The organism is Pseudomonas sp. TNT2022 ID1044 (genome assembly GCF_028656895.1).
Lineage (GTDB): Bacteria > Pseudomonadota > Gammaproteobacteria > Pseudomonadales > Pseudomonadaceae > Aquipseudomonas > Aquipseudomonas reinekei.
Window position 1 is genome coordinate 56,696 of the sequence record NZ_JAMDHB010000014.1, and the last position, 57,671, is coordinate 114,366.

Annotated in this window: 51 protein-coding genes and 1 pseudogene (1 of these 52 cut by a window edge); 38 read left to right on the plus strand and 14 right to left on the minus strand. The window is 61.0% G+C overall.

Features of this window, described 5'->3' with window-relative positions:
• Window positions 1–506 precede the first annotated feature (506 nt).
• The 13 genes from M5G20_RS30315 (at window position 507) to M5G20_RS18305 (ending at window position 16,562) form a co-directional block, all read left to right on the plus strand.
• Complete coding sequence (locus M5G20_RS30315) at window positions 507–1,541, plus strand: methyl-accepting chemotaxis protein (protein WP_443218310.1); 1,035 nt, start codon at window positions 507–509, stop codon at window positions 1,539–1,541.
• A 162-nt stretch (window positions 1,542–1,703) separates the two neighbouring features.
• Window positions 1,704–3,452: a protein-disulfide reductase DsbD gene (locus M5G20_RS18250; protein ID WP_273920229.1), complete on the plus strand. Its 1,749-nt coding sequence runs from the start codon at window positions 1,704–1,706 to the stop codon at window positions 3,450–3,452.
• A gap of 132 nt (window positions 3,453–3,584) precedes the next feature.
• A complete protein-coding gene (gene aroQ / locus M5G20_RS18255) occupies window positions 3,585–4,037 on the plus strand; it encodes a type II 3-dehydroquinate dehydratase (RefSeq protein WP_075947828.1) in 453 nt (150 codons plus the stop codon).
• Window positions 4,038–4,085: 48 nt separating this feature from the next.
• Window positions 4,086–4,550: an acetyl-CoA carboxylase biotin carboxyl carrier protein gene (gene accB, locus M5G20_RS18260; protein WP_273920230.1), complete on the plus strand. Its 465-nt coding sequence runs from the start codon at window positions 4,086–4,088 to the stop codon at window positions 4,548–4,550.
• 17 nt (window positions 4,551–4,567) lie between these two features.
• Window positions 4,568–5,926 (plus strand): acetyl-CoA carboxylase biotin carboxylase subunit, encoded by a 1,359-nt coding sequence (gene accC, locus M5G20_RS18265; protein WP_273920231.1) that lies wholly within the window; start codon window positions 4,568–4,570, stop codon window positions 5,924–5,926.
• A gap of 281 nt (window positions 5,927–6,207) precedes the next feature.
• Entirely contained in the window at window positions 6,208–7,086 is an 879-nt protein-coding gene (gene prmA / locus M5G20_RS18270; RefSeq protein ID WP_273920232.1) for a 50S ribosomal protein L11 methyltransferase, read from the plus strand.
• A gap of 30 nt (window positions 7,087–7,116) precedes the next feature.
• Window positions 7,117–8,370: a DUF3426 domain-containing protein gene (locus M5G20_RS18275; RefSeq protein ID WP_273920233.1), complete on the plus strand. Its 1,254-nt coding sequence runs from the start codon at window positions 7,117–7,119 to the stop codon at window positions 8,368–8,370.
• Window positions 8,371–8,555: 185 nt separating this feature from the next.
• On the plus strand, window positions 8,556–9,566 hold the full coding sequence (gene dusB / locus M5G20_RS18280) for a tRNA dihydrouridine synthase DusB (RefSeq protein WP_273920234.1): 1,011 nt from the start codon (window positions 8,556–8,558) through the stop codon (window positions 9,564–9,566).
• Entirely contained in the window at window positions 9,563–9,883 is a 321-nt protein-coding gene (gene fis, locus M5G20_RS18285; protein WP_015093301.1) for a DNA-binding transcriptional regulator Fis, read from the plus strand. The genes dusB and fis overlap by 4 nt, the downstream gene beginning before the upstream one ends.
• An 81-nt stretch (window positions 9,884–9,964) precedes the next feature.
• Window positions 9,965–11,572 carry a bifunctional phosphoribosylaminoimidazolecarboxamide formyltransferase/IMP cyclohydrolase gene (gene purH / locus M5G20_RS18290; RefSeq protein ID WP_273920236.1) on the plus strand — a complete coding sequence of 536 codons (1,608 nt, stop codon included), beginning with the start codon at window positions 9,965–9,967 and terminating at the stop codon, window positions 11,570–11,572.
• A gap of 156 nt (window positions 11,573–11,728) precedes the next feature.
• The gene (gene purD / locus M5G20_RS18295) at window positions 11,729–13,024 is read left to right on the plus strand and encodes a phosphoribosylamine--glycine ligase (protein WP_273920237.1); all 1,296 of its coding nucleotides are present in this window, start codon (window positions 11,729–11,731) and stop codon (window positions 13,022–13,024) included.
• Between the two features lie 99 nt (window positions 13,025–13,123).
• Window positions 13,124–15,901, plus strand: a complete 2,778-nt coding sequence (locus M5G20_RS18300; protein WP_273920238.1) for a hybrid sensor histidine kinase/response regulator — start codon at window positions 13,124–13,126, stop codon at window positions 15,899–15,901.
• Between the two features lie 64 nt (window positions 15,902–15,965).
• Window positions 15,966–16,562 (plus strand): MarC family protein, encoded by a 597-nt coding sequence (locus M5G20_RS18305; RefSeq protein ID WP_150735715.1) that lies wholly within the window; start codon window positions 15,966–15,968, stop codon window positions 16,560–16,562.
• Here M5G20_RS18305 and M5G20_RS18310 read toward each other — a convergent pair.
• The 7 genes from M5G20_RS18310 to M5G20_RS18340 form a co-directional block, all read right to left on the minus strand.
• Entirely contained in the window at window positions 16,531–17,289 is a 759-nt protein-coding gene (locus M5G20_RS18310; RefSeq protein WP_273920240.1) for a hypothetical protein, read from the minus strand. The genes M5G20_RS18305 and M5G20_RS18310 overlap by 32 nt on opposite strands.
• A gap of 63 nt (window positions 17,290–17,352) precedes the next feature.
• Window positions 17,353–18,123, minus strand: coding sequence for a hypothetical protein (locus M5G20_RS18315; protein WP_273920241.1), 771 nt, complete (start codon window positions 18,121–18,123; stop codon window positions 17,353–17,355).
• 182 nt (window positions 18,124–18,305) lie between these two features.
• Entirely contained in the window at window positions 18,306–20,003 is a 1,698-nt protein-coding gene (gene cobJ / locus M5G20_RS18320) for a precorrin-3B C(17)-methyltransferase (protein WP_273920242.1), read from the minus strand.
• Complete coding sequence (locus M5G20_RS18325; RefSeq protein WP_212627692.1) at window positions 20,003–20,734, minus strand: precorrin-2 C(20)-methyltransferase; 732 nt, start codon at window positions 20,732–20,734, stop codon at window positions 20,003–20,005. The genes cobJ and M5G20_RS18325 overlap by 1 nt, the downstream gene beginning before the upstream one ends.
• The gene (locus M5G20_RS18330; protein WP_150735719.1) at window positions 20,734–21,360 is read right to left on the minus strand and encodes a precorrin-8X methylmutase; all 627 of its coding nucleotides are present in this window, start codon (window positions 21,358–21,360) and stop codon (window positions 20,734–20,736) included. Before M5G20_RS18330 ends, M5G20_RS18325 begins: the two co-directional genes overlap by 1 nt.
• On the minus strand, window positions 21,353–22,675 hold the full coding sequence (gene cobG, locus M5G20_RS18335; protein ID WP_273920243.1) for a precorrin-3B synthase: 1,323 nt from the start codon (window positions 22,673–22,675) through the stop codon (window positions 21,353–21,355). The genes M5G20_RS18330 and cobG overlap by 8 nt, the downstream gene beginning before the upstream one ends.
• A gap of 148 nt (window positions 22,676–22,823) precedes the next feature.
• Window positions 22,824–23,579, minus strand: a complete 756-nt coding sequence (locus M5G20_RS18340; protein ID WP_273920244.1) for a hypothetical protein — start codon at window positions 23,577–23,579, stop codon at window positions 22,824–22,826.
• A gap of 213 nt (window positions 23,580–23,792) precedes the next feature.
• On the opposite strand from M5G20_RS18340, the gene cbiE reads away from it, so the two are divergent.
• From cbiE to ureC, 24 genes are all read left to right on the plus strand, one after another.
• On the plus strand, window positions 23,793–25,004 hold the full coding sequence (gene cbiE, locus M5G20_RS18345) for a precorrin-6y C5,15-methyltransferase (decarboxylating) subunit CbiE (protein ID WP_273920245.1): 1,212 nt from the start codon (window positions 23,793–23,795) through the stop codon (window positions 25,002–25,004).
• Window positions 24,997–26,094, plus strand: a complete 1,098-nt coding sequence (locus M5G20_RS18350) for a cobalt-precorrin-5B (C(1))-methyltransferase (RefSeq protein ID WP_273920246.1) — start codon at window positions 24,997–24,999, stop codon at window positions 26,092–26,094. Before cbiE ends, M5G20_RS18350 begins: the two co-directional genes overlap by 8 nt.
• A complete protein-coding gene (locus M5G20_RS18355) occupies window positions 26,091–26,819 on the plus strand; it encodes a cobalt-precorrin-6A reductase (RefSeq protein ID WP_273920247.1) in 729 nt (242 codons plus the stop codon). Before M5G20_RS18350 ends, M5G20_RS18355 begins: the two co-directional genes overlap by 4 nt.
• A gap of 192 nt (window positions 26,820–27,011) precedes the next feature.
• Window positions 27,012–27,314 (plus strand): type II toxin-antitoxin system RelE/ParE family toxin, encoded by a 303-nt coding sequence (locus M5G20_RS18360; RefSeq protein WP_273920248.1) that lies wholly within the window; start codon window positions 27,012–27,014, stop codon window positions 27,312–27,314.
• Window positions 27,315–27,317: 3 nt separating this feature from the next.
• Window positions 27,318–27,608 (plus strand): addiction module antidote protein, encoded by a 291-nt coding sequence (locus M5G20_RS18365; protein ID WP_075947808.1) that lies wholly within the window; start codon window positions 27,318–27,320, stop codon window positions 27,606–27,608.
• Window positions 27,609–27,706: 98 nt separating this feature from the next.
• Complete coding sequence (locus tag M5G20_RS18370) at window positions 27,707–28,105, plus strand: DUF2946 domain-containing protein (protein WP_273920249.1); 399 nt, start codon at window positions 27,707–27,709, stop codon at window positions 28,103–28,105.
• Window positions 28,106–28,153: 48 nt separating this feature from the next.
• Window positions 28,154–28,633: a copper chaperone PCu(A)C gene (locus M5G20_RS18375; RefSeq protein ID WP_273920250.1), complete on the plus strand. Its 480-nt coding sequence runs from the start codon at window positions 28,154–28,156 to the stop codon at window positions 28,631–28,633.
• Between the two features lie 21 nt (window positions 28,634–28,654).
• Entirely contained in the window at window positions 28,655–29,101 is a 447-nt protein-coding gene (locus M5G20_RS18380; protein WP_273920251.1) for a DUF2946 domain-containing protein, read from the plus strand.
• Window positions 29,102–29,203: 102 nt separating this feature from the next.
• Window positions 29,204–31,321, plus strand: a complete 2,118-nt coding sequence (locus tag M5G20_RS18385) for a TonB-dependent copper receptor (RefSeq protein ID WP_273920252.1) — start codon at window positions 29,204–29,206, stop codon at window positions 31,319–31,321.
• 108 nt (window positions 31,322–31,429) lie between these two features.
• Window positions 31,430–32,809, plus strand: coding sequence for a PepSY-associated TM helix domain-containing protein (locus tag M5G20_RS18390; RefSeq protein WP_273920253.1), 1,380 nt, complete (start codon window positions 31,430–31,432; stop codon window positions 32,807–32,809).
• Between the two features lie 120 nt (window positions 32,810–32,929).
• Window positions 32,930–33,718 (plus strand): ABC transporter ATP-binding protein, encoded by a 789-nt coding sequence (locus M5G20_RS18395; protein ID WP_150735731.1) that lies wholly within the window; start codon window positions 32,930–32,932, stop codon window positions 33,716–33,718.
• On the plus strand, window positions 33,715–34,665 hold the full coding sequence (locus M5G20_RS18400) for an ABC transporter substrate-binding protein (protein WP_273920255.1): 951 nt from the start codon (window positions 33,715–33,717) through the stop codon (window positions 34,663–34,665). Before M5G20_RS18395 ends, M5G20_RS18400 begins: the two co-directional genes overlap by 4 nt.
• A complete protein-coding gene (locus M5G20_RS18405) occupies window positions 34,662–35,672 on the plus strand; it encodes a FecCD family ABC transporter permease (RefSeq protein ID WP_150735733.1) in 1,011 nt (336 codons plus the stop codon). Before M5G20_RS18400 ends, M5G20_RS18405 begins: the two co-directional genes overlap by 4 nt.
• Before the next feature lie 225 nt (window positions 35,673–35,897).
• Complete coding sequence (urtA, locus tag M5G20_RS18410) at window positions 35,898–37,163, plus strand: urea ABC transporter substrate-binding protein (protein ID WP_273920256.1); 1,266 nt, start codon at window positions 35,898–35,900, stop codon at window positions 37,161–37,163.
• A gap of 124 nt (window positions 37,164–37,287) precedes the next feature.
• Window positions 37,288–38,790 (plus strand): urea ABC transporter permease subunit UrtB, encoded by a 1,503-nt coding sequence (gene urtB, locus M5G20_RS18415; protein ID WP_273920257.1) that lies wholly within the window; start codon window positions 37,288–37,290, stop codon window positions 38,788–38,790.
• Complete coding sequence (gene urtC, locus M5G20_RS18420) at window positions 38,790–39,869, plus strand: urea ABC transporter permease subunit UrtC (RefSeq protein WP_273920258.1); 1,080 nt, start codon at window positions 38,790–38,792, stop codon at window positions 39,867–39,869. Before urtB ends, urtC begins: the two co-directional genes overlap by 1 nt.
• The gene (gene urtD / locus M5G20_RS18425) at window positions 39,866–40,735 is read left to right on the plus strand and encodes an urea ABC transporter ATP-binding protein UrtD (RefSeq protein WP_075947797.1); all 870 of its coding nucleotides are present in this window, start codon (window positions 39,866–39,868) and stop codon (window positions 40,733–40,735) included. Before urtC ends, urtD begins: the two co-directional genes overlap by 4 nt.
• 131 nt (window positions 40,736–40,866) lie before the next feature.
• Window positions 40,867–41,565 (plus strand): urea ABC transporter ATP-binding subunit UrtE, encoded by a 699-nt coding sequence (gene urtE / locus M5G20_RS18430; RefSeq protein WP_273920259.1) that lies wholly within the window; start codon window positions 40,867–40,869, stop codon window positions 41,563–41,565.
• Window positions 41,566–41,727: 162 nt separating this feature from the next.
• Window positions 41,728–42,567 (plus strand): urease accessory protein UreD, encoded by an 840-nt coding sequence (locus tag M5G20_RS18435; RefSeq protein WP_273920260.1) that lies wholly within the window; start codon window positions 41,728–41,730, stop codon window positions 42,565–42,567.
• Between the two features lie 93 nt (window positions 42,568–42,660).
• The gene (gene ureA / locus M5G20_RS18440) at window positions 42,661–42,963 is read left to right on the plus strand and encodes an urease subunit gamma (protein ID WP_034149685.1); all 303 of its coding nucleotides are present in this window, start codon (window positions 42,661–42,663) and stop codon (window positions 42,961–42,963) included.
• A 9-nt stretch (window positions 42,964–42,972) separates the two neighbouring features.
• A complete protein-coding gene (locus M5G20_RS18445; RefSeq protein ID WP_273920261.1) occupies window positions 42,973–43,506 on the plus strand; it encodes a GNAT family N-acetyltransferase in 534 nt (177 codons plus the stop codon).
• Window positions 43,507–43,512: 6 nt separating this feature from the next.
• On the plus strand, window positions 43,513–44,046 hold the full coding sequence (locus M5G20_RS18450) for a GNAT family N-acetyltransferase (protein WP_075947793.1): 534 nt from the start codon (window positions 43,513–43,515) through the stop codon (window positions 44,044–44,046).
• Complete coding sequence (locus M5G20_RS18455; RefSeq protein WP_273920262.1) at window positions 44,046–44,351, plus strand: urease subunit beta; 306 nt, start codon at window positions 44,046–44,048, stop codon at window positions 44,349–44,351. The genes M5G20_RS18450 and M5G20_RS18455 overlap by 1 nt, the downstream gene beginning before the upstream one ends.
• Window positions 44,352–44,490: 139 nt before the next feature.
• Window positions 44,491–46,191, plus strand: coding sequence for an urease subunit alpha (gene ureC / locus M5G20_RS18460; RefSeq protein WP_212625903.1), 1,701 nt, complete (start codon window positions 44,491–44,493; stop codon window positions 46,189–46,191).
• A gap of 282 nt (window positions 46,192–46,473) precedes the next feature.
• Here the strand turns inward: ureC and M5G20_RS18465 are convergent.
• The 5 genes and pseudogenes from M5G20_RS18465 to M5G20_RS18485 all read right to left on the minus strand — a co-directional run.
• Window positions 46,474–46,554, minus strand: a pseudogene (locus M5G20_RS18465) (group II intron maturase-specific domain-containing protein); the annotation flags it as partial.
• Window positions 46,555–47,015: 461 nt separating this feature from the next.
• Window positions 47,016–48,425 carry a PAAR domain-containing protein gene (locus M5G20_RS18470; RefSeq protein ID WP_273920264.1) on the minus strand — a complete coding sequence of 470 codons (1,410 nt, stop codon included), beginning with the start codon at window positions 48,423–48,425 and terminating at the stop codon, window positions 47,016–47,018.
• The gene (locus tag M5G20_RS18475) at window positions 48,422–48,676 is read right to left on the minus strand and encodes a hypothetical protein (RefSeq protein WP_273920265.1); all 255 of its coding nucleotides are present in this window, start codon (window positions 48,674–48,676) and stop codon (window positions 48,422–48,424) included. The genes M5G20_RS18470 and M5G20_RS18475 overlap by 4 nt, the downstream gene beginning before the upstream one ends.
• A 311-nt stretch (window positions 48,677–48,987) precedes the next feature.
• The gene (locus M5G20_RS18480; protein ID WP_273920266.1) at window positions 48,988–49,383 is read right to left on the minus strand and encodes a DUF6124 family protein; all 396 of its coding nucleotides are present in this window, start codon (window positions 49,381–49,383) and stop codon (window positions 48,988–48,990) included.
• A gap of 363 nt (window positions 49,384–49,746) precedes the next feature.
• Window positions 49,747–54,987, minus strand: coding sequence for a dermonecrotic toxin domain-containing protein (locus tag M5G20_RS18485; protein WP_273920269.1), 5,241 nt, complete (start codon window positions 54,985–54,987; stop codon window positions 49,747–49,749).
• Between the two features lie 248 nt (window positions 54,988–55,235).
• Here M5G20_RS18485 and M5G20_RS18490 point away from each other — a divergent pair, with 248 nt between their 5' ends.
• Complete coding sequence (locus M5G20_RS18490) at window positions 55,236–56,363, plus strand: sensor histidine kinase (RefSeq protein WP_273920270.1); 1,128 nt, start codon at window positions 55,236–55,238, stop codon at window positions 56,361–56,363.
• Between the two features lie 94 nt (window positions 56,364–56,457).
• Here M5G20_RS18490 and M5G20_RS18495 read toward each other — a convergent pair whose 3' ends face one another.
• A complete protein-coding gene (locus tag M5G20_RS18495) occupies window positions 56,458–56,763 on the minus strand; it encodes a chaperone modulator CbpM (protein ID WP_034149676.1) in 306 nt (101 codons plus the stop codon).
• A 23-nt stretch (window positions 56,764–56,786) separates the two neighbouring features.
• A protein-coding gene (locus M5G20_RS18500) for a DnaJ C-terminal domain-containing protein (protein WP_273920271.1) crosses the window boundary here: on the minus strand, window positions 56,787–57,671 show its 3' portion. 60 nt of this gene lie beyond the right edge of the window; the window shows 885 of its 945 coding nt (coding positions 61–945); the start codon falls outside the window, past its right edge — the gene reads right to left on this strand; it ends in the stop codon at window positions 56,787–56,789.

The window sequence follows — 57,671 nt, forward strand, 5'->3', positions numbered from 1 at the left end:
AGCTCAGCCAGTACGCCAGCGCTAACGCGGCCTATCTGACGCCGTTGCTCACGGCATCGCAGCACTTGGGCAAACTGTCGCTGGCCCGGGACAAACTGGTCAGCAGTGGCCGCAGTGAACTGGCCGCCGATGTCGAGCGCGAAGTTGCCAACATTCGTGCCCAGGCCGCGCTGCTGGACGCCCTGCCCTTGCTCGGCGTGACCGCCAGCAGCGAATCGAACACCGATGATTTCGCCGCGATGATGGGCCTCGAAAACACCGAGAAAGCGGTTGCCGAAGATGCCGGCGTCGGTTTCAAGCGTGAACTCAATAGCCTGCTCACCCGCTACCCCGCGGAACTGGCACGAACCCGTGACCAGATCCAGAAACGCGCCGACCTCAGCGCGGCCACCCACCTCAAGATCGCGGATGTGCAACAAGCCATCGCCGGGCTGGAACCGGTGGTCCGCGCCCAGCACGGACAGATCCAGGGCGAAGTTCGACTGATGCAAGGCGTGATGATCGGTATGATTTTGCTGATCGCACTGCTGATCGACACCCTGCAACGCAAACTCGCCAGGACCCTGACCAACCTCGCCCCGGCGCTGTCGACCTGGGCCGAAGGCGATTTCAGCCAGGACATCCAGTTGGGCAAAACCAACCGTGAGCTGCATGACATCGAAGCGTCGCTCAATCGCTTGCGTGCGTATCTGGTGACCCTGGTCGGGACCATTCGCCTCAATGCCGAACAAGTCGCCGGCAGCAGCCGGACCCTCGCCGAATTGAGCAACGATCTGCACAGCGGCGCTGAGCACCAGGCCGGGGACACCGCGCTGATCCGCGATTCCCTCGGCGAACTGGAAGCGACCATTCAGCAAGTTGCCGGTGATGCCAGCCAGGCGGCCGAGGCCAGTCGTCACGCTGGCCTGGCGGTGGAGCACGGGCAGAAAGTCATCGGCCTGAGCCTCACCGGCCTGCATGCGCTGGTGGGCGAAGTACAGGGCAATGCGCAGATGATCGAGCACCTGGCCGAAGAGTCCGCGACCATCGGCGGCGTGCTGACGGTGATCCGCTCGATTGCCGACCAGACCAACCTGCTGGCGCTGAACGCGGCCATTGAAGCGGCTCGCGCCGGGGAAATGGGCCGAGGCTTTGCGGTGGTGGCCGAAGAAGTCCGCTCACTGGCACAACGCACCGCCGGCGCCACGTCCGAGATCCAGACATTGATCGCCGGCCTGCAAACCGCCGCACGCCAGTCGGTCGAAGGCATGCGCGCCCAGGTCGAACACGCCGAAGCCACCGCCAACCAGGCGCAGGCGGCCGACGGCGCGCTGGATAAAATCGTCGGGGCAATCCAGACCATTTCCGACACCGCCGTGCGCATCGCCGATGTCACCGCGCAGCAGAGCGGCGCTGTCAGCGAGATCCGCGATCACAGCGAGCGGATTCATCAGCTGGGTGGAGATAACCTGCTGCGTATTGGCGAAGGACGTGAGCAAGGGGAAAACCTGCTGGTGCTGGGCGGACGTTTACACACAGCCGTCCAAGCCTTCCGCGTCTGAAAGATCGCCATCGCTGGCAAGCCAGCTCCTACATGATTGCACCGTACCCGTAGGAGCTGGCTTGCCAGCGATGGCGTCGAAACATCCACCCTGGAACTACCTACACTGCACACCCGCGCGGCGTCCGCTATCATCCCCCCAATTCCGATACGCGAGATTGTCATGCGCCGTTTGCTTTGCCTGCTGCTTTTAGTGCTCGCCCTGCCGGCTACCGCCGCCGGGTTGCTGGAGAGTCGCCCCAATTCGACCCTGGGCTCGATCAACAACAGCGCCGACTTTCTGCCGGTGCGCGAAGCCTTTCAGTTGAGCCTGGTAGAAAGCACACCGCAATCGATCAAACTGCGCTTCGTCGCCACCGAGGGTTATTACCTCTACCGTCACCGCTTCCAGTTTCGCGCCGAGCCGGCCGATGTCGCCCTCGGGGCCGCGCAATTGCCCGACGGCCAAAAGAAGCACGACGAGTACTTCGGCGATGTCGAGGTCTATCACGGGATTCTCGATGTAGAGCTGCCGCGCACCGATCAACGCGCTTTTACCTTGGCGGTGACCTATCAGGGCTGCGCCGACAAGGGCCTGTGCTATCCGCCGGAAACCGAGCGCCTGAGCATCAATGGCGGCAGCGACAACACGTCCACAGCCAGTCACTGGAGCTGGCGCGAACTGGCGCTGTTCTTCCTCGCCGGCCTTGGCCTGACATTCACACCCTGCGTGCTGCCGATGTTGCCGATCCTTTCCGGCGTGGTGTTGCGCGGCCAGGTCGGCGGCTTGCGCGGCTTTAACCTGTCGTTGGCGTACGTGCTGCCGATGGCGGCGTGTTTTGCCCTGCTCGGCGCCCTGATGGGCATGTTCGGCGCACAACTCAATCTTCAGGCACGCCTGCAATCAGCGTGGGTACTGGTGCCCTTCGCCATGTTTTTTGCAGTGTTTGCGCTGGCGATGTTCGGGGTTTTCGAACTCAAATTGCCGCACGCCATCAGCAGCCGACTCGACCGCATCGCCGGCCGCACCGAGGGTGGCTCGCTGTGGGGAGCGGCGGTGCTGGGCGTGGTGTCCAGCCTGCTGGTTTCGCCCTGCGTATCGGCGCCGCTGGCCGGCGCGTTGCTGTACATCAGCGCCAGCGGCGATTCCTTGGGCGGCGGCCTGAAACTGTTCATGCTTGGCCTCGGCATGGGCGCGCCACTATTGCTGGTGGCGACGGGGGGGGCGGCGTGGCTGCCGAAGAGCGGACCGTGGCTGATCTACGTAAAAAATGCGATTGGCGTGCTGTTGCTGGGACTGGCGATCGGCTTGCTCAGCCGGGTGCTGCCGGGCCAGATCACCCTGCTGCTGATCGGCCTGCTGGCCGGTGGCGTCGGCTTGTTTTTGGGTGCGCTGGAGTTCGTTTACAAACCGCCGCGCAAACGCCTGGGCCAGCTACTCGGGATGTTCCTGCTGTTTTACGCGCTGGCGTGCTGGTTCGGCGCGTTCAGTGGGCAGAGCGACCCTTTCAACCCCATCGGCCAGCCGCGCATCATTGCCGGTAACGCACCAGCGCAAGAAACCGGCACCTGGCAGACCGTCAACACCCCGGCGGACCTCGACCGTGCACTCGCCGACGCCCGCACGGCCAACACTGCGCTGCTGCTCGACTGGTACGCCGACTGGTGCATCAGCTGCAAAGTCATCGAACGGGAAGTGCTCAACGACCCTACCGTGGTCGAACGCCTCAAGGGCTATCGGCTGGTGCGCTTCGATATTACCGACAGCAACGCCGAACAACGCGCCTTGCTCGACCGCTACAAACTGTTCGGTCCCCCGGCCTTGATGTTTTTCGGCAAGGACGGCGTCGAACATACCGATGTGCGGGTGATTGGCGAGATCAATGCCCGGGACTTCGCCGAACGGGTTGCCAGGGCGAATGACCGGATTTAATCAAGCAGTCATATATCTCGCGCAAACATCGGTCATCGTGCTGGCTATTGCAGAGAACTGGACAGTCACAAAGGCTTTGCGGCATAGTCGCCGGGTTCTGACAATTGCACACAGATAACAAAGGAACCGCCGATGGCGACGCTACTCGTTCTGCACGGACCCAACCTGAACTTGCTCGGCACCCGTGAACCGGGCACCTATGGCGCCACGACGCTGGCGCAGATCAACCAGGATCTGGAACGCCGTGCCCGCGAAGCCGGCCACCATTTGCTGTATCTGCAAAGCAATGCCGAGTACGAATTGATCGACCGCATCCACGCCGCTCGCAGCGAAGGCGTGGACTTCATTCTGATCAATCCAGCAGCTTTTACACATACAAGTGTCGCATTACGTGACGCGCTGCTGGCGGTGAGCATCCCATTCATCGAAGTGCATTTGTCTAACGTGCACAAACGCGAACCTTTCCGCCATCACTCCTACTTCTCCGACGTAGCGGTGGGAGTGATCTGCGGCCTTGGCGCCAGCGGTTATCGACTGGCCCTGGAGGCCGCACTAGAGCAGCTTGAAATACAGGCAACAGCTTGAACAACAAGCGTTAAACGCCCCTGACCGACCCTTGGGAGTTGATGATTCATGGATATCCGTAAAGTTAAGAAACTGATCGAATTGCTGGAAGAGTCCGGCATCGACGAGCTCGAGATCAAGGAAGGCGAAGAGTCCGTACGCATCAGCCGCCATAGCAAAACCCCGGCTCAGCAGTACTACGCTCCGGCTCCAATGCCAGCTCCGGCTGCCGCGCCTGCCGCTGCCGCCGCTCCGGCTGCCGCTGCCGCACCCGCCGCGCCTGCTGCACCAGCGTTGAACGGCACCGTTGCCCGTTCGCCAATGGTCGGCACGTTCTATCGCAAGTCTTCGCCAACCTCACCGTCCTTCGTTGAAGTCGGCCAGACCGTGAAGAAAGGCGACACCCTGTGCATCGTTGAAGCCATGAAGATGATGAACCACATCGAAGCTGAAACCAGCGGTGTGATCGAATCCATCCTCGTTGAAGACGGCCAGCCGGTTGAGTACGACCAACCGCTGTTCACCATCGTTTGAACCGCGGAGAGCCTTTGATGACTGCGAAGTTGGAAAAAGTTCTGATCGCCAACCGCGGTGAGATCGCCCTGCGGATCCTGCGCGCCTGCAAAGAGATGGGCATCAAGACCGTCGCCGTTTACTCCAAGGCTGACAAGGAACTGATGCACCTGGGTCTGGCGGACGAATCCGTCTGCATCGGCCCGGCATCGGCCGCCCACTCCTACCTGCACATTCCGGCAATCATTGCCGCGGCCGAAGTGACTGGCGCCACCGCCATTCACCCAGGCTACGGTTTCCTTGCGGAAAACGCCGACTTCGCCGAGCAGGTCGAGAACTCCGGCTTCGCGTTCATTGGCCCGAAAGCCGAAACCATTCGCCTGATGGGCGACAAGGTATCGGCCAAGCACGCCATGATCGCCGCTGGCGTACCGACCGTTCCGGGCTCTGACGGCCCGTTGCCGGAAGACGAAGAAACCGCTCTGCGCATTGGTCGCGAAGTCGGTTACCCGGTGATCATCAAAGCCGCTGGCGGCGGTGGTGGTCGCGGCATGCGCGTTGTGCATAAAGAAGAAGACCTGATTTCCTCGGCCAAACTGACCCGCTCCGAAGCAGGCGCGGCGTTCGGCAACCCGATGGTCTACCTGGAAAAGTTCCTGACCAACCCGCGTCACGTGGAAGTCCAGGTGCTTTCCGACGGCCAGGGCCAAGCCATCCATCTGGGCGACCGCGATTGCTCGCTGCAACGCCGCCACCAGAAAGTTCTCGAAGAAGCGCCGGCACCGGGCATCGACGAGAAGGCTCGCCAGGAAGTTTTCGCTCGCTGCGTCAAGGCGTGCATCGACATCGGTTACCGTGGTGCAGGCACTTTCGAGTTCCTGTACGAGAACGGTCGCTTCTACTTCATCGAGATGAACACTCGTGTCCAGGTAGAGCACCCGGTTTCGGAAATGGTCACCGGTATCGACATCGTCAAGGAGATGCTCAGCATCGCCGCCGGCAACAAGCTGTCGTTCACCCAGGATGACGTGGTCATCCGCGGTCACGCGCTGGAATGCCGGATCAACGCCGAAGACCCGAAAACCTTCATGCCGAGCCCGGGCACGGTCAAGCATTTCCACGCACCAGGCGGCAACGGCGTTCGCGTCGATTCGCACCTGTACAGTGGCTATGCCGTTCCGCCTAACTACGATTCGTTGATCGGCAAGCTGATCACTTACGGGGCAACCCGTGACGAAGCCATGGCGCGCATGCGCAATGCGCTGGACGAAATCGTGGTCGACGGGATCAAGACCAACATCCCGCTGCACCGCGACCTGACCCGCGACGAAGGCTTCTGCAAAGGGGGCGTGAACATTCACTACCTCGAGCACAAGCTGGCTGGCGAGAAGCACTAAGCTTCGACCTTGCACCTGACAAAGCCGCCTTCGGGCGGCTTTGTTGTATCTGAAGGTTTCATCCTGCCGAGCACCAAGCCCCTTGTGGGAGCGAGCCTGCACGCGAAGGATATGTCACATCCAACATTAGAAGTGACTGCCCCACCGCTTTCGCGAGCAGGCTCGCTCCCACAGGGAACTGCGAAACCAAGCCACTCCCACAAAACCTTCGCGCTCGCGTAAACTTGCGCGCTTCTCGCAGCCCGCTAGGCTGCAATCAATATTTTTCAAAGGTGCCCGCCATGCCTTGGCTGCAAGTCCGTCTCGCCATCAGCCCAGAACAAGCCGAAACCTACGAAGACGCTTTCCTTGAAGTGGGCGCCGTATCGGTGACCTTCATGGACGCCGAAGATCAGCCGATTTTCGAGCCGGAACTCAACACCACGCCGCTGTGGTCCCACACCCACCTGCTGGCCCTGTTCGAAGGCGGCACCGAGCCGGGCCCGGTACTGGCCCACCTTGAGCTGTTGACCGGCAGCCCGCTACCCGAACACCACAGTGAAGTGATCGAAGACCAGGACTGGGAACGCAGCTGGATGGACGGTTTCCAGCCGATGCGTTTCGGTCAGCGCCTGTGGATCGTGCCGAGCTGGCATGCCGCTCCCGAGCCCGACGCCGTGAACCTGCTGCTGGACCCGGGCCTGGCGTTCGGCACCGGCACTCACCCGACCACCGCGCTGTGCCTGGAATGGCTCGACGGTCAGGACCTCAAAGACTGCAACGTGCTGGACTTCGGCTGCGGCTCGGGGATTCTGGCAATTGCCGCCCTGCTGCTGGGCGCCAAGGAAGCCGTCGGCACTGACATCGACGTGCAGGCGCTGGAAGCCTCCCGCGATAACGCCGGGCGCAATAACATCGCCGATGAATTGTTCCCACTGTATCTGCCGGAAGCTCTGCCGCCAGTTCAGGCCGATGTGCTGGTGGCCAATATCCTCGCCGGTCCGCTGGTGTCCCTGGCGCCGCAGTTGTCCGGCCTGGTCAAATCCGGCGGTCGCCTGGCGCTCTCGGGCATCCTTGCCGAGCAAGGCGAGGACGTCGCTGCGGCCTACGCCAAAGACTTCGATCTGGATCCGATCGCCAATCGCGATGGCTGGGTGCGCATTACAGGCCGTCGGCGCTAGAATGAGCGTCTGCATAATCCGGATCGCCGCATGACCGATAGCTTCGTCACTCAGTGCCCGCATTGCCAAACCAGCTTCCGCGTCAGCCATGCTCAGTTGAGCGTGGCGCGCGGTGTCGTTCGCTGTGGCTCATGCCTGCAGGTTTTCAATGCCGCCAAGCAATTGCTTGAGCAAGCCGGCAAAGAACCTGTCGCACCGGTTGCACCTGCGGTCGTCGAAGTGCCGGAGCCCGCAGAACCGCGCGCCATCAGCCAAAAGCAATGGAGCGCTGCCGAACTGGATCTGGACAGCCTCGACCTCGACGAGGAACTGGCCCGGCTTGAACAGCGGGAAATCCAGCCCACCACGGAATTCGGCCGCCCCCGCGAAGACAGCCTCAGTGCCCGCCGCGACAACGTCGAAAACGAGGAAGAGCCCTGGACCAGCGACAGTCTGTTCAGCGAATCGGCCGCCGACCGTGCACAGGCGATCGACGATCTTGACGACCTCGACACGCCTGCTCCAGCAGAACCGCTGAAAGAAACAGGCATCCTCGCCCGCACCGAACCGTCGCTGTCGCTGGAACCGGTAGACCTCGACGACGAACTGCCGCCGCCGCAGTTGCGCCTGCATGACCCCATCGATGCACCAACGCGCAACGAACGTCTGTCGGCTACGGTGCCTGAAGAACCCGACGACGACCTGCCCTCGATTGAACCGCTGCGCAAGCGTCGCGAACGCAGCGAAGCGGGCGTTCGCGACGAAGTCCTGCAAGACCTGACCGATGACCCGCTGCAACTGGACTGGCAAAAACGCCGCTCACCATGGGGTCGCCGATTCTTCTGGTTCCTGCTGATCCTGCTGGGCGCCGGCGCGCTGGTCAGCCAGTACGTCGCCTATCACTTCGACGAACTGGCGCGCCAGGACCAATATCGCCCTTGGTTCCAGCAACTGTGCCCGCAAATCGGTTGCACGGTGCCCTCCAAGGTCGACATCGCCAAAATCAAAAGCAGCAACCTGGTGGTCCGTAGTCACCCGGAGTTCAGTGGTGCACTGGTGGTGGACGCCATCATTTATAACCGCGCACCCTTCTCCCAGCCCTTCCCGCTCCTGGAACTGCGTTTTGCCGATCTCAATGGCCACTTGATCGCCAGCCGCCGCTTCAAACCCGGTGAATACCTCAGCGGCGACCTCGAAGGCATGGCAGAAATGCCTCCGCAAACACCGATCCACATCGCACTGGATATTCTCGACCCAGGCGCCAAAGCGGTGAACTACAGCCTGAGCTTCCACTCGCCCGAGTGAAACGGTTCATCGCTCTTCAATTGACGGCAGCTTTCTGACTTCCCCTGTCCGGACCAAACCGCTGGCGATAACAAAGTAACTGTTCAGATTTTGTTCAATTCGACCTTTATCCAGTCATCGAGAGCGGGTATCATGCCAACCCTTTTTCGAACTCTCATGATCCGGCCCCACAACAGGGAAGTCCTATGTCGGCGGTACGCATCGGTCCATACACATTGCATAACGGCTTGATTCTCGCCCCGATGGCGGGGGTCACCGACCAACCCTTTCGTCAGCTGTGCAAGCGATTGGGCGCGGGACTGGTCGTCTCGGAAATGGTCACCAGCGACATGAGTCTGTGGAACACCCGCAAGTCGCGGATGCGCATGATCCACGAGGGTGATCCCGAGCCACGCTCGGTACAGATCGCCGGTGGTGATGCACAGATGCTGGCGGATGCGGCCCGGGCCAACGTCGAGCTGGGCGCGCAGATTATTGATATCAACATGGGCTGTCCGGCAAAGAAGGTCTGCAACAAGGCTGCCGGTTCCGCACTGTTGAAGGATGAAGCATTGGTCACCGAGATCCTGCAAGCCGTCGTGGCTGCGGTTGATGTGCCGGTGACCCTGAAGATCCGTACCGGCTGGGACCGGGACAACAAGAATGGCTTGACGGTGGCGAAGATCGCCGAGCAGGCAGGCATTACGGCGCTGGCGGTGCATGGCCGCACCCGTGCCGATCTGTACACCGGTGAAGCCGAGTACGACACCATTGCCGCGATCAAGCAGGCCGTGTCGATGCCGGTTTTCGCCAACGGCGATATCGATTCGCCGGAAAAGGCCCGATACGTGCTCGACGCGACCGGTGCCGATGGCCTGCTGATTGGCCGGGCTGCCCAGGGGCGGCCATGGATTTTTCGCGAGATCGACCATTTCCTGCGCACCGGCGAGAAGCTCCCGGCGCTGGAACTGATCGAAGTGGAACGCATTCTGCTAGAGCATCTGGCTGCGCTGCACGCCTTCTATGGAGACGTGATGGGCGTACGCATTGCCCGCAAGCATGTGGGCTGGTATCTCGCAACCTTGCCGGGCGCCAGGGAGTTTCGCGCCCACTTCAATCGTTTGGAAGATACGGAAGCACAATGCGCCAACGTTCAGGGCTTCTTCGATGAGCGTTACAAGAGCCTGACAGGGGACGGAGAGGGGGTGGCCGCATGACGATGATGACCGAGACTTTAGTGAGTGGAACAACACCCGTGAGCGACAACGTGAATTTGAAACAGCACCTCAATACCCCGAGCGAAGAAGGTCAGACCCTTCGCGGGAGTGTCGAGAAGGCGCTGCACAATTATTTCGCCCACCTTGAGGGCGCTGCCGTCACGGATGTGTACAACCTGGTGCTCTCCGAAGTCGAGGCTCCCCTGCTCGAGTGCGTGATGAACTACGTCAAGGGCAACCAGACCAAGGCCAGCGAGATGCTCGGACTCAACCGGGGCACGCTGCGCAAGAAACTCAAGCAGTACGATTTGCTGTAAGCATTCAATCAAACCAGAAAGGCGCCCGCGTAAAACCGGTCGCCTTTTTTGCTGACTCCTTTGCTTTTGATGGAAATTGAAATGACCGACCAGACTACCCGCCTGCCGATCCGCCGCGCCTTGATCAGCGTTTCCGACAAGACCGGGATCCTTGAATTCGCCAAAGAGCTTGAAGCCCTGGGCGTCGAGATCCTCTCCACCGGCGGGACGTTCAAGCTGCTGCAGGACAACGGCGTTGCCGCTGTGGAAGTCGCTGATTACACCGGTTTTGCCGAAATGATGGACGGCCGGGTGAAAACCCTGCACCCGAAAATCCACGGCGGGATCCTCGGTCGTCGCGGTATCGACGACGCCATCATGAACGAGCACGGCATCAAGCCGATCGATCTGGTTGCGGTCAACCTGTACCCGTTCGAAGCCACCATCAACAAGCCAGGCTGCGACCTGCCGACCGCCATCGAGAATATCGACATCGGCGGCCCGACCATGGTCCGTTCGGCTGCCAAGAACCACAAAGACGTGGCCATCGTGGTCAATGCCGGCGACTACGCCAGCGTCCTCGAAAACCTCAAGGCCGGTGGCCTGACCTACGCTCAGCGTTTCGACCTGATGCTCAAGGCCTTCGAACACACCGCTGCCTATGACGGCATGATCGCCAACTACATGGGCACCGTGAACCAGGCTGCCGACACACTGAGCACCGAAGGGCGCAGCGAATTCCCGCGCACCTTCAACAGCCAGTTCATCAAGGCCCAGGAAATGCGCTACGGCGAGAACCCGCACCAGAGCGCGGCGTTCTATGTGGAAGCCAAGCCTGCCGAAGTCGGCATTGCCACCGCGACCCAACTGCAAGGCAAAGAGCTGTCGTACAACAACGTGGCCGACACCGACGCCGCGCTGGAGTGCGTGAAGAGCTTCGTCAAGCCGGCCTGCGTGATCGTCAAGCACGCCAACCCGTGCGGCGTGGCTGTCAGCCCTGATGCCGAAGGCGGCATCCGCAAGGCCTACGACCTGGCCTACGCCACTGACACCGAATCCGCGTTCGGCGGCATCATTGCCTTCAACCGTGAACTGGATGCCGAGACCGCCAAGGCGATCGTCGAGCGTCAGTTCGTCGAAGTGATCATTGCCCCAAGCGTCAGCGAAGAAGCCCGTGCCATCGTCGCCGCCAAAGCCAACGTACGCCTGCTGGCCTGCGGCGAGTGGTCGGCTGACCGCGCGGCGGCCTGGGACTACAAGCGCGTCAACGGTGGCCTGCTGGTACAGAGCCGCGACATCGGCATGATCGGTGCAGACGACCTGAAAGTCGTGACCCAGCGTGCTCCGACCGAACAGGAAATCAACGACCTGATCTTCGCCTGGAAAGTCGCCAAGTACGTCAAGTCCAACGCCATCGTCTACGCCAAGAACCGTCAGACCATCGGTGTCGGCGCCGGCCAGATGAGCCGCGTGAACTCGGCTCGCATCGCTGCAATCAAGGCAGAACATGCTGGCCTGCAAGTGGCAGGCTCGGTGATGGCCTCGGACGCGTTCTTCCCGTTCCGCGATGGCCTGGACAACGCGGCCAAGGTCGGCATCACGGCGGTGATCCAGCCGGGCGGCTCGATGCGTGATGCTGAAGTGATTGCTGCGGCGGATGAAGCAGGCATCGCGATGGTCTTCACCGGCATGCGCCACTTCCGTCACTGATTCAACTCGATCCAAATGTGGGAGCTGGCTTGCCAGCGATAGCATCCCCTCGGTCTAACTGATGAACCGAGTCGCCTGCATCGCTGGCAAGCCAACCCCCACAGAAAAGCAGCTTCAGCGCTGCCCACAGAATTAGCGTCATCCGAGGTTTTTGAAATGAATGTTTTGATCATTGGCAGCGGTGGCCGTGAACACGCCCTGGCCTGGAAAGTGGCTCAGGATCCGCGTGTGCAGAAGGTTTTCGTGGCCCCGGGCAATGCCGGTACGGCCATTGAAGCCAAGTGCGAGAACGTCGCCATCGACGTGCTGGCCCTTGAACAACTGGCGGACTTCGCCGAGAAAAACGTTTCCCTGACCATCGTCGGTCCGGAAGTGCCGCTGGTTGCCGGCGTCGTTGACCTGTTCCGCTCCCGTGGCCTGGATTGCTTCGGCCCGACCGCTGGCGCTGCACAGCTGGAAGGTTCGAAGGCTTTCACCAAGGACTTCCTGGCGCGCCACAAGATCCCGACCGCCGACTACCAGAACTTCACCGAGATCGAGCCGGCCCTGGCTTACCTGCGTGAAAAAGGTGCACCGATCGTGATCAAGGCCGATGGCCTGGCCGCCGGTAAAGGCGTGATCGTTGCCATGACCCTGGCCGAAGCCGAAGACGCCGTACGCGACATGCTCGCCGGCAACGCTTTCGGTGACGCCGGTTCGCGCGTCGTGATCGAAGAGTTCCTGGACGGCGAAGAAGCCAGCTTCATCGTCATGGTCGACGGCAAAAACGTCCTGCCGATGGCCACCAGCCAGGATCACAAGCGCGTCGGCGACGGCGACACCGGCCCGAACACCGGAGGCATGGGTGCCTATTCCCCTGCTCCAGTGGTCACTGCCGAAGTGCACAAGCGCGTCATGGACCTGGTTATCTGGCCGACAGTTCGCGGCATGGCCGAGGAAGGCAACGTCTACACTGGCTTCCTGTACGCCGGCCTGATGATCGACAAGGCTGGTAACCCAAAAGTGATCGAATTTAACTGCCGTTTCGGCGACCCTGAGACCCAGCCGGTCATGCTGCGTTTGCAGTCGAGCCTGGTACTGCTGGTTGAAGCCGCTCTGGCGCAGGCGCTGGACAAGGTCGAAGCACAATGGGATCCACGTCCAAGCGTCGGTATCGTGCTGGCTGCGGGCGGCTATCCTGGTGATTACGCCAAAGGCGTGGCCATCAATGGCCTGGACGCAGCGGCTGCGCTGGAAGGCAAAGTCTTCCACGCCGGCACTGCGCTCAAGGACGGTCAGGTGGTAACGGCCGGTGGTCGGGTGCTTTGCGCCACGGCCATGGGCGCCAGCGTTGATGCTGCCCAGCAGCAGGCTTACAAGCTGGCGGCCAGCATTGATTGGGAAGGCTGCTTCTATCGCAAGGACATTGGCTACCGCGCCATTGCCCGCGAGCGTGGCGAAAATCCGGAATAAGCTATCCTTTGAGCCGGGCAAGGGCTGCAAGCCCTTGCCTGACTATTCCGGCGCCGCGCATAGTTATAATCTGGCATCAACCTACGAAGGGATTTCGCCGTGCGCTGGCTCAGGATTGCCATAGGTTTCACCGTCACTCTGCTGACTTTGCTCTGCATGCTCCCGGCCCAGGCCGCGCAAGGCAGTGGCTGGGCGGTATTGCTCGACGAACAGGGCGATCTGCAACTGAGCGACATCCGTTCCGCCCGCTACACCAACCAATTCAGCCCCATCGAACTCGACCGCCTCACCGCAGCCGAGCCCGACGGCGCACTCTGGATCCGTTTCCGTCTCGCACCCGGCAAGCATGAACAGTTGCTGCGGGTGTTCGCTCCCGACTTGTCGCATCTCAACCTGTATGTGCTCGATGGCGACAACCTGATCGATCAATCGAGTACCGGCAACAAACAACCGCAGACTGATCGGCCATTGCCCAGCAGCGACTTCATGTTGCCGTTGCCACAGAGCGACAAATCACTGGATGTGTACCTGCGACTGATTTCCGAAAACCAGCTGCGGCCCTACATCACCCTGCAATCGGCGGTCATGACCGCAGCCAATCAGACCCAGACGCTGATCTACGGACTGCTGCTGGGCTGCATCGCCATGCTGATCCTGCACAACCTCATCCGCTACGCCTACACCCGCTCGCGCAGCAGTCTGTGGCTGGCGGCCTGTGAAGTCCTGCTGATGCTCAGCCTGGTGCTGTTGTTGAACCTCGCAGGGCCATGGCTGCCAAGCTGGCAAGCCGTGCAAACGCCCGGCGCTTACCTCGCCTTGTTGCTGACCGCGCCCTGCGGCCTGATGCTCGCCTATCGCTTTTTTGCCCCCCTCGGCCCACACCCGCTGAATCGGCTGTTGCTGGGCGAGATCCTGGTCATCACGATCTGCGGCCTGTTGCTGCTGTTCGTCAATACATTGCCTTTGAACATCATTACCTACGGCCTGGTCGCCCTTGCGGGCCTGACCATGCTGTTCGTCAGTGCCTTTCACTGGCAAAAAGGCTATCGCCCTGCGCGGCTGTTCGTTGCGGCCATGGTGGCGTTCAACCTCGGTACGCTGATTATCCTGCCGGCCTTGCTGGGGCTGACACTGGTCGAGCCCCACGGTCTGATCACCACGCTGCTGGTGTTCATCTGCATCAGCGGCCTGCTGATGAGCATTGCCCTGAGCGAGCGCCAACGCAGCATCACCGAAGACCGTTTCAGCATCAGTCGCGACCTGGCCGCCAGTAACGCCGAGATCAACGCCAAGGCCGAGTTCCTGGCAAAAATCAGTCATGAAATCCGCACACCGATGAACGGCGTGCTGGGCATGACCGAGCTGTTGCTGGGCACGCCCTTGTCGGTCAAGCAGCGCGACTACGTACAAACCATCCATAGCGCCGGCAACGAACTGCTGACGCTGATCAACGAAATTCTCGACATCTCCAAGCTCGAGTCAGGACAGATCGAACTGGATGATGTGCAGTTCGACCTCAACGCGTTGATCGAAGACTGCCTGAGTATCTTCCGCGCCAAGGCCGAACAGCAGAACGTCGAGCTGATCAGTTTCATCCAGCCGCAAGTGCCACGGGTCATCAGTGGTGACCCGACACGTCTTCGCCAAACACTGCTGAGCCTGCTTGAAAACGCCCTGAAGAAAACCGACGAAGGCGAGGTCCTGATTGTCGTTGCCCTCGATGAGCGCAGCGCCAAACCACGCCTGCGCATCGCCGTACAAGACAGCGGCGAGCCGATGGATGCCGAAGAACGCGATGCGCTGATGCACGCCGAACTGCACAGCAAGCACTTCCTCTCGGCCAACCGCCTGGGTGGAAACCTGGGGTTGGTGATCGCCCGTCAGCTGATTCGCTTGATGCAGGGCGAGTTCGGCATCAAGAGTGGCGCCCAGCAGGGCAGCACCCTGTGGCTGACATTGCCACTGGACCCGGAACGCCTCGAACACCCGACCTCCGATCTCGACGGCCCGTTGCAAGGTGCGCGGGTGCTGGTGGTGGACGACAACGACACTTGCCGCAAAGTCCTGGTGCAGCAATGCAGCGCCTGGGGCCTGAACGTCAGCGCGGTTCCATCCGGCAAGGAAGCGCTGGCGCTGTTGCGCACCAAAGCGCACTTGCGTGACTACTTCGACGTGGTCCTGCTGGACCAGAACATGCCCGGCATGACCGGCATGCAGCTGGCCGCCAAGATCAAGGAAGATCCGAGTCTCAATCACGACATCCTGCTGATCATGCTCACCGGCATCAGCAACGCCCCCAGCAAAATCATTGCGCGCAACTCCGGGGTCAAACGCATCCTCGCCAAACCGGTGGCCGGCTACACCCTCAAAACGACCCTGGCCGACGAACTGACCCAGCGCAACAAGGGGCTCGCCGTGGTGCCTCACTCGTCATCCAGCGCTACCCTGCCGGTGAAGGTGCCAAGCGATTTCCGCATTCTCGTCGCCGAGGACAACAGCATCTCGACCAAGGTTATCCGTGGCATGCTGGGCAAGCTCAATCTGCAACCGGACACCGCCAGCAATGGTGAAGAAGCGCTACAGGCGATGAAAGCCCAGCGCTATGACCTGGTGCTGATGGACTGCGAAATGCCGATCCTCGATGGTTTCTCGGCCACCCAGCAACTGCGTGCCTGGGAAGTCGGCAACCAGCGCACTCGCACTCCGGTGGTGGCGTTGACTGCGCACATCCTCGCCGAACACAAGGAGCGCGCGCGCCAGGCCGGCATGGACGGACACATGGCCAAACCGGTGGAGCTTTCGCAATTGCGCGAACTGATCGAACACTGGGTGGCCCAGCGTGACCTGCAAAACCGCAACGCGACCTCAACGTCCTGAGCCGACAGACGCTGCGACGCCTGATAGACTCCCCTTCGACTTCCCTCGCCAGTGAGCCTGCACCATGCTCCACGTGTTGTTCAGCGTTTACCTGAAGATGCTGGTGCTCTACAGCCCGTTCTTCGTGTTGTCCTGCTTCATCAGCCTGACCCGCGGTTACTCACGCAAGGAACAACGGCGGCTGGCCTGGAAAGTGGCCATTGCCACGCTGGTCTCCAGCGTGTTGCTGTACTTGTTTGGCCGGGTGATTTTCAGTGTCTTCGGCATCACCGTGGATGCATTTCGCATCGGCGCCGGCAGCGTACTGTTCATCTCGGCGCTGGGCATGGCCCAAGGCAAGTCGGCGGTACAGACCGACAACGTGCAGCAGGACGTGACCATCGTTCCGCTGACCATTCCGCTGACAGTCGGCCCCGGCACCATCGGTGCATTGCTGGTGATGGGTGTGAGCCAGCCGCACTGGGACGACAAGCTCACCGCCATCGTCAGCATCGCCCTGGCCAGTTTCACCGTAGGCGTTGTGCTGTACCTGTCCAATCACATCGAGCGTATTCTCGGCGACCAGGGTTTACAAATCGTCAGCCGATTGATGGGGTTGTTCGTGTGTGCATTGGCGGCGCAGATTATTTTCACCGGGGTGAAGGGGTATCTGGTGCCATGACGGCGCCACAGGCCTGGCTCGCCGGCGTCAAACCGATACCGGGCGTGATCGGCAGCAGCTGATGCCCCTGCACAAACGCGACGATTTGCGCCCTGCTTCGGGCAAATGCCCTCACCGCCATCTCGAACGCGTGATGCTTCACAAGTACGGGTGAAGTGAAGCTGGACGGCAGAAAGGCCTGCTGCAGAAATTGCTCATCCACGCATTGGGCCGTTTCAAACTCAAGATGGAACAGGTCGATGCAGGCTTTGCGGGCGCTCACTGCCAGAAGCCAATGCACTGTGAAGCGTTGCTCTTCCTTTCCATCTTCCACCTTCACCCTGCGCTGACTGAACGATCGCTCGCGAAAGCGCACCGCCGGTGGCGCATCCGTCGACAGCTGCGCGAAAGCATCCAATGCTTCGGCCGCCAGCTCACACGGTTCCTGCAGCGCCTCGCCGGCCATCGCCTGCGCAAACACATTGTGCAGCGTCACCGTGGATGGCAGATCAAACACGGGTTTCAGGTCTTGCTCACGCCTGAGCGTCCACCCGCATCGCTCGAGGGCCTGGACAAACCTGCTGTGCCATTGCGGGAAGTCACCGACGTCGGGAAAACTGTTTGAAGCCATCACCCGAGCAGCCAGCAAAGAATACAAAGTGTCGCATTTCATCTGCTGATCCAATGAAAGCGACAAGACACCGAGAAGCCCGGAGTCGACAAATGATTCCTGACGAAAACTTTCCATGTTTCACCTTGCAACTCGAATACAAAAAAAGAGAACTTCCAGTGTGGAAGTTCTCAAGAATGTTTACAGCGGTGTTTTAAAGTAATCGAGTCGGGCTTTATCGACTGCCGCCTGAACAACATTCTTAACGACATTGTAAGCACGTCGATTCAATACGCGCCTCGTAGCTGCATTGTAGATCCTGACTTCCTCACCTCGATACTTGAAGAACAAAAATTTTGTAATGAGCTCCTTGGCTTCCATTTGTATGGCGCACGCAATCATAGTTGCCCGCCCACCCAACAACAGACATGGGGTGGCCTGAAAGTTGCCGGACTTATTCTGTTTACTTTTCAGCTCTATCAGTTTTAGAGCCCCGTCGTTCTTTTCCAGCGAATTGAAGGCTGCGGAGATCAGCGGCAAAACCTTCAGTTTGTCGGCACCGGCGGCCAAGGCGATGATCTGCAATGCAGCCTCATCCAAAGTGAAGTTCAGCTCCCGGCTGATGTATTCCTTGTAAGGGTCGTTCATGGTCGGCCAGCCGCACATGGTCAGTGCCTTGCTGTATTCGCCATACCACTCGCGGCGCTGGGTTTCGCGATGGAAGAGTTTGTCCGCGCGTATTTCCGCATAAAGAATCGTGTCATCGAAAGCTTCGCGATCCTCATAGGACAGCTCATCATCATAGGCCGCGACCGTTGTCCCCAACACCGCAGCCGACTCACTACCCTGTTGTTCCGAGGCCAGACTCATTCGCGCCATACGCGCCCTCGGCTGAAATATCTCAGCCGACTTGAAATACTCCCGCTGAGCAACATAGTCGAACGAATCGTCCATAAGTTCATTGATATTCATTTGTTGACTTCCTTGTCATTTAGTTGAGCCTGCTTCCTGCAGGTGAACAAAACTTAGCAACCAGACCTAAATCGGTCAAACCAGAAAGAACCACAAGATATTGAAAGACTAATTCGCCGCACTTCAATCAAAGAAAACCAAACAAACTAAAAGGCCGGCATTGCGCCGGCCTTTTATCCAACTTACGGCTTATTACCGTACCAGCGAGGCGTATAAACCCACGTTCCGCCATCTGCTCGAGCAAACACACAAGTCGTCGACGAGCCAATCAGCACCATGGTTCGCATATCAACCTGATCCGGGGTGAGTTGCCCCAGCGTCGTCACCCGCAGTGTCTGCCCCGGACGACCGATATCGCGCCCCAGCACCACGGGTGTTTCAGGCACGCGGTGCCGGGCGACGATGTCCAGGGCTTGCCCCAGTTGCCACGGCCGTGAACGGGAGATCGGGTTGTAGAACGCCAGGGCCAGGTCCGCCTGAGCGGCCAGGTCCAAGCGTTTCTCGATGATCGACCACGGCTTGAGGTTGTCCGACAGCGACAGCACGCAGAAATCATGACCCAAGGGTGCACCGGCCTGGGCCGCGGTTGCCAGCGAGGCCGATACGCCCGGCAGGATCTCGAGCTCGACGTTGTGCCAATGAGCATCCGTGGATTCATGAAGCGCTTCGAGCACCGCGGCAGCCATGGCGAACACACCCGGGTCACCAGACGACACCACCACAACCGATCGCCCTTGGGCCGCCAGTTCGAACGCGTGCCGTGCTCGCTGCATTTCCTCACGGTTGTCAGTGCAATGCAGCACCTGATCCGCACGGAAGGGCCCGGCCATACGTACATAGGTTTCGTAACCCAGCACATCATTGGCGCGGGCGAGTTCGGCCTTCACTGCCGGTACCATCAACTCGGCTGCACCCGGCCCCAGACCAATCACCGCCAGGCGACCGCGCGCACGGCCAATGTGCATCGGGTCCAGTGGCTGCTCGGCCAGCGCCACGGCAACGGCATCATCACCCACAACCGAAACGACCGATCCGATAGCCTGGCGCGCCAGTTCACAGGCACCGCCAACAGCAGCGGCAAAACGCAACGGCACACCCAGTTCGAGTGCAGCCTCACGCAGCGCCGGGCTGGCCATTGCGCTGTCGGGAGCCAGCAGGCACGCCAGCGACTGCACAGCGATTCTGGACCGATGCAGAGCCTCGCGCACCAGGTTCGGCACATCGGTAACGTCGGCACTGACCGCCACCAGCACACTGCGTGGATAGATCAGCAATTCGTTGGCCGCAGGGCTGCGTTCGGCATGGCTGACATGCACCGCCAGCCGCGCCTGTGCATCCTCAGGCAGTTGCGCTTGCGCCAGCCAGGGCGCCGAACCTTCGATGCGCACCGTTTCGCCGGCGAGCAGATCGGAAACGAAACGCTTGCCCAGTTCCAGATCGCCCAAGGTATAGCCGCTGGGCGGGTTGAGCAGGCAAGTGCCGAAACGCAATTCACCACTGGTGGTGATGGCCGGCGCGACGTCGAGATGCGCAGCAATCTCTCGCGCCATCACGTTTACGCCGCCCAGGCCACCGAGCAACGGCACCACTGCGCTACCGTCCTCGGCCACGGCCAGCACCGGTGGCTCGGCGCCCTTTTCCAGCAGCAACGGCGCCAGTGTGCGGATCACGATTCCGGCCGCGCACAACGCGATGATCGGCGTGCCCTGTTGATACAGCTCGCGCAGGGTCGCGCCGAAGTCGTGATAGACACGGTCCGCGCCATCGACCCGTTCGGCCAGCCCATGGATCAGGGCGCCGGGGTAAACCTGTTGAAGCACGCGCGCGGTGGCGAGGCTGCCATTGCCAAGAATGACAATCGCCGGATCGGATCGGGTCATCAGCCTTGCCACCTTTCGCCGGGAACGATGATCAGCGAGAAGTACGGCGAAGACATGGGCTCCACCTGATCCAGCGGCACGATCTTCTGATTGGCCATGGTCGCGCGTTCGACGTACAACGCACGCTCGGCCAGACCGAGTTCTTCCAGCACCTGACGAACCTTGGGAAAGTTGCGCCCCAGTTTCATGATCACCGCTGCGTCGGCATCGGCCAGGCGACGTTTGAGTTCGTCGTGGGGCAGCACGCCGGACAACACCGACAGGCTCTGATTGCGATACACCAGCGGTGCACCCAGCACCGAGGCGCCGCCGAGCATCGAGCACACGCCTGGGACGACTTCGGCTTGATAGCGCTCGGCGAGCCGGTCGTGCAGGTACATGTAGGAGCCGTAGAAGAACGGATCGCCTTCGCAGATCACTGCCACGTCGCGACCGGCATCGAGATGCGTCGCCAGTTCGGCGGCGGCGTCATCGTAAAAGTCGCTGATCACTTGTTCATAGGACAGCGGCGCCGGCAACGCCTCGGTGGTCACCGGGTAAACCAGTGGCAACAGGTTCTGCGCTGCTTGCAGATGCGCCTCGATGATGCCGAATGCATTGCCCTTTTTGCCCTTGGCGACGAAGTACGCCACCACCGGCGATTCGCGCAGCAGGCGCAGGGCCTTTACGGTGATCAGTTCCGGATCACCGGGACCCACGCCAAGGCCGATCAAACGTCCTGGTTTGTGCATCATTCGATCTCCGTGGCGAGGGCATTGACGGCCGCGGCGGCCATGGCGCTTCCGCCCAGGCGACCTTGCATGATGACGAAAGGCACGCCACGGCTGTCCGCCGCCAACGCTGCCTTGGATTCGGCGGCACCGACGAAGCCTACCGGGAAGCCAAGGATCAGCGCCGGTTTCGGTGCGCCGGCGTCGAGCATTTCCAGCAAGTAAAACAGTGCGGTCGGCGCATTGCCGATGACCACCACGCTGCCTTCCAGATGCGGGCGCCACAACTCCAGCGCAGCGGCTGAACGGGTGTTACCCAATTCACGAGCCAGTTCCGGAACGCTCTCGTCGCGCAGGGTGCAGATCACCTGATTGTTCGCCGGCAGGCGCGCTCGGGTAATGCCTTCGGACACCATCCGCGCATCACACAGGATCGGCGCGCCAGCAGCCAGCGCATCGCGCCCGGCCTTGCCCGCGCCTTTGGAAAACTGCAAACCGTCGATGGCCTCGACCATGCCGCAGGCGTGAATCACCCGAACCGCGAGTTTTTCCAGATCGGCCGGGATTCGCGCCAGGTTGGCTTCGGCGCGGATGATCGCGAAGGAGTTGCGATAAATCTCCTGACCGTCGCGGATGTAATCAAGCATCAAGGGGGCTCCCTGAGCGGGCGTCGAGCAGGGTCGCGACCGCTTCAATAGTAAGGTTGCGTGCGTGCAGCGCGCCAAAACCGGGCTGCGCGGCATCGCGAAAATAGAGATCGTAGTGACCGGGGGTGACGGCCAGCAATGTGACTGGCGCCTTGTGCGCGGCGGCACAGGAACGTGGGCAACCGCTCAAGTGCACATTCAGCACGTGCCCGTGACGTTGCAGCAAAGCGGCCAGTTGCAAGGCATCGCCTTTGGTCTCGGCCAGGCCTTTGCCACAGCCGTTGGAACCGGTGCAGGCAATCAACCGGCTCAACGAATGCCCGGCGTCACACAACAGGCCCAGTTGTCCAAGGCGTGCGGTGACTTCAGCGGCGTGCTCGCAACGGACATTGGGCAACAGCAAAGTTTGCCACGGGGTGAACCGCAGGCTGCCGTCGCCGAATTCATCGGCCAGCTGTGCCGCGCCCCGCAGCATCGTCGGGTCAAGCCGTCCCAGTGGCGGTACGGCGCCCACGTAGACAAGATCAGCCTGAACCTGGGGGTGTGCGCCGATGTGCAGAACGCTCGAATCCGCGCTGCGCCGCCAGTTGGTCATGACCTGAATGGAGACGCGGCCAGCCAGTCGCGCCAGGAAATCTTCGACCGAGTAATCGCAAAGCAAATGACGCATCCGGGTTTGTTCAGGACGTGCCAGCTCAAGGAACAACTCAAGCACCGCGACCACCAGGCGGTGGCCATCGTCGAGCGACACCGAACCTTGAGCCGCGTCCAGCGGGCAACCCGCCAGGCCGAAAGCCAGCCGTACCTCGCCGTCACGTGCATACGCCGAGAGCCACAGGTCGTGAGGATGTTCGAGCATCGCCAATGCCTCGCTGCCATCGAGCTGGACGGCGAACTTGGCGCTAAGGTCGTGGAACGGCGGGTGACTTTGCAGCGTGGCAAGAATCTGCTCGGCCAAGGGACGGGTGTCGAGCAGCATCTTGCGATCGATCCCGGCACCCGGACTGAGCATCAGGTTGCGCACATCATCGCCCGCCGCGTTTTGCGGCCCGAGCCCGGCGCCCAGCAAGCGCTCGATCAATGCCCCTGGCTCACGGCCGATGCCGCGGAGTTGCAGATTGGCGCGATTGGTCGCCTCGATCGCACCGCTGGCGAAGCGCTCGGCGGCGTCCGCCACGGCATTGGCCTGGGCACTGCTGATCGAACCACCACTGAGTTTGATCCGGCAGATCCCGCCATCCAGTGCCGGGACAATACGCAGCAACCCCGGACAGGCCGAGGGGCGTAAGGCAGTGGATACTGGGCGTTCGTTCAAGGGGATGACCCGTTCAGGTGGCGAGGCACTTCGCGGGCGAAGCGGGCGGTATTATGCCTGCTTTGCAACGGGGGATGAAAAGCTTGTCGGACGACGGGAAGGTTAAATCCTCCAGCAGTCCGACACGCTCGAACGAACGCCCCGCGCCTCACAGGCGCAGCAGATACTCTCGGCTGCGCTCGGTGATTTTGTCGCGCATGGCTGCCGCCAAGGGGTCGAAACGTTTCCTGTCCAGGGTGAATGTCCCGTAATGCTGAATCAACGTGACATCGTGATCCAGCCACTTCAGAAACAGAAACTGCGCCGGCTCAACGGCAGCGACATACCATGAGTGGATCAGCATGAGGGTCAGTCGCCCGTTGGCATCGTAGGCGCAGGGCATCGTTTGAAATTGCCGTCCACGTTCCCTTGCGCTTTTCTGCGCCAGCAGCATCGATGCCTGGAGGTTGTCTTTCAACGCCTCGAAAGCGTGCATCGCGGCGCTGTACATGCTGTCGCTGACATTGGGCCTGAGCGTGTCGAGAATCGCACTGGAAATGGGTTCATGCAGCTCGATATGCCGACTGTCGAGCATGACCGGACGCTGATGAATCCAGCCAAAATGCCAGAGCCCCAAGGTGAAATGTTGCAGCCACTCGTACCACTGGGTTTGCCGGTCGTAACGCGTGTCGGTGTATTGCTCCAGGTACAGCGCGCAGTCGAGGGCATCTTGCTCATCGTCTGCCGATACCCCCTCGGCCATCGAAACAATGCTGCTCCCAGCGATGGCAGCCCGGACAGGGGCGGGCTGACTGAGCGGCAAAGTGACGGTCTGCAAGCGTGCGGTGACCGGCGCGGCAGCGGTCAATCCAAGAAAGGCCAGGCGCTGCTCCAGCGCCGGAAACTCGATAGGTGTCTCGAACATAAAATTCCTTTTTGTATGTTGGATGGGTTGATCCAGCGTCAACTCACAATGACAACTAAGCAGATGCCCGTCCGGCCAACAATCTGCCGAGTAACACAGGATATGTAACGGTCGCGGCGCGAGCTGCGCGGAATGCATAAAAAGCCGCAGCGGCGCGGTATCATTGCGCCCAGTCCCGAACCCGGTCATGGGGCAATTTATCAAGGAGCAGGCATGACGCCCTGGCTGACAGTAGTAGGCATCGGTGAAGACGGTTTCAAAGGTCTGGGCAAAAACGCCCGGCATGCGCTGCTGCGTGCCTCACGGATCTTCGGCGGCCAACGGCACCTGGATTTGTTGCCGCCGTGCATTCGCGGCGAGCGTGAATGCTGGCCGAGCCCGTTCTCCATCCAGCCGGTACTGGCCCTGCGCGGCGAGCCTGTCTGTGTACTGGCCAGCGGTGACCCACTGTTCTTCGGCGTGGGCGCCAGCCTCGCCCGGCACTTGCCCGGCGAAGAAATGCTGACGCTGCCCGCGCCCTCTTCTTGCTCGCTGGCCGCCGCCAGAATGGGCTGGCCATTGCAGGAAGTGGTCACGCTGTCGGTGGTTGCCCGCCCCATCGCCGCTCTCAGCGCGCAACTATTCAGCGGCGTGCGCCTGCTGGTATTAAGCAACGATGGAAACAGCCCCGCCGCCATCGCCTCGCTGCTGCGTGAGCGCGGTTTCGGGCCGAGCCGTCTGACTGTTCTGGAGCACTTGGGCGGTGAAGCCGAGCGGCGAATCGAAGGCATCGCCAGCGACTGGGCCGACCCGGCCATCGCCGATTTGAACCTGATCGCCATCGACTGCGCCGCCGAACCGACCGCGCCACGCCTGTCACGCCTGGCCGGCCTGCCAGACTCGGCATTCAAGCACGATGGTCAGATCACCAAGCGTGACGTCCGGGCGATCACCCTCGCCCGCCTGGCCCCGACTCCCGGCCAATTGCTGTGGGATGTCGGCGCCGGCAGCGGCTCGATCGGCATCGAATGGATGCGTGCCCACCCAAGCTGCCGGGCACTGGCCATTGAGGCCGATGAGGGGCGCCAGGCATTGATCGAGTACAACCGCGACACCCTCGGCGTGCCGGGCCTGCAACTGATCCGTGGCCGAGCGCCGCAAGCACTTGAAGGCCTCGAGCGCCCGGACGCGATTTTCATTGGTGGCGGCGTCACTCGCGAAGGCGTGCTGGACGCCTGCTGGGCCGCCCTCAAACCCGGTGGCCGGCTGATCGCCAATGCGGTCACGCTGCAAAGTGAAATGACCCTGATGGCATGGCGTGAACAGCGCGGCGGGGAACTGACGAGTATCCACATCGCCCAGGCGCAAGCGCTGGGTGAATTCGACACCTGGCGCCAGGCCTTGCCGATTACGTTACTGGACACGACGAAACCTCTCGATGCGTGACGAAACGGCCGAACAACCTGCCCCCCTGCGCAGTGGCCTGACCACGGGCAGCTGCGCCACGGCGACCAGCCTCGCGGCAGCTCGCCTGTTGCTCACTGGCACGGCGGCGGACGCGGTGGAAATTATCTTGCCCAAGGGCAAACAGGTGCAGATGCGTCTTGAGTTCTGTCGACTGACGGACGACGGCGCGGAGGCTGGCACGATCAAGGATGCCGGGGACGATCCCGACGTCACCCACGGTGCCCTGCTCTACTCCCAGGTGCGACTGCTCGGCGAGCCCGGTGTGCGCTTCAATGCCGGACGCGGCGTCGGCACCGTCACCCGCCCCGGGCTGGTGCTGAGCGTCGGCGAACCGGCGATCAACCCGGTGCCGCGCAAAATGATCGGCGATCACCTGACCCAACTCGCCGCAGACCACGGCTACAGCGGCGGTTTCGAGGTCACGGTCAATGTCGAAAACGGTGAAGCACTGGCCTTGAAAACCATGAACCCGCGCCTGGGAATTCTGGGTGGCCTGTCGATCCTCGGTACCAGCGGCATCGTCCGGCCGTTTTCCTGCGCGGCCTACATTGCCTCGATCCACCAGGGCATCGATGTCGCGAAAACCAACGGTTACCTGCACATCGCCGCATGCACCGGCAACGCCAGCGAAGACACCATGCGCCGGGTCTACAACCTGCCGGAAATCGCCCTGATCGAGATGGGCGATTTCGTCGGCGCGGTACTCAAGCATCTGCGCAAGGTGCCTGTGGATAAACTCAGCCTCTGTGGCGGCTTCGGCAAGATCAGCAAACTGGCCGCCGGGCACATGGACTTGCACAGCCGGCATTCGAGCATCGACCTGCCGCAACTGGCCGAATGGGCCGCAGCGGTGGGTGCCGATGCCGCGTTGCAGCAGGGCATCCGCGAGGCCAACACCAGTCAGCAGGCATTGGCCATGGCCAGCGCCGCCGGCATCGCCCTCGGCGACGCGGTGTGCCAGCACGCCCTGGCGTTCGCCCGCAGCGTTGTCCCGGCGCAGGTTCAGGTCGAAGTGTTTGCCATCGACCGCCAGGGCGGGATCGTCGGGCATGCGGGAGCTTTTCAATGAAACGCATTCTGCTGCTCGGCGGCGTCACCGAGGCGCTGGCCATCGCCCGCACGCTGGGGCCGGAGCACATTTACAGCCTGGCCGGGATCGGCCGCGTGCCGACGGATCTGCAATGCCAGGTTCGCGTCGGCGGTTACGGCGGTGCCGAGGGGCTGGCGCAATTCATTCGCGATGAGGGCATCGGTCTGTTGCTGGACGCCACTCACCCATACGCCGCGCAAATCAGCCAGAACGCCGCAACTGCAGCGCACTTGAGCGGGGTTCCCTGCTGGGCGCTGCGACGTCCGGCATGGCAAGCGCAGGCTGGCGATGACTGGCATGAAGTCAGCGACTGGGCCGAACTGATCGAAGCCTTGAAACCTTTCCGCCACCCACTGTTCACCCTCGGCCGCGAGCCGTTGCAACACCTGGACGAAATTCCCCCTGAACAATTCTGGACCCTGCGCGCACTCGACGTTTACCCCGGCAACGCACGCTGCGAAGTGATCGGCGCACGGGGGCCGTTCCTGATCGACGATGAACGAGCGTTGTTTGAACGTCGGCAGATCGACGTGCTGATCAGCAAGAACAGCGGCAGCACCGCGACAGAACCAAAGCTGGAGGTGGCGCGCGAGCGTGGGGTGCCGGTGATTGTTTTGAAGCGGCCGGTGTTGCCGGGGGTTGAGCGGGAGTTTGAATCGGTCCGACAACTACTGGAAAACCTATCCCTGTCGGACCTTTCCTAAGGACTGCAGAAACCTACGAATTTGCTGGCAATATTCCAGGAAAATGCTGGCTGTTCCTCTCTATATCTCAAGCCCATATTCAAGTTCCTTTAATCCGAGCAAGTACAAGCCCGACATTCACAGTGGGTGGCCAGCCTCATCCAGAGAAAAGCGGCGCTTGTCAGTTTGTATCCCAAGGAATACGATTCAGACATGATCGACTTCAAACGATCCCAAATATTTGCCGATTGGCTCGACTCACTGAGGGACACCCTTGGCAAGGCTCGCATCATTGCCAGACTCCGCGCTGCCGAACATGGAAACTTTGGTGACTGTGACTCCATTGGTGCAACGGTCTATGAAATGCGCGTTCATCATGGTCCCGGCTATCGGATCTATTTCACACGCAAAGGCGAAAGGGTTTATCTGCTGCTGGTAGGCGGAGACAAGTCGACTCAAAAAAGAGATATCAAACGTGCCATTCAAATGGCACAAAACATCGGTAATGAGGAGTAGATCATGGCCGAACAATTCACCCGTTTTGATGCCGCCGAGTTTCTCAAGACTCCGGAAGAAATGGCGGCTTACCTGGATGCCTGCTTTGAAGAAGATGCCGGTGACGGCGTCCTGATTCGAGCGGCTCTCAACGACATCGCCAGAGCAAAGGGCATGACACAAATTGCCCGTGATGCCGGCTTGGGACGTGAGAGTCTATATAAAGCTCTGAGCAGCACTGGCAATCCGGAATTCGCGACTATCATGAAGGTTATGAAGGCGCTCGGTCTGCGTTTGCATGCCACTGTTGTCTGATGAGATGCGACACCACACCGCACGCACTCTTTTTACTTATCGGCCCTGATCAGGCTAAATAGCCCGCGCCTGATCGCCCACCCACCGGATTTTGTCCCATGTCCCGACAACGGCTTGCAATTGCCTGGATCGCCTGCTTCGCAGTGCTGTTCAACATGCTCGCCATGCCGATGACCGGTGCGATGGCGCAGGCGGCGAAATCGCCGGCCGAACAATTGTTGTGGGGCAGCTTCTGCTCGTCCAGCGGCACCAGGATGGTGGCGATTTCCCTGGGCGACATCGAGCAGAAAGCGCCGCAAAACGACGATCATTCCAACATGCAGCACTGCTGGTGCTGCTCAGGCTCCGCCCCGTTGGTGGCGTTGCCCGGCCATGAGCCGCAACTGTATTTTGCGCAGTTCGAGTCCAATCGAAGCCTGCCACCTTCGGCGCTCAGCGCGCCGACACCGCGCCAGCAATGGCCAAGCCTCAATCCCCGTGCCTCCCCTCTGGTGTGATTCCTTCTCGCAATTGACCTGCGTTTTGAATCGCTCTGGAGAACTGCCATGTTGAAAAAACTCATCGTTCTGGCCGCGTTGCTGCTGCCTGCCTGCTTTGCCAATGCCCACGAATACAAAGTCGGCGCACTGGAAATCGCTCACCCGTGGTCGCAGGAGCTGCCGCCCAACGCACCTACCGTCGCCGCGTATTTCGTCATTCACAACGCGGGCAAAACTGCCGACCGCTTGCTCAGCGTCGACTCGCCGATCGCGGGTGAAGCGCAGCTGCACGAGCATGTGATGCAAAACGACCTGATGAAAATGCAGCCGGTCCCCAGCGTGGAGATCCCTGCCGGTGGCAACGTCTCGTTTGCACCGATGGCCTACCACGTGATGCTGGTGAACTTGAAAGACCGTAGCCTGCTCGCCGACGGCAAGCGCTTCCCGATGACCCTGCATTTCGAGAAGTCCGGTGACGTGACGGTCGAAGTGGCGGTGCAGAAGCAGCCGCCCGAAAGCATGCAACAGCACGCTCACGCTCAGTAACCCGCTGAGCCGAATCCGTCCATGCGCCCGCCAAGCACCAGGCCATCCGCACACCGTCGTCAGCTATCAAATTTGACGCGCGGCAGTTGGATCAGCCTGTTTGCCATGCTGATGATCTTTATCGGTCCACTGATTTCTCAGTCGATGCCGATGGGTCAGAGCACCCCGATGTCGATGAACATGTCGATGGACATGAGCATGGACATGTCGGCGATGGACCACGCCGACCACGGCGCACAACCGACCGCCGAACACTGCCCGCCAGCGTCCGGGCACCATGCGATCTGGGAAAAATGCGGCTATTGCAGCCTGCTGTTCAATTGCCCGGCATTGACCGGCGGCGGGTCCTTCGTCGCCTTCAATATCCCGCCCGTCAACACGTTCACCATTCCCTCCCCGCGCCTGGGCCATGCCCGGCAAACCTTCTTCCCCGGCGCCCGCACCCGCGCCCCGCCCATCGTCGCGTAAACAGCCACTTCTGATTTCACACGGCCCGCAAGACAACCCGCTCCCACAGGGATTGCACCGGTTGTCCGCCGTGTCGTTTACGACTGTTCGATGGAAATTGTCATGTCCAGGTTTTCTGCTGACACACGCTTGAGCCCTGCCCAAGCCTCTTTGACCCAAAACGAATCCAGCATTCGTTTCCGGCACGCCACCGCCATTCTGTGCGGGGCCTTGCTGACGCCTCCGGTGCTGGCCGATGAACACGCCGGTCACCCTGAAGAACTGAGCCCGACGGTCATTACCGCCATTGCCCCCAGCTCGCCGCTGACCATCGTCACCAACCCGAAAGAGCCGCGCCAACCGGTGCCGGCCAGCGATGGCTCGGACTATCTGAAAACCATCCCGGGATTCGCCCAGGTGCGCAATGGCGGTACCAACGGCGATCCGGTGCTGCGCGGCATATTCGGTTCGCGCCTGAACATCCTCACCAACGGCGGCATGATGCTCGGCGCTTGCCCCGGTCGGATGGACGCACCCACCTCGTACATCTCGCCGCAGACTTACGACAAGCTGACCGTCATCAAAGGCCCGCAAACCGTACTCTGGGGCCCGGGCGCTTCGGCCGGCACCATCCTCTTCGACCGCGAGCCGGAAAACTTCGGCGAACTCGGCACGCGGGTTAACGCCAGCGTGCTGGCCGGTTCCAATGGCCGTTTCGACAAAGTGGTGGACGCCGCCGCGGGCGGGCCACTGGGTTACGTGCGGGTGATCGGCAACACCGCCCAGGCCGATGATTACAAGGACGGCAACAACGACACCGTTGCCTCGCGCTATGACAAATGGAACGGCGACGTCGCACTGGGCTGGACCCCGGACGCCGATACCCTGCTGGAGCTGACCGCCGGCAAGGGCGACGGCGAGGCTCGGTACGCCGGTCGCGGCATGGACGGTTCGCAATTCAAGCGCGAAAGCCTGGGCCTGCGCTTCGAGAAGTCCAACATCAGCGATGTGCTGGAAAAACTCGAGGCACAGGTCTACTACAACTACGCCGACCATGTGATGGACAACTACACCCTGCGCACACCGTCCGCCACCGGGATGATGGCCGGGCCTATGGCGTCCAGCGTCGACCGCCGTACCCTCGGCGCGCGAATCAAGGGCACCTGGCGCTGGACCGACGTGCAGTTGATCAGCGGCATCGATGCGCAGACCAACGAACACCGTCAGCGCAGCGCCATGGGCGTCGATACCTACAAGGACCTGCCCTACACCAAGGATGCCGACTTCCATAACTACGGGGTGTTCGGCGAACTGACCTGGTACGCCGCCGAGCGTGATCGCTTGATCAGCGGTGCACGCCTGGACCGCGCTTCAGCCAAGGATTTTCGCCAGACCACCGGCTCGGGAATGATGACCCGCCCGAACCCGACGGCCGATGACACCCGCGCTGACACGCTACCCAGCGGCTTCATCCGCTACGAACACGACCTGGCTGACAGCCCTACCACGTTGTACGCGGGCGTCGGGCACACCCAGCGGTTCCCGGATTACTGGGAGCTGTTTTCGCCCAATTCCGGCCCTGTCGGATCGGTGAATGCCTTCGACTCGATCAAACCGGAAAAAACCACCCAGCTCGACTTCGGCCTGCAATACAAGACCGAGGACCTCGAAGCCTGGGCCTCGGGCTATGTCGGCCAGGTCCGCGACTACATCCTGTTCAACTACACGCCCGGCATGATGGGCATGACCTCGCAAGCCGAAAACATCGACGCGCGAATCATGGGTGGCGAACTGGGCGCCGCCTACAACCTCACCCAAAACTGGAAAGCCGATGCGACCCTGGCCTACGCCTGGGGCAAGAACAGCAGCGATGGCAGTGCATTGCCGCAAATGCCGCCGCTGGATGCACGTTTCGGCCTGACCTATAGCGAAGACAACTGGAGCGCCGGCGCACTGTGGAGAGTGGTCGCCGCGCAAAACCGTATCGACCAGAACAAGGGCAACGTGGTCGGCAAGGACTTCGACAAGACGCCGGGCTTCGGCGTGTTCTCCCTCAACGGCGCCTATCGGATCAACAAGCACTGGAAGGTCAGCAGCGGCGTCGACAACCTGTTCGGCAAGGCTTACGCCGAACACTTGAACCTGGCCGGCAACGCCGGTTTCGGCTATCCGGCCAATGACCCGCAAGCCATCAAGGAACCGGGGCGCACGCTCTGGACCAAGGTGGACATGAGCTTTTAAGAGCACCGCGGCAAGCCCGCTCCCCTGTAGGAGCGAGCCTGCTCGCGACCGGTTGCGCAGCAACCGCAAACCAACAACGAAAAGATCCAGCCAAGCGGAGCACACGTGATGAAACAGCCCAAAGTGAATTTCTACAACCTGGCGTGGCGCTGGCATTTCTATGCCGGATTGTTCGTTGCGCCTTTCATGGTGATGCTGGCCCTGACCGGCACCATTTACCTGTTCAAGCCGCAGCTCGACTCACTGATGTACAGCAGCCTGCTCAACGTCCCGGCCGGCCATCACACGATCCCGGCCGATGACTTGCTCAAACGCGTGAAAGACGCGTATCCACAGGCCACGATCAAGCAGTACCTGCCACCGGTCAGCGCCGAGCGCAGCGCCCAGTTTGTCGTGACCAACGACGGTACCGAGCTGAATGTGTTCATCGATCCGTACCACGGCGACATCCTTGGCGAACAAGATGCCAAGAAGAACCTGCAAGCCATTGCCCGGGCGATCCACGGCGAGCTGATGATCGGCACCGTCGGTGACCGGCTGGTGGAACTGGCTGCCGGGTGGGGCGTGGTGCTGGTGGTTTCCGGGGTGTTCCTGTGGTGGCCGCGCGGTCAGGCGGCCGGCATCTTGTGGCCACGCCTGAACAGTCGCGGCCGCATTCTGTGGCGCGACTTGCACGCCGTCACCGGTTTCTGGGGCGCGTCCCTGCTGTTAGTGATGCTGTTGAGCGGCATGACCTGGACCGGGTTCTGGGGCCAGCAATACGCGGCGGTGTGGAACGTCTTTCCGGCGGCGATGTGGAATGACGTGCCGAAGTCCGACGTCGAAGCACGCAGCCTCAACAGCGCCACCCGCCAGACCGTGCCTTGGGCGATGGAAAACACACCGATGCCGATGTCCGGCGATCATGCCGAACACATGGCCCACGGCAGTGAACACGCCGGCCCGGCCGCGCCGACCATCAGCCTGCAAGACGTGCAAAACATCGCCACCCGGAGCAATGTCGAACCGGGTTACAGCATCACCTTCCCGACCACCGCCACCGGCGTCTTTACCATCGCCGTGTTCGCCGACGACCCACGCAACGACGCCACCCTGCACGTCGACCAGTACACCGGCAAGGTCCTTGCCGACGTGCGCTACGAGCAATACGGCGCCGTCGCCCGCGCCACGGAAATCGGCGTGATGTTGCACGAGGGCAAGATGTTCGGTGTGGTCAACCAGATCATCGTGCTGCTGATCTGCCTGATGATCCTGCTCAGCGCCGTCAGCGGCGTGGTGATTTGGTGGAAGCGTCGCCCGCAAGGCAAGCTCGGCGTACCGCCGCTGCGCCACGACCTGCCGAAGTGGAAAACCGCGATGGTCATCATGTTCGCGCTGGCGGTGGCATTCCCGTTGGTGGGGGCTTCGCTGGTGGTGGTGTGGTTGCTCGATCGACTGGTGCTGTCGCGCTTCACCCGGCAAGCTGAGTCGGCTTCATCATCATCTTGAAGCAGCTGAGATGCGCGGGAGGATCAGCCATGTAGACTTCCCCCCGCTCATCACCCTTTTCGGGCCTCATCGCTGGCAAGCCAGCGATGGCGCCATTAGCTTCACCTTCAGAGCCATTGCATGACCTCGCTGAACCTCACAAACCTCGCCTGGACACCCCTCGGTCACGGCCACTGTCATCACCAGTTCCAGCTGCGTGATGCCTCGCTGCACGTGGCCGCCGGTGAGTTTGTCGGGTTGATCGGCCCCAACGGCAGCGGCAAGACCAGCCTGTTGCGTTGTGCCTGGCGCTTCAGCAAACCGGAAAGCGGCGAGGTCCGGCTCGACCATCAAAACGTCTGGAAGCAATCTTCACGCTGGTGTGCGCAACGTATCGCCGTGGTGCTGCAGGAGTTTCCCGATGCCTTCGGCCTGACCGTCGAGGAAGTGGTCGCCATGGGCCGCACGCCACACAAAGGCCTGTTCGATGGCGACACGGCCGAGGATCGAAACCTCGCCTGCCAGGCCCTGGAATCAGTCGGCCTCAAGGGCTTCGAAGACCACGCGTTCACCACCCTTTCCGGCGGCGAAAAACAGCGGGTGATCCTGGCCCGCGCGCTGGCCCAGCAACCGCAACTGTTGATCCTCGACGAGCCGACAAACCACCTCGACCCGCGCTATCAGCTGGCGTTGTTGCAGTTGGTCAAGCGCTTGAAGATCGGCACCCTCGCGAGCATCCATGACCTCAACCTGGCCGCCGCATTCTGCGACCGGCTGTACGTGATCAATCACGGCCGCATCGTGGCCAGCGGCACTCCCAAAGAAGTCCTCAATGCGTCGTTGTTGCGCAACGTCTTCGGCGTCGAAGCGCTGATCGATGAGCACCCCTTGCACGGCTACCCTCGAATGACCTGGATAACCCAACCATGAATCTGCTGCGCTCCAGTCTTTTCCTCGTTCTGTTGCTGGGCAGCGCCCAGGCATTTGCCCAGGCGACGCACTACCCGTTGACGATCCAGAGCTGCAACCGCGAAGTGATCTTCCAGCAGGCGCCGAAACACGCGGTCAGCCACGACATCAACATGACCCAGATGATGCTAGCCCTCGGCCTCAAGCCGCAGATGGTCGGCTACAGCGGTGTCAGTGGCTGGAAAGCGGTGACGCCCCAGATGCAGAGCATCCTCGATGGCTTGCCGGAGCTGGCGGCCAAATACCCGTCGGTGGAAACCCTGCTCAACGCCAACGTCGACTTCTTCTTCGCCGGTTGGGATTACGGCATGCGCGTGGGCGGCGATCTCACGCCACAAACCCTGCAACCGCTGGGCATCAATGTCTACGAGCTGACCGAGTCCTGCGCCTTTGTGATGAAGCGTCCACCGGCCAGCCTTGAAGACACCTACAACGACCTGCGTAACCTCGGCAAAATCTTCGACGTGCAGGATCGCGCCAATGCCGTGATCAGTCAGATGCAGGCGCAAGTCGCCAAGGTTCGCCAAGACCTGCCGACCGATAAACCCCGGGTTTTTCTGTATGACAGCGGTGAAGACCGGGCCATGACGTCCGGTCGCCTGGGCATGCCGCAAGCGCTGATCGACGCCGCGGGCGGGCGCAACATTCTCGACGATGTCGAGGCGAGCTGGACCCGGGTCAACTGGGAGAACGTGGTCGAGCGTAACCCGCAGGTGATCGTGATCGTCGACTACGGCGAAGTCACTGCCGAACAGAAAATTGCATTCCTGCGCAGCAACAAGGCGCTGCAATCGGTGGACGCGATCAAGCACCAGCGCTTCATCGTCATCCCCTATGTGCAGGCCACGCCGGGGATCGATAACGTGCTGGCGGTTGAAACCCTGGCCAAGGGCTTCCACGGCGCATGATCAATCGTCGCTACGCCCTGTTGCTGATCGCCCTCGGCGCACTGTTGCTGGTTTCGTGCGTGGTGTCGCTGGGCTTCGGCCCGGCGCGGGTGCCGGTGGACGTGGTGTGGCGGATTCTGCTGCACAAACTGTTCGGTTTCGGTGTGCCGGACTGGAGCGCCGGGCAGCAACACATCGTCTGGCTGATCCGCGTGCCGCGCATGTTGCTCGGTGCGCTGGTCGGTGCTGGATTGGCGTTGATCGGCGCGGTGCTGCAAGCCGTGACGCGCAATCCGCTGGCCGATCCGCATTTGCTCGGGGTCACCTCCGGCGCAACCTTGGGTGCGGTGATCGTGGTGTTGCACGTTGGTGAAATCGTTGGCTTGCTGACGCTGCCGATTGCCGCGTTCATCGGTGCATTGCTGAGCATGCTGGTGGTGCTGATGATCGCCAGCCGCCATGGTCGCCTGGACAGTGATCGCCTGCTGCTGTGTGGCGTGGCGGTGTCGTTCGTGATGATGGCGGTGGCCAACTTGCTGCTGTTCATGGGCGACCATCGCGCCAGTTCCGCGGTGATGTTCTGGATGCTCGGCGGGCTCGGGCTGGCGCGTTGGGAGTTGCTCGCGGTGCCGGCCGCCAGTGTGTTGCTCGGCTTGGCGCTGCTGCTCGGCATGGCGCGACCGCTTAACGCGTTGATGGCGGGCGAACAGACGGCGGTGACTCTGGGGTTGAATGCGCGATCGGTGCGCTTGCGGGTGTTTGTGATCGCCTCGTTGATGACCGGGGTGCTGGTGTCGATCAGCGGTTCGATCGGCTTTGTCGGGTTGATGGTGCCGCACATTGCGCGGCGGCTGGTCGGTGCGGAACACCGCCGATTGCTGCCGGTGTGCGTGTTGCTTGGCAGCGTGTTTCTGGTGTGGGTCGACGTCGCCGCCCGGACGCTGATCGCCCCCGAAGACCTGCCCATCGGCGTCGCCACCGCGGCCATCGGCGGCCTGTTCTTCATCGGCCTGATGCGCCGCCGCTGACTCACCCCGATCAAAATGTGGGAGCGGCGCTGCTCGCCCCAATCTGGCGCAGCACGACGCACCAATGCGCCAGACACGTCCCTTCATGGTGCGCCGTCAAACTGTGCAACCGCTCTAAAACGACATTTCCCTGCCTTTGCCCGACCGGGCACAGCCCTTGCTAAAGACCCTTCAGTAGTCCGCATCTGCCACCAAGAAAATTCATAAGTTCATGGAGATCGCACAATGAAGCGTCGCAGTTTGATCAAGGCTTTCACACTCACGGCAAGCATTGCCGCGATGGGCATGACCTGGACTGTCCAGGCCGCCGAGACCATCAAGGTCGGTATTCTGCATTCGTTGTCCGGCACCATGGCGATCTCCGAAACGTCGCTCAAAGACATGGCGTTGATGACCATCGACGAGATCAACGCCAAGGGCGGCGTGAACGGCAAGATGCTGGAACCGGTGGTCGTCGACCCGGCATCGAACTGGCCGTTGTTCGCCGAAAAGGGCCGCCAGTTGCTGACTCAGGACAAGGTCGCCGTGGTATTCGGTTGCTGGACGTCCGTGTCGCGTAAATCGGTATTGCCGGTGTTCGAAGAGCTCAATGGCCTGCTGTTCTACCCGGTGCAATACGAAGGCGAAGAGATGTCGCCGAACGTGTTCTACACCGGCGCTGCGCCGAACCAGCAAGCGATCCCGGCCGTTGAATATTTGATGAGCGAGGAAGGCGGCAGCGCCAAGCGCTACTTCCTGCTCGGCACCGATTACGTCTACCCGCGCACCACCAACAAAATCCTGCGTTCGTTCCTGCACTCCAAGGGCGTGGCCGACAAGGACATCGAAGAGGTCTATACCCCGTTCGGTCACAGCGACTATCAAACCATCGTCGCCAACATCAAGAAATTCTCGGCCGGCGGCAAGACGGCCGTCATCTCCACCGTCAACGGCGACTCCAACGTGCCGTTCTATAAAGAACTGGCCAACCAGGGCCTGAAGGCGACCGACGTGCCGGTCGTGGCGTTCTCGGTGGGCGAAGAAGAACTACGCGGCATCGACACCAAACCGCTGGTGGGCAACCTCGCGGCATGGAACTACTTCGAATCGGTCGAGAACCCGACGAACAAAAAATTCGTCGCTGACTGGAAAGCCTACGCGAAGAAACACAACTTGCCGGGCGCCGACAAAGCGGTGACCAACGACCCGATGGAAGCCACTTACGTCGGCATCCACATGTGGGCGCAGGCCGCTGAAAAAGCCAAGTCCACCGACGTCGACAAAGTCCGTGAAGCCCTCGGCGGCCAGACCTTTGCCGCGCCGTCCGGCTACACCCTGACCATGGACAAGACCAACCACCACCTGCACAAACCAGTGATGATTGGCGAGATCCAGGCGGACGGTCAGTTCAACGTGGTATGGCAGACCGAAGGCCCGATCCGCGCCCAGCCATGGAGCCCGTTCATCCCGGGTAACGACAAGAAGCCGGACTACGCGATGAAGAGCAACTAAGCGCGACACAACACCTTTGTAGGAGCCGGCTTGCTGGCGATCCGCATCACGCGGTCTGTCTGACAGACCGCCATCGCTGGCAAGCCAGCTCCTACAGGGTCCGCGTATGACCAGGACGTTCGATATGCCCACTGCCCTTTACCGCTTCATCCTCGCCATCGCACTTTTGTTGCCGATGGCCACTCACGCCGGCGACGCCGAAGACTTCGTCGCCGCCAATCCCGCGCAGCAAGCCAAGCTGCTGCAAGCCTGGGCCGCGCAGCCTGATCCGGCCCGCGTCGAACTGATCAACGCCCTGCAACAAGGCGAATTGACCGTCGACGGCCAGCCGAAAACCCTGCGCCTGAACAACCGCTTGCGGGGCTTGATCGACACCGCCCTCGCCAGCCACCAACTGCTCGCCGCCGACGCCAAACTGCGTCTGGCCGCTGCCCAGCAACTACAGAAAAGTGCCAAACCGGCACAGTTGAAATTCCTCGACCAGCAACTGGCGGGCGAAAAGGACGAAAGCGTCCACAGCGCCCTGAGTCTTGCCCTGGCCAACCTGCAACTGGTCGACAGCGACCCCGCCGTGCGCCTCGCGGCCGTACGCCTGCTCGGTGAAACCGGCGACCCGCTGGCCCGCACCCGTCTCGAAGGCTTGCTCGACCCTGGCGTCGAAGCCGATGCCACAGTCCGCACCGCCGCCGAAACCAGCCTCGCACAAGTCAAACGCAAACTGCTGGTCGGCGAGCTCTTGGGCCAGGCCTTCAGCGGCATGTCCCTGGGCTCGATTCTGCTGCTCGCGGCATTGGGCCTGGCGATCACTTTCGGCCTGCTCGGCGTGATCAACATGGCCCACGGCGAGATGCTGATGCTGGGTGCCTACTCGACCTATGTCGTGCAGTTGATGTTTCAGCGCTACGCGCCGCAGGCCATCGAGTTCTATCCACTGATCGCGCTGCCAGTGGCCTTTTTTGTCACCGCCGCCATCGGCATGGCGCTGGAGCGCACGGTGATTCGCCACCTCTATGGCCGTCCGCTGGAAACCCTGCTTGCCACCTGGGGCATCAGCCTGATGCTGATTCAACTGGTGCGACTGGTGTTCGGCGCACAGAACGTCGAAGTGGCCAACCCCGCGTGGTTATCGGGCGGGATTCAAGTGCTGCCCAATCTGGTGCTGCCGTACAACCGCATCGTCATCATCGCCTTCGCCTTGTTTGTGGTGGTGCTGACCTGGCTGCTGCTGAACAAAACGCGCCTGGGCCTGAACGTGCGCGCCGTCACCCAGAACCGCAACATGGCTGCCTGCTGCGGCGTACCCACGGGACGCGTGGACATGCTCGCCTTTGGCCTTGGCTCGGGCATCGCCGGCCTTGGCGGCGTGGCCTTGAGCCAGATCGGCAACGTCGGTCCGGACCTCGGCCAGAGCTACATTATCGACTCGTTCCTGGTGGTGGTGCTCGGCGGTGTCGGGCAACTGGCCGGTAGCGTGTTCGCCGCGTTCGGCCTCGGGATCGCCAACAAGATTCTCGAGCCGCAAATCGGTGCCGTGCTCGGCAAGATCCTCATCCTCGCGCTGATCATTCTGTTCATCCAGAAACGTCCGCAAGGCCTCTTCGCGCTCAAAGGACGGGTGATCGACTGATGAACCAGCCCCTGCTCGTTACCGCTACACAGAAAGCCGGCCCGAAAATCTCGATAGCCATCGGTGCAGTGATCCTTGTGCTGCTGTTGGCGCTGCCGCTGCTGTCGCTGTTGCCGGCGGACAGCACACTGCATGTGTCCGCCTACACCCTGACGCTGGTGGGCAAGATTCTTTGCTACGCCATCGTCGCCCTGGCACTGGATCTGGTCTGGGGTTATGCCGGGCTGCTGTCCCTCGGCCATGGTCTGTTCTTCGCCCTCGGTGGTTATGCGATGGGCATGTACCTGATGCGCCAGGCCTCGGGCGATGGCTTGCCGGCGTTCATGACGTTCCTGTCGTGGACCGAACTGCCATGGTTCTGGACCGGCACCAGCAGCTTCCTCTGGACCTTGTGCCTGGTGGTACTGGCGCCGGGGTTGCTGGCGTTGGTGTTCGGCTTCTTCGCCTTCCGTTCGCGGATCAAGGGCGTGTATTTCTCGATCATGACCCAGGCCCTGACCTTCGCCGGCATGCTTCTGTTTTTCCGCAACGAAACCGGCTTCGGCGGCAACAACGGCTTCACCAACTTCCGTACGATTCTCGGCTTCGGCATTACCGAACCGGGCACCCGCGCGGTGCTGTTTTTCGCCACGGTGCTGTTGCTGGTGGCGAGCCTGTTCATCGGCTGGCGGCTGGCGCAAAGCAAGTTTGGCCGGGTGCTGACTGCACTGCGCGATGCGGAAAACCGCCTGATGTTCTGCGGCTACGATCCGCGTGGCTTCAAGTTGTTTGTGTGGGTCTTGAGCGCGGTGCTATGCGGCTTGGCCGGTGCGTTGTATGTGCCGCAAGTCGGCATCATCAACCCGAGCGAAATGTCGCCGACCAACTCCATCGAAGCGGCTGTTTGGGTGGCCCTCGGCGGACGCGGCACCTTGATCGGCCCCTTGCTCGGCGCCGGTGTGGTCAACGGCATGAAGAGCTGGTTCACCGTGGCGTTCCCCGAGTATTGGCTGTTCTTCCTCGGCGCGCTGTTCATCGTCGTGACCTTGTACCTGCCCAAGGGTGTGATCGGCTTGCTGAAGAAAAGAGGTGAACAATGAGAACCACTGCGACCGCTGAATTCATGCTCGAACCGGCGTTTTTCCCCGTGGAGCCCAACAAGGACGCTGGCACCAGCCGCGACACGATCGGTCTCGGCCAGCGCGCCGGCAAGGGCCTCAACACCCGTCACGGCACGATCCTGACCCTGGAAGACATCAGCGTCAGCTTCGACGGCTTCAAGGCCCTGAACAATCTGAACCTGTACATCGGCGTCGGCGAACTGCGCTGCATCATCGGCCCCAACGGCGCGGGCAAGACCACGCTGATGGACGTGATCACCGGCAAGACCCGGCCCAGTCATGGCAAAGCCTGGTTCGGTGAAACCCTGGACCTGACGCAGATGAGCGAAGTGCAGATCGCCCAGGCCGGTATTGGTCGCAAGTTTCAGAAGCCGACGGTGTTCGAAGCGTTGAGCGTGTTTGAAAACCTGGAACTGGCGCAGAAAACCGACAAGTCGGTGTGGGCCAGCCTGCGGGCGCGGCTCAATGGCGAGCAGAAGGATCGCATCGCCGAAGTACTGGACACCATTCGCCTGACCGCCTCGGTCAATCGCCCCGCCGGTTTGCTGTCCCACGGGCAAAAGCAGTTTCTGGAAATCGGCATGTTGCTGATGCAGGACCCGCAACTGCTGCTGCTCGACGAACCGGTGGCGGGCATGACCGACGCCGAAACCGAATTCACCGCCGAGCTGTTCAAAAGCCTGGCCGGCAAACATTCGCTGATGGTGGTGGAACACGACATGGGCTTCGTCGGCTCGATTGCCGACCACGTCACCGTGTTGCACCAGGGCAGCGTATTGGCCGAAGGCTCATTGGAACAGGTGCAGGATAACGAGCGGGTGATCGAGGTTTATCTCGGTCGATAGCTCTGCAAATACAAAACCTGTGGGCGCTGGCTTGCCAGCGATCGCGGTGGGTCAGGCAATATTGATGTTGGCTGATACGCCGCCATCGCCAGCAAGCCGGCTCCTACAAAGGATTTGAGGGGAATTCAAAGATGCTGCAAGTCGAAAAACTGCACCAATACTACGGCGGAAGCCACATCCTGCGCGGCCTGACGTTTGACGTGAAGGTCGGTGAAGTCACCTGCCTGCTCGGGCGTAACGGCGTAGGCAAGACCACCTTGCTCAAGTGCCTGATGGGACTGCTGCCGGCCAAAGAAGGCACGGTCAATTGGGAAGGCAAAGCGATCACCGCCTTCAAGCCACACCAGCGCGTGCACGCCGGAATCGCCTATGTGCCCCAAGGCCGGGAAATCTTCGGCCGCCTGACCGTAGAAGAAAACCTGCTGATGGGCCTCTCGCGCTTTCCCGGCAGCGAGGCGAAAGAAGTCCCGGCGTTCATCTACGAGCTGTTCCCGGTGCTGCTGCAAATGAAGCAACGTCGGGGCGGTGACCTGTCCGGCGGCCAACAACAGCAACTGGCGATCGGTCGCGCACTGGCCAGCCGCCCTCGTCTGCTGATCCTCGATGAGCCCACAGAAGGCATCCAGCCTTCAGTGATCAAGGAGATCGGCGCGGTGATCAAGAAACTCGCCGCCCGTGGTGACATGGCGATTCTGCTGGTGGAACAGTTCTACGATTTCGCCGCCGAACTGGCCGATCAATACCTGGTGATGTCCCGGGGCGAAATCGTGCAACAGGGCCGCGGCGAGAACATGGAAGCTGAAGGGGTGCGCGGGCTGGTCACGATCTGAGTCTTTGTTCACCGCAGGCTCCAGGCACCAATTTGTCGCACCACCCTCCACGCCGCGCCCTCAACTGGTGCGCGGCGACGGTTCATAGCCCCTTGCTGCCGCCAACGCCCTGCGGCACAGCCTTTGCAACCCTCCTGAGGCCCCCCTCGATAAGCACTGATCATGACTCTTCCTGCATCCGGCGTTTTGTTTACCCCCAGTTGGCATGCCGAACTGGAACTGGGCTACGCCCGATTCGACAACACCACTCGCCCGGTCCAGCGCCGACACAAAGGCCCGCTGCGGGTGCAAAAGCACCTGTATGCCGAAGGGCCTGAAGTCTGCCAGCACATCATCGTCCACCCGCCAGGCGGGATTGCCGGCGGTGACCGGCTGGACATCTCGGCCAGCGTCGGCACTGGCGCCTGGGCGCAGATCACCAGCCCCGGCGCCGCCAAGTGGTACCGCGCGGCCGGCCCCGCCTGGCAGCGGCTGAGCTTGCAGGTGGCAGCCGGTGCGACACTGGAATGGCTGCCCCAGGAGACGATCATTTTCAGTGCGGCGCAGGCCGAACTCAGCACCGCTATCGACCTTGAAGGCGATGCCCGTTTGTTCTACTGGGACGTCGTGGCCCTGGGCCGTCCGGCCAGCGGCGAGCGCTTCGACCTCGGGCATTTTCAGGCGCAACTGGATGTCCGCCGCGACGGCCAGTTGCTCTGGCACGAACGCCAGCGCATTGTCGGGGCTGACGGTTTGCTCGATTCGCCGATTGGGCTGGATGGGCAACCGGTGTTTGCCACCTTGCTGGTGACCGGGGAGATCGATAGTGATGTGCTGGAGCGTTGCCGTTCATTGCCCAACGATGTGCGTGGGGATCTGACGCAATTACCGGGGCTGTTGGTTGCCCGGTGCCTGGCCAGCGAAGCGCTGTTGGCGCGAGGCTGGCTGATAGATTTGTGGCGATTGCTTCGCCCGGCGTTACTCGGTCGCGAAGCCGTCCCACCGCGAATCTGGAACACCTGAACACAATCCCCCCTGTAGGAGCCAGCAAGCCGGCTCCTACAGGTGATGTATTAACAGTTCCGAACTTTTTATCTGCCCAGATGGATTCCAACAATGGACCTGACCCCACGCGAAAAAGACAAGCTGCTGATCTTCACCGCCGGCCTCGTCGCCGAACGGCGTTTGGCTCGCGGTGTGAAACTCAATTACCCGGAGGCCATGGCCTACATTTCCGCAGCGCTGCTCGAAGGCGCACGCGATGGTCAGACCGTGGCCGAACTGATGCACTTCGGCACCACCCTGCTCAGCCGCGAACAAGTGATGGACGGCATCCCGGAAATGATTCCGGAGATCCAGGTCGAAGCGACGTTTCCTGACGGCACCAAACTGGTCACCGTCCACCAACCGATCGCCTGAGGTCACGCCATGACTTACGCCATCCGCGATGCGGTGCATGCCGACCTGCCGGCGATCCGCGACATCTACAACGACGCCGTGCTCAACACCACCGCGATCTGGAACGAACAGGCCGTGGACCTCGGCAATCGCCAGGCCTGGTTCAGCGCCCGGCAATCCCAGGGGTATCCGGTCCTGGTGGTCGTCGACGCAGACGACACCGTGCTGGGTTACGCCTCGTTCGGCGACTGGCGTCCGTTCGACGGCTTCCGCCACACCGTCGAGCATTCGGTCTACGTGCGCAGCGATCAACGCGGCAATGGCCTGGGGCCAAAGCTGATGGACGAGCTGGTCGAGCGCGCCAGAGGCTGTGGCAAACACGTCATGGTCGCGGCCATCGAAAGCGGCAACGCCGCCTCGATTCGCCTGCATGAACGCATCGGTTTTATCACCACCGGGCAGATGCCACAGGTGGGCACCAAGTTCGGTCGCTGGCTGGACCTGACCTTCATGCAACTGACCCTCAATCCTGGCGCACAGCCACCTGCCGCCAACAAGGAGTGATCGCCCATGAACCCCGCCCAACTGCGACGCGTCAACGTAGAAAGCTTCGCGCACTACCGTCAGGGCCTGATTGATCTGCTGCTCGACGCCGTCGGCTATGGCGCCAGCGTCGGCTTCATGGCCGATCTCGATGCGACGCAGGCCCACGCCTATTTCGATGAGGTTCAGGACAACCTGATCAAGGGCAATGTGCTGCTGTGGGTGGTGGTCAAGGACGAACAGGTGCAAGCCAGCGTGCAATTGGCCCTGTGCCGCAAGGCCAACGGATTGAACCGCGCCGAAGTGCAGAAACTGCTGGTGCGCGAGCATGCCCGGCGTCGGGGTCTGGGCCAACAGTTGATGAGTGCGCTGGAACAGGCCGCCCTGCAACACAAGCGCGGCATGCTCTTCCTCGACACGGAGGCAGGCTCGCCCGCCGAAGATTTCTACAAAGCCCTGGGCTACACCCGCGCCGGGGAAATTCCCGATTACGCCTGCGACCCGAGTGGCCGCTACAAACCCACCGCCCTCTTCTACAAGATTCTCCAAGGAGCCCATTGATGATTCCCGGTGAATACCAGATCCAGCCCGGCGACATCGAACTCAACGCCGGCCGCCGCACAATCAGCTTGACGGTGGCCAACAGCGGTGACCGGCCGATTCAGGTCGGTTCGCACTACCACTTTTTCGAAACCAATGACGCCCTGAACTTCGACCGCGCCGCCAGCCGCGGCATGCGCCTGAACATTCCTGCCGGCACCGCCGTGCGTTTCGAGCCGGGGCAGAGTCGGGAAGTCGAGTTGGTCGACCTGGCCGGGCATCGCCGGGTGTTCGGGTTTGCCGGACGGATCATGGGGAATCTCTGATTAAGGCGGTGTCCGTTCCGGCCCCTTCGCGAGCAGGCTCGCTCCCACAGGGGAATGCGATCAACTGTGGGAGCGAGCCTGCTCGCGAAAGTGAACGCAGCGAACGATTTCAAATTCAATTGAATCTCAAGGCAAACGAATGAAAATTTCCCGTCAGGCCTACGCCGACATGTTCGGCCCCACCGTCGGTGACAAGGTCCGTCTGGCCGATACCGAACTGTGGATCGAAGTGGAACAGGACTTCACCACCTACGGCGAAGAAGTGAAATTCGGCGGCGGCAAAGTCATCCGTGACGGCCAGGGCCAAAGCCAGTTATTGGCCGCCGAAGTGGTCGACACGGTGATCACCAACGCACTGATCATCGATCACTGGGGCATCGTCAAAGCTGACGTCGGCCTCAAGGACGGGCGTGTTGCCGGCATCGGCAAGGCGGGCAATCCGGACGTGCAACCGGGCGTCACCCTCGCCATTGGCGCCAGCACCGAAGTGATCGCCGGGGAAGGCATGATCCTCACCGCCGGTGGCATCGACACCCACATCCACTTCATCTGCCCGCAGCAAATCGAAGAGGCGCTGATGAGCGGCGTCACCACCATGATCGGCGGCGGCACCGGCCCGGCCACCGGTACCAACGCCACGACGTGCACCTCCGGGCCGTGGCACCTGGCGCGCATGCTGCAAGCCGCCGACGCCTTCCCGATGAACATTGGCCTCACCGGCAAAGGCAACGCCAGCCTGCCGGAGCCGCTGATCGAACAGGTCAAGGCCGGCGCCATCGGCCTCAAACTGCACGAAGACTGGGGCACCACGCCGGCAAGCATCGACAACTGCCTGAGCGTTGCCGATGAGTACGATGTGCAGGTGGCGATCCACACCGACACCCTCAACGAATCGGGCTTCGTCGAAACCACCCTCGCCGCCTTCAAGGGCCGCACCATTCACACCTACCACACCGAAGGTGCCGGGGGCGGTCATGCGCCGGACATCATCAAGGCCTGCGGCTTCGCCAACGTGCTGCCGAGCTCGACCAACCCGACCCGGCCGTTCACCCGCAACACCATCGACGAACACCTCGACATGCTGATGGTCTGCCACCACCTGGACCCCAGCATTGCCGAAGACGTGGCCTTCGCTGAAAGCCGCATCCGTCGCGAAACGATTGCCGCCGAAGACATCCTCCACGACCTCGGCGCGTTCTCGATGATCAGCTCCGACAGCCAGGCCATGGGCCGCGTCGGCGAAGTCATCACCCGCACCTGGCAGACCGCCGACAAAATGAAAAAACAGCGCGGCCCGCTACCCGGTGACGGCGCAGGCAACGACAACTTCCGCGCCAAACGCTACATCGCCAAATACACCATCAACCCGGCGATCACCCACGGCATCAGCCATGAAGTGGGTTCGGTGGAAGTGGGTAAATGGGCGGATCTGGTGCTGTGGCGCCCGGCGTTCTTCGGTGTCAAACCGACGCTGATCCTCAAGGGTGGCGCCATCGCCGCCAGTTTGATGGGCGATGCCAACGCCTCGATCCCGACCCCGCAACCGGTGCACTACCGCCCGATGTTCGCCAGCTACGGTGGCTCGCTGCACGCCACCAGCATGACCTTCATCAGCCAGGCGGCGCAGGAAGCCGGCCTGCCCGAAGCGCTGGGTTTGAAGAAGAAAATCGCCGTGGTCAAAGGCTGCCGCGACGTGCAGAAAACCGACCTGATCCACAACGACTACCTGCCGGACATCGACGTCGATCCGCAGACCTATCAGGTCAAGGCTGACGGCGTTTTGTTGTGGTGTGAGCCGGCGGATGTGCTGCCGATGGCGCAGCGGTATTTTCTGTTCTGAAGATGATCTGCTCACCCAAAAAAGGGGGCATTGCAACGAGGGCCCCGTCCTTTGCATGAGCTGGCTTGTCGGGTCACCGCATCGCAGCGACGGTCGTCAACGATAAAGCGTGTGGACTGGATAAACGCAACGCATTCGGGGGCACCGCCAGCAAGCTTACTCCTACAGGCATTGCGTTAGCTTTGTCTCACGGGACTGCGTGAGAAAATCGAGTAGGAGGCGGCTTTGCAGCCGCCGTCCTCTTACACCACCGCACATACGGTTCCGTATGCGGCGGTTCAGGCTGACGCGATTAAACCGATTGATCGTATCCAGTATCGAGACCAGTCCAAGTCTGTCCCACAGTCTCTTCGGCAGCGCCTGATACCTGATTGGCGTGCCCAATTAAGAACTACATTTCGACTGAAAATAACCTTGATCGCTTTCAATTGGAGGTTGCTTATTAGATTAACCGAGCTTTACTAGCGCGAACGCAAGCGCTCCCCAGATTACGATAATCGCCGAAATGATTATTTTTATTTTCAGGAGCCGCTTCAAGTGAGGAGGGAAGTTTTTTATATCAACTGGATCCATCTGACCGGTACGGATACCCGGACCTGGCCACATTACCATTCCCGCAATCTTAGCGACTAGCAACACCCGTCCCATCCACCCTTGGTTCCGCAGGCCCTTTCCCCAAATAACGATATGTCGACAGTTTTTTAAGGAATCCAACATCAGATCCAAATGAAAACTCAAATAAATACTGTATGCAAAAGTTAGGACAATCAACATAAAAGGCCCGCCAACAACAATGATGGCAGCCCAATGAGACCAAGAGCCAATCACTGTATTTTAAGCTCATACAGTTTTTCTCCCAAGAACTCTCCGCCCTCGCCTCCCGCAGTTGTGCCTACCAATGCGCCGGTCCCGACCATACCCGCAACACAGATAACCCCCCCTATCCCTGTAGTGAACCCTAGAGCAAGACATATGGGACCGCTAGCTAAAAATGCCAACTCTCCTCCCCCGTATCCGCCTAACGTCGACAAAGCAAATTTGCCCCCTTCGGTGAACTTGATCTTCTCGCAAGCAGCTCCAGAGTCGCCAACACATACTTCCTGAATGGCCAATAGCGAAGAAACACCACCAATACCAATGCCAATGTAACCACCGGCACTCATATACTTCGCCGCCCGACTGGTCGCATTCACATGGTTGGCGTAACCCGGTATTTGCCCCGGCGCACCAGCCTTGTCCCAGTGGTGCACCAGACTACGACTGGAAATGCCGAGCGCCGTCTTCAACTTCGGGTGCTCACCCAAAGTAGTCTGGCCACGCAGGCGGGTGGAGTTGAGCAAGTGGGCATCGAGTTGGGCGAGCAAGCGTTGGCGCTCGGCGAAGAACTGCGGCGATTTGAGATGACCCTGCTGACGATAGCTGTCCTGATGCAGGCGCTCCATGGCTTGAAGAGTGTCGCGCAGATTGTTTAAGTGTTTCTCCATCACCGCCGCGCCAACGCCAAGCCAGGTCGAAGTCGGGCCGGTAAAACTGGCGATTTCAGCCGCGTGGCGGAACATGAAATCGGCTTCATCCGGTGTCAGCGGATCGAGGTCCGCCTTGACCTGCTGCGCGGCCTCCATCAACAGCGCTTCCTCGTAGGTGCAGGCCGCGTTATTCGGATCGCTCAATACAATCAGCGACCCTGCCTTGACCTCGCCTCGCCCAGGGTTCAGCGCCTGGAACTTGCTCATCACGCCCGGATCACGCCTGGCGAACAGCGTGGCCTCCAAGGCTTCACGGGTCATGCTTTTGGGTACCACATGGAACCCCGGTTCCTGAGGTTCTACGCGGCCGAATATCACAGGTACAGGAGGGTTCGAAGGCGCAAAGCCGGATGGGCGGGACGCCTCCGAGTGACTGGTGACCTGAGCAGAGGCCGATTGAGCGGCGCGTCGATCGGCAGCCGGTGCAACTTCCTTTCGATAGGTGGCCGTGAACACCGAGGGGATCAGTTCAGCTTTACAGGGACAGTTGCTGTAGCTATCGAGTGTGCCCGCCATGGCCCTGCCATGACTAATCATGTTGGAGATGCCACCGACGATCTGATAGGTCTTGCCGTCCTTGCCACAGGTGACTCGATCACCATCGCGAGCATGGGCGATGCCATACATCATGATTCGGGTATCGCCATCCAGGACCTTGCCACCACAGGTGGTCTTGTCATCAAGACCAATGAAATATCCCTTGCTCATCGGATTTCTTCCTCAGTGGTAGAGGGCAGAAAATCCTCAGCTATCGATACACCTTCACGCGCAATGAACAGGTAAGCGCCTTGCGGTGTGTTGATGATTTCGTCGCCCTTGCAAAGACGGCTGCCGACCAGCGCTAAATCGCTATTCCCTTGTCCCGCGCCCGTGACAATCTGCGCCGTAGTCCCATCGGCTCGGCTGAGGAACTCTGAGGAAACGTCGTTGGTATACGACGGCTGAAAGGGTGCATACATTTCAAAATCCTTATCCTATGGAAAGGGGTTCTGAAATAATGCCGCGGACGCTATCAGCGTCACGACCCTCACGGCAGGGTCAAAGGAACGATTAAGAAATTTCCCCAAAGGAAAACGTCTTTTTCCTACGACATCCTTGCCTCTGGCTAACACCTCCCCTTGCCGGGTGTGCAGAGGACTTTCGCCTCCAAGTCACCAGCGAGGCCACCACAGCCTAACTGGTTGCGCTTACGCGCAACGCGCTATGCCTGGTGCACCTGATAGAAACCCGATGGCGGTTGACTGCCATCGGGTTTTTCATGCGTTGCGAATCAACTGGCTCGACGTTGTTGTTTGGCGACTATCGCCGCCATTTCCGGTTCATCCAGATGATCCAGCGCTTTATCCACCAACAGATGCACGCTGTCGGCCATGCGGCTGAGTGCCAAGGCAACGGAGCGGCTTGAGCCCTGCACATGTTCGGCGAGGTCGGCGGCGATGGCGCTGATGGACAGCAGATCTTCCGAGGCATTGGCCAGGAGTGATTCAGTGTTGACGTCCGGGCAGACGCTGAAGAGTTGGCTTGCACGTTTCGGTGGCTTCTTTTGCACGGGCGGGAAGTGGTGGTCGAGGGCGCGTTCGGCGGCTTCGTGGAGTTTGCTGGAATCGAGGGAATCGTAGGGCGATGCGGGATCGGCTTCTGGCGGGTTTGGCGTTACTTTGAACATACGCTGATTTCTCCTGAATGGAGCCGCCAACACTTCCCTACTAAAAGAAGGGTGGCGGCTGTACGCAGGTTAGTAGACCGGGGAGATCAGCATTTACCGGCGCGCCGAAGCGCCCTGCGCACAGCTGCCATCAAGTTCAGGGATGGGATACCTGATTGACAGAGCCTCTGCACCTTGCTGATAACACCACGGGCTACTAAACCCGATCACTGACAACCAGTGACGCGAATCAAGCTACCGAGTGGCCGCAAGGCGCACAAGCCGGCGGATTCTGGCGCACCTGTAGGCAATGGCACAAGGTTTTGTAGCTTTCGGGAAGTAACCCTGACAGCGGTTAAACAGGCCCGGGCAAATGCCGTTTAATCAACGACGTTGGAGCCGCCGTAACCCGGCACGCTCGATCGCTTGTTGGGTTAACGATTTCAATTTTTGATCGATCTGTCGGGCGATCTCAGCCAGTGTCTGGGCGTAGTCCTCATCACTCATGACCTGCCCCTCGGCGAACGTTTTTTCGTCTTTGCCCAATTCACCACACAGGGATTTTATTTCCGCTTCCAAAGCCGCCTTGGCGGCCGGTTCTGCGGCCTCGGATCGACGCTGCAACGCATCCTGCAAATCCGTCGTGGCGTCGATTTTTCGCCTCAAGCCGCTCAGTGCTTCGCGGCTGGAAGACTCCAGCCAGGTTCTCCATTCAGGTTGTTCGAGGATCCGGTCCGCAAGCAACTCCCCTTCTTCGAGCGCCGCAATATAGGTGTACGCCTCTTCAATCATCTCCTTGGTCACCCCGGCAATCTTGCGAAACTGCATGCCCCGCGCCTGCCACGGCAGATCCAGGCGCTGAGCCAGATCGGTCATGTAGGCCAGGTGAACTTCCACTTCATCAATGGTGCCAGAGACATTGCCCTGCTCATCGACTCGTCGAAACTGTTCCCCCGCTGCCCTTCGCGCGGCGACCCGACGACGGGCGATCGCATCCAGTTCACGGATGCGCGATTTGCCTTGTGCCAACTCCAGCAACCGCGCCTCGACCAGGTCCGCGCTGCCCAGCGCACGGGCCTCATGAAACAGCACTTGCAGGCCCATGGCATTGAACAGTTGCGTACTGCCGTCCACACACGCGGTAGGGGTTGTGGCTTCGTTAAACAGCTTGACCCGCAGCTCGCTGTCTTTGGCCATGGCCTGGAGCATGCGCCAGACTTTGCCGGTCAGGTCCACCTTGTAGTCGCCGCCTGCCGTGAAGTCGGCGGATTGCGTGAGCTTGCGGATTTCATCGAAAAACGGCACCGAGTCGAACTCATCCTCGACCTGGTTCCAGACTTCCTTTTTTTCCTGCCACTGCCGCTCGGTCATGCCCATCCACCAGTCGGCGCTGTCGAGCGTGCCGCGTGGCGGGTACGGCCGGTCGGGATCCATGCCGACCGATTCGATGTAAGACTTGAGGGTTTCGAGGTTTTCCGGGGAAATCCAGCGCGGCTCATGGCTGATCAATGTTCGCGCCAGCAATTCGGCGCGGAACGAACCCGGCGCGACTGTCGGGATGCGGGTGATCGGGTTGTGTCGCAGATCGAGGTAAAGACTGCGCGGCCGCGACTGGGAAAACAGCCCGACAGGCCAACTGTCCAGGCCGGTTTCGTTGAGCAGGATGACCTGCAACTGCGGCATCCGGCTGATGTTCGGCAGGAGCTTCAACGGGTTGCCACGCAAGCCCAGCGAACGCAGATGCACCAGCCGTTTCAGGCGATCGACCGCCACGTCGTCCAGCTCGATACGATTTTCACTGAGGGACAGGTCGCTGAGATGATTCATCTCACCGAGCACCTCTGGAATGGCGGTCAGCAGGTTGTCTTGCAGGTTGAGGTAACGCAACCGGCGAAACGAAGCGAGAAACGACAGATGCTCGTTACGCAATTCGCCACTGCGCAGGCTCAGGTTGGTGACATGGTCGAAATTGGCCTCGAGTTTCGGCAACGTCTCAAGCAGCCGATGGATCAAGGGAAAATCGTCGAGTTTCAGCCATTGCGGACGCACCGCACCCGCCCCTTGTACGCCCTCGGGTCCGGTGCGTTGCCAGCTCTGCCGGATCGCCTTGCAGAAGCGCTCGCGGGCACGCAATTCGGCAATCCCAGACGGCGTTAAACGCCAGGACGCCGTCGAAGAGTTCATCCAGTTTTGCATCGTGCGGTTCAACTGATCGAACTCGGCCTCCAGCGCACTCAGGCGTTCATGAACCGAGCCACCGTTCTGGCTGAACCCGGCCAACAGCGTTTCGACTTCTTCCGGGGTGAAGGCCGGGTACAGCGAGCGGACCCGCCGGCGCAATCCCATGCCGCGCGGGACCTGCGCATAACCTGGCATGCCGCCGCGCAAGCGCATGACGCTCGGGTCGTAGGACGGTTTGAACACCGGGTTGTCGCGCAGGATCGGCTCGAACACCGTTCGATCCAGTGGCGCTGTCTTTACTGCCTGCTCAAGGCCTACCGCGTCATGAATGTCAAAACCCAGGGTGACGCGCTGTGAATCGGGCAATGCGTGCAGCACGGCGGCATAGAGATTGTCCGCGCCGTGCAGGTGTTGATCGCCCGCGTCCCGCGCTTCATATCGGCCATCCCCGCCCCGGATCAATACTTTGCGGATGGGCGCATCCTCTGCACCGAGGCTGTCGTGCAGCGTCCCTGTGAAAGAACGTTCACGAATCTCCAGTCGCAGGTCCGAAGGCCAGCCCGGCAAGGCGGCCAGGGAGTGCAGCTCCAGGCGCTCGGTGTCGCTGTTGTGCAGCTCGCCCAGGTACAGGCCTTCATACGCGCGTGCCAGTCGTAGCTGCTGTGCCGCGTCCGCCGCCTGTTGGGAAAGTCTCAGGGGCACGCGTTCTTTCTCGGCCAAATGTTGCAGGTCCGAGGGTTGCGCGTGCTCCACAAGGGCTTGTGCCACGCTGGTCGAAAGCGACGACTCGTGCCCTTTGAGCAAGCTCACACGGGCATCGTCTGTACGCTCGCGGCGCTCGTAAAGCTTGTCGAACAAACGCCTTTTACTGCCCAGCGCCTGTTCGGCAAGGCGATTGCGCAAGGCCTTGGTGCGCGCCGTTGAGTCGGCGGAAAACCACTGCCCAAGCATCTCGCGAAGGGCCGGTTCATCGAGGAACCCGACCACACGTGCAGGCAGCGCACCGGCGAGTAAATCCTGCCAGGTCATCTGCAAGGTATCGGCGGGCAACGCGTCGGCATAGCCCTCCTTGAAAGCCGCCCCCGACAGGCCTGGCCCCTCGAACACTTCGATGGCCTTGCCCTCGGGCCAGCCCGACAACTCAGTCATGAAGCGCACGGCAAGATCGGCCCATTCCCGGTCGACCCGATTGGCCAGGACCTGTTCGGCGCAGGCCTCGGCGTCGGCGTACGCCTTGAAGCGCTTGAGGGTATCGGTCAGCAGCGCGGGCGGGGTTTCGTGCTCCACGTGCAACCGGCGCAATGCGTTTTCGTGAATACCACTGACGGTCAGGATCTGCTCCAGCGTTTGATCGCTAAACCCATCGACCGAGGCGCCCAGACGCTGGAGCAATTGACGCCGATCCCATTCCAGCGGTCGATCGAGTTCCGTCTTCCACAGGCCGGCACCGTTGTGCTCCAGCAAGGGCTGATAGGCATTGGCCCGTGAAGGGTGTTGCAGGCGATGCTGACCCGTGTCCGGGTCCTGTTTGACTTCGTAGTATTTGTCGTCGAGGCGCAAGAGATCCTGATCCAGGTGCCGGTACAAGCCTTTTTCACCGACGACGCCCTTCTTGGGCAAGGTGACCGATTGTTGATACGGCGTCAGGTCCGGATTCCACAACCGTTGCTTGTCTGCGACCTCGACAGGCTTGAGCCCTTCGACAAAGGGCGAGACTTTGATCGGCGTCAGTGGCCGGCCTGGCAACCCATGGGCCGCCCCCATGAGCGCTAACTGCGCAAAATTGATCAGCACTCCGTTGAAGTAGGCAGAGGCCTCCTCCTTGTCGCCTTTGCTCCAGTCTTCGATGCCTTCGGCCACCTCGGCGAGCATCTGCGCAATCATGATGCCCAGCATCGCTTCGCCCAGACCGGGCACCAGCATCGCGGCGAAATTGAACACGTTCCAGCCGATGTTCAGGTAACTGGTCAGGCGCTTGAAGCGGGCGCTGGCGTCCTCATCGTCGGTCGGCACCGCGATGCGTCGGGCATCGGCGATGGCCTTGTCGCGGCGCTCAACGAACAAGGTCACCCACAGGTCGCCCGTGATCTGATTGGTGATGGGTTCTGCATCGGGATTCTCGACCGCGGTTTCACGCCACCATGGCCCCATGTCCAATGGCTCGCGTTGCTGCCAGGTCACCGTCTTGAGGCGTTCGTTGACCCGGTTGAAAAACAGCCCCTTGTCCTTTTGCGCCACGAACCGGCTGAAAAAGGTCTGGTATTGCGTGTCTCGCAGCTGACCGATCAGGGTCTTCATGAACGCGGCGAGCGAGGGGTATTCCTTGAGCGGATGTTCCGGATCATCCGGCACATAGGCGATCACGTGACCGGACAAACGACTTTGATGGTAGATGTCGTCACGGCGCAAAAGCTCATCGTTGAGGCCCTGCGGCCCATTGGCGAAAAACGCCTGCAGCAATTTGAACCGCTCGTACTCCGCCCCCGGCAATATCGAGAGGCGCTGCGACCATTCACTCCAGAACTTCACTGAGTCGGGGGTCAAGGCATCGATCGCCTGCTTGATCTGCGACGGCTCGCTGACGGCACTGAACAACACGATGCCCGTCAATTGAAAGCCCATCAGCGACAGTCGGTGGCATTGCAGCGGCCGGTCGTACAGCGTGGTATTGGCCTGGCTCTCGCGTATCTGCCCGAGTTTGCCGTAGGCATGGTCGCTGATATCGCCTTTCAATCGGGCAACCAGTGACGCCAGCTGAAAAGCGGCTTTTTCACTGGACACCGACTCGTCCTGCAAGGCGCGTCGCGCTTGAGCCGTCGCCGGCAGCAGGATGGATTTGATATGCCGCTGGAACTGTCCGCCAATGTCGAGGCGGCGGCACATCGAGGCAAACCCGGGCAAGGAGATGGCGGATTCGAGCGCGAGGTTGTCGTGGGCATCCTTGCGGTAGATGCCGGAGCTGTTACGCCAGGCATCGTCGTTGGTTTCCGACGCGTCGAAATTGTGCAGCGCCGCTTCCAGTAGCGTGGACTGTCGAACGTGACTGGCCCCGGAATCAATGACAAAGCCAATTTTGCTGGGCACGACGAGTTGTACGCTGAGCGTGTCGATATTCTCGACGCCATTGAACTCCGTCGTCAGCGCCGCACTCAGTAATGGCTCGGCAAATGCGTTGATGTCGTGCTGCAAGGCACCCAGGGTCTTGTCCAGTGCGCCTTGCAAGCGTCCATGCTCTTCAATCAGTTCTTTGAGGTACTGGCGGTCGACATCCCGGGCGCCGCTGTACCACTCGGGGCTCTCGGGCTGAAGTGTTTCAAGGGTTTTCAACCTCGCTACCGAGGCCTTTTTTATCGCGCCGGGGATGGCGCCGAGTACATGATCGTAATGAACGCCGTTGGTTTGGGCGGGCGTTTCCAGCGAGTTGCTTCCATGCAAATCAGACACTGTTCAATCACCTTGGTGACAGGAAAGGAGACAACAGACTTATCCACCGGCGCCCGAAACAAAAGAGCAAATTACTGTTCAACCAGCGCGCTAAAGCGCTCGGTCCGTTCGAAAATCAAAGAGCCGCCAATACATAAATACCGCCACAGCAGCCGGGCTTTATGCCGCTGTATGAGTGGTCGTGTTTTTCCCGCCAAAGGGACTACTATTCGAATCGCTGTCCCTCGATTCATGTTCAGGTATCCACTATGCGTCTTTCCGAATTCATCGCAGCAAACGTTGATCGCATCGTCGATGAGTGGGAGCAGTTCGCCAAAACCATCACCCCGGCCGCCGAATCCATGGACAGTGCCGCATTGCGCGACCACGCGAAGGCGATTCTGCTGGCCGCCTCGCGGGACATGTCCAAACCGCAAACGCCCAGTGAACAAGCCGCCAAGGCCAAGGGAGAAGGCCCGGATAAAACCCCGAGCCTGGACGAGGCCGGTGCCAGCCACGGTGAACTGCGCCACACCGTAGGGTTTGACCTGGTGCAGATGACCAGCGAATTTCGCCATCTGCGCGCCTGCGTGATCCGTCTGTGGGTCAACAGCCTGGAATCCCCGGACATGGCTTATTTCCAGGACATGATCCGCTTCAATGAAGCCGTTGATGAAGCCTTGGCCGAATCCACGGCGGCCTATGCCGAACAGGTCGATCGCTCGCGAGACATCTTCCTCGCGATCCTCGGCCACGACCTGCGCGCGCCGCTGCAAGCGGTCAGCATGTCCATCGAATTACTGCTGCGCAAAACCGTCCTGGAGGGCGATGCCCTGGCCTGCGCGACCCACATCCAGCGGGGCACGCGGCACATGGCAGTGATGGTCGGCGATTTGCTGGAGCTGGTACGCAGCCGCCTGGGCAAGAGCCTGCCAATCGAGCCAACGCCCATCGACCTGGCCGAAGTGGCCCATGCAGCGATTGCCGAAGCGTGCGCCGGCAACCCTGCATGCGACCCGACCCTGGAAATACACGGTGACACACGCGGCGTGTGGGATGCCGGTCGACTCGCTCAGCTCTTGCAGAACCTGATTGGCAACGCTTTGCAGCACGGCTCGAACAAACGCGACGTGATGGTGACCCTCAAGGGCGAACCGCAGGCGGTGCGCCTGACGGTGCATAACTTCGGCGCGCCTATTCCAGAAGACGCCATGGCCACGATCTTCGATCCCCTGGTGCGCAGCACAGACGAAGAACCGGGCCAGCCTTCAACCAGCCTCGGGTTGGGGTTGTTTATCGTCAAGGAAGTGGTGAACGCGCATAAGGGGACGATTGAGGTCACCTCGAGCGAAGAGGATGGGACGTTGTTTACGGTGGTGTTGCCACGGAAGGTCTAGCGCCTTTACGGTTGGTGGGCTGTGGTGAAGAGAATGCATTTGTGGCGAGGAAGCTTGCTCCCTCGCCACAGGTTCGGCGTCAAGTTTCGAAAAATCACTCCACCACCAACCGTCCCAACCGCTGCTTCAGCATCCGATTCTCCGCCCGAAGCTGCTGGACTTCCTCGAGCAAGTCCAGCGCCAGCGCAACCCCTTCCCATTCCAGTTCCAGATCGCGCCGCAGCTTGGCGGCGCGTTTGGCCAGGGTCAGTTCGTAATCGGTGAAGCGCCAGTCCTTGGGCACGCTGCCCTGAGGTTCGAGGATGCCGTGCTCGACGATTTCGATCACGTAGACGTCCGACAGGTCGGTCGCCTCACAGAATTCTGCCAGGTCCAGTTGAACGATCAGGGGGTTGCTCATGATGGGCTACTCCGTCTCTGAATTCAGAAATTTTCTCTCGGGTCGAATGCCGCTTTTTTCGCCAGTTCCTGCCACAAGGCCTTGATCTCATCGTCCGATTTCTTCGGCATGACCGCCTTCAGTTGCACGAACAGGTAACCGCGCTCACCCGCCTTGTTCAGCAAACCATGGCCCTTGGCGCGCATGCGCTGGCCGTTCTGGCTGCCGGCCGGGACCTTGAGGTTGATCTTGCCGGTCAGGGTCGGCACGGCCACTTCAGCGCCCAGCGCCAGTTCCCACGGTGCCAGCGGCAGCGTGATGATCAGGTTTTCGCCTTCGACATCGAATTTCGGGTGCGGCGCAAAACGAATGGTCAGGTATAGGTCGCCATTGGCACCGCCACCGATGCCCGGTGCGCCCTGGCCCTTGAGGCGAATGCGCTCGCCGTCGGCCACGCCGGCGGGGATCTTCACGTTCAGGCTTTTCGGGGTGTTGCTGACGTGCTGGCCGGCCGCGTTGTATTGCGGTACCTGGAAGGTGACCTTCTTCGATTCGTTCGAGAGGGTCTCTTCGAGAAAAATCCCCAGTTCCATTTCCACGTCTTGCCCTCGACGCCCCGTGCTGCGGCGCGACTCTCCACCACCAAATCCTGGGCCACGATTACCGAAGATCGAACTGAAGAAGTCCGAAAAATCGCCGGTATCCTGGCCGCCGCCACCGAAACCGCCACGGCTCTGCCAGCCCGGTGGCCCCTGGAACGGTTGGCCGTGCTGGCCGTAACGGCGCAAATCGTCGTATTCGGCGCGCTTGTCGGCGCTTTTCAGCGCTTCATAGGCCTCGGAGGCATCCTTGAACTTGGCCTCAGCGTCCTTTTCCTTGCTGACATCGGGGTGGTATTTGCGCGCAAGCTTGCGATAGGCGGCCTTGAT

What these genes read in the sequence shown, in the direction of transcription:
- fis (WP_015093301.1), top strand. Translation starts at nt 9,563, where the DNA reads ATGACGATGATGACCGAGACTTTAGTGAGTGGAACAACACCCGTGAGC.
- M5G20_RS18470 (WP_273920264.1), bottom strand. Translation starts at nt 48,425, where the DNA reads ATGAGCAAGGGATATTTCATTGGTCTTGATGACAAGACCACCTGTGGT.
- urtD (WP_075947797.1), top strand. Translation starts at nt 39,866, where the DNA reads ATGAGAACCACTGCGACCGCTGAATTCATGCTCGAACCGGCGTTTTTC.
- M5G20_RS18495 (WP_034149676.1), bottom strand. Translation starts at nt 56,763, where the DNA reads ATGAGCAACCCCCTGATCGTTCAACTGGACCTGGCAGAATTCTGTGAG.
- M5G20_RS18365 (WP_075947808.1), top strand. Translation starts at nt 27,318, where the DNA reads ATGGCCGAACAATTCACCCGTTTTGATGCCGCCGAGTTTCTCAAGACT.
- M5G20_RS18480 (WP_273920266.1), bottom strand. Translation starts at nt 49,383, where the DNA reads ATGTTCAAAGTAACGCCAAACCCGCCAGAAGCCGATCCCGCATCGCCC.
- urtA (WP_273920256.1), top strand. Translation starts at nt 35,898, where the DNA reads ATGAAGCGTCGCAGTTTGATCAAGGCTTTCACACTCACGGCAAGCATT.
- M5G20_RS18305 (WP_150735715.1), top strand. Translation starts at nt 15,966, where the DNA reads ATGCTCCACGTGTTGTTCAGCGTTTACCTGAAGATGCTGGTGCTCTAC.
- M5G20_RS18490 (WP_273920270.1), top strand. Translation starts at nt 55,236, where the DNA reads ATGCGTCTTTCCGAATTCATCGCAGCAAACGTTGATCGCATCGTCGAT.
- urtC (WP_273920258.1), top strand. Translation starts at nt 38,790, where the DNA reads ATGAACCAGCCCCTGCTCGTTACCGCTACACAGAAAGCCGGCCCGAAA.
- M5G20_RS18325 (WP_212627692.1), bottom strand. Translation starts at nt 20,734, where the DNA reads ATGCACAAACCAGGACGTTTGATCGGCCTTGGCGTGGGTCCCGGTGAT.
- urtE (WP_273920259.1), top strand. Translation starts at nt 40,867, where the DNA reads ATGCTGCAAGTCGAAAAACTGCACCAATACTACGGCGGAAGCCACATC.
- aroQ (WP_075947828.1), top strand. Translation starts at nt 3,585, where the DNA reads ATGGCGACGCTACTCGTTCTGCACGGACCCAACCTGAACTTGCTCGGC.
- M5G20_RS18405 (WP_150735733.1), top strand. Translation starts at nt 34,662, where the DNA reads ATGATCAATCGTCGCTACGCCCTGTTGCTGATCGCCCTCGGCGCACTG.
- cobJ (WP_273920242.1), bottom strand. Translation starts at nt 20,003, where the DNA reads ATGACCCGATCCGATCCGGCGATTGTCATTCTTGGCAATGGCAGCCTC.
- M5G20_RS18370 (WP_273920249.1), top strand. Translation starts at nt 27,707, where the DNA reads ATGTCCCGACAACGGCTTGCAATTGCCTGGATCGCCTGCTTCGCAGTG.
- M5G20_RS18390 (WP_273920253.1), top strand. Translation starts at nt 31,430, where the DNA reads ATGAAACAGCCCAAAGTGAATTTCTACAACCTGGCGTGGCGCTGGCAT.
- purD (WP_273920237.1), top strand. Translation starts at nt 11,729, where the DNA reads ATGAATGTTTTGATCATTGGCAGCGGTGGCCGTGAACACGCCCTGGCC.
- M5G20_RS18375 (WP_273920250.1), top strand. Translation starts at nt 28,154, where the DNA reads ATGTTGAAAAAACTCATCGTTCTGGCCGCGTTGCTGCTGCCTGCCTGC.
- M5G20_RS18445 (WP_273920261.1), top strand. Translation starts at nt 42,973, where the DNA reads ATGACTTACGCCATCCGCGATGCGGTGCATGCCGACCTGCCGGCGATC.
- accB (WP_273920230.1), top strand. Translation starts at nt 4,086, where the DNA reads ATGGATATCCGTAAAGTTAAGAAACTGATCGAATTGCTGGAAGAGTCC.
- M5G20_RS30315 (WP_443218310.1), top strand. Translation starts at nt 507, where the DNA reads ATGATTTTGCTGATCGCACTGCTGATCGACACCCTGCAACGCAAACTC.
- M5G20_RS18435 (WP_273920260.1), top strand. Translation starts at nt 41,728, where the DNA reads ATGACTCTTCCTGCATCCGGCGTTTTGTTTACCCCCAGTTGGCATGCC.
- M5G20_RS18395 (WP_150735731.1), top strand. Translation starts at nt 32,930, where the DNA reads ATGACCTCGCTGAACCTCACAAACCTCGCCTGGACACCCCTCGGTCAC.
- ureC (WP_212625903.1), top strand. Translation starts at nt 44,491, where the DNA reads ATGAAAATTTCCCGTCAGGCCTACGCCGACATGTTCGGCCCCACCGTC.
- M5G20_RS18330 (WP_150735719.1), bottom strand. Translation starts at nt 21,360, where the DNA reads ATGCTTGATTACATCCGCGACGGTCAGGAGATTTATCGCAACTCCTTC.
- M5G20_RS18385 (WP_273920252.1), top strand. Translation starts at nt 29,204, where the DNA reads ATGTCCAGGTTTTCTGCTGACACACGCTTGAGCCCTGCCCAAGCCTCT.
- M5G20_RS18475 (WP_273920265.1), bottom strand. Translation starts at nt 48,676, where the DNA reads ATGTATGCACCCTTTCAGCCGTCGTATACCAACGACGTTTCCTCAGAG.
- M5G20_RS18315 (WP_273920241.1), bottom strand. Translation starts at nt 18,123, where the DNA reads ATGAATATCAATGAACTTATGGACGATTCGTTCGACTATGTTGCTCAG.
- M5G20_RS18350 (WP_273920246.1), top strand. Translation starts at nt 24,997, where the DNA reads ATGCGTGACGAAACGGCCGAACAACCTGCCCCCCTGCGCAGTGGCCTG.
- M5G20_RS18250 (WP_273920229.1), top strand. Translation starts at nt 1,704, where the DNA reads ATGCGCCGTTTGCTTTGCCTGCTGCTTTTAGTGCTCGCCCTGCCGGCT.
- M5G20_RS18355 (WP_273920247.1), top strand. Translation starts at nt 26,091, where the DNA reads ATGAAACGCATTCTGCTGCTCGGCGGCGTCACCGAGGCGCTGGCCATC.
- dusB (WP_273920234.1), top strand. Translation starts at nt 8,556, where the DNA reads ATGTCGGCGGTACGCATCGGTCCATACACATTGCATAACGGCTTGATT.
- M5G20_RS18450 (WP_075947793.1), top strand. Translation starts at nt 43,513, where the DNA reads ATGAACCCCGCCCAACTGCGACGCGTCAACGTAGAAAGCTTCGCGCAC.
- accC (WP_273920231.1), top strand. Translation starts at nt 4,568, where the DNA reads ATGACTGCGAAGTTGGAAAAAGTTCTGATCGCCAACCGCGGTGAGATC.
- M5G20_RS18360 (WP_273920248.1), top strand. Translation starts at nt 27,012, where the DNA reads ATGATCGACTTCAAACGATCCCAAATATTTGCCGATTGGCTCGACTCA.
- M5G20_RS18275 (WP_273920233.1), top strand. Translation starts at nt 7,117, where the DNA reads ATGACCGATAGCTTCGTCACTCAGTGCCCGCATTGCCAAACCAGCTTC.
- M5G20_RS18380 (WP_273920251.1), top strand. Translation starts at nt 28,655, where the DNA reads ATGCGCCCGCCAAGCACCAGGCCATCCGCACACCGTCGTCAGCTATCA.
- M5G20_RS18310 (WP_273920240.1), bottom strand. Translation starts at nt 17,289, where the DNA reads ATGGAAAGTTTTCGTCAGGAATCATTTGTCGACTCCGGGCTTCTCGGT.
- prmA (WP_273920232.1), top strand. Translation starts at nt 6,208, where the DNA reads ATGCCTTGGCTGCAAGTCCGTCTCGCCATCAGCCCAGAACAAGCCGAA.
- M5G20_RS18400 (WP_273920255.1), top strand. Translation starts at nt 33,715, where the DNA reads ATGAATCTGCTGCGCTCCAGTCTTTTCCTCGTTCTGTTGCTGGGCAGC.
- M5G20_RS18340 (WP_273920244.1), bottom strand. Translation starts at nt 23,579, where the DNA reads ATGTTCGAGACACCTATCGAGTTTCCGGCGCTGGAGCAGCGCCTGGCC.
- purH (WP_273920236.1), top strand. Translation starts at nt 9,965, where the DNA reads ATGACCGACCAGACTACCCGCCTGCCGATCCGCCGCGCCTTGATCAGC.
- M5G20_RS18455 (WP_273920262.1), top strand. Translation starts at nt 44,046, where the DNA reads ATGATTCCCGGTGAATACCAGATCCAGCCCGGCGACATCGAACTCAAC.
- urtB (WP_273920257.1), top strand. Translation starts at nt 37,288, where the DNA reads ATGCCCACTGCCCTTTACCGCTTCATCCTCGCCATCGCACTTTTGTTG.
- ureA (WP_034149685.1), top strand. Translation starts at nt 42,661, where the DNA reads ATGGACCTGACCCCACGCGAAAAAGACAAGCTGCTGATCTTCACCGCC.
- cbiE (WP_273920245.1), top strand. Translation starts at nt 23,793, where the DNA reads ATGACGCCCTGGCTGACAGTAGTAGGCATCGGTGAAGACGGTTTCAAA.